Origin of the sequence: Sphingomonas sp. 7/4-4, assembly GCF_027941955.1 — a bacterium.
Classification (GTDB): Bacteria; Pseudomonadota; Alphaproteobacteria; order Sphingomonadales; family Sphingomonadaceae; genus Sphingomonas.
On the sequence record NZ_CP115960.1, the window covers coordinates 2,004,973 to 2,060,411 of the forward strand.

58 protein-coding genes, 8 pseudogenes and 1 riboswitch (1 of these 67 running past the window's edge) are annotated in these 55,439 nt (G+C 65.6%); of the genes and pseudogenes, 32 read left to right on the forward strand and 34 right to left on the reverse strand.

Annotated features, from left to right (window positions below; translation table 11 throughout):
- Nucleotides 1-75 precede the first annotated feature (75 nt).
- Nucleotides 76-171, reverse strand: a riboswitch (glycine riboswitch).
- 63 nt (nucleotides 172-234) lie between these two features.
- Nucleotides 235-843 (reverse strand): hypothetical protein, encoded by a 609-nt coding sequence (locus PIB19_RS09995; protein WP_271240954.1) that lies wholly within the window; start codon nucleotides 841-843, stop codon nucleotides 235-237.
- A 146-nt stretch (nucleotides 844-989) separates the two neighbouring features.
- Between PIB19_RS09995 and ispH the strand changes: the two genes are divergently transcribed.
- The 3 genes from ispH to rnhA are packed head-to-tail and all read left to right on the forward strand — an operon-like array spanning nucleotide 990 to nucleotide 3,339.
- Nucleotides 990-1,943 (forward strand): 4-hydroxy-3-methylbut-2-enyl diphosphate reductase, encoded by a 954-nt coding sequence (gene ispH / locus PIB19_RS10000; RefSeq protein WP_271240689.1) that lies wholly within the window; start codon nucleotides 990-992, stop codon nucleotides 1,941-1,943.
- Nucleotides 1,943-2,899, forward strand: a complete 957-nt coding sequence (gene thrB, locus PIB19_RS10005; RefSeq protein ID WP_271240690.1) for a homoserine kinase — start codon at nucleotides 1,943-1,945, stop codon at nucleotides 2,897-2,899. The genes ispH and thrB overlap by 1 nt, the downstream gene beginning before the upstream one ends.
- On the forward strand, nucleotides 2,896-3,339 hold the full coding sequence (gene rnhA / locus PIB19_RS10010; protein ID WP_271240691.1) for a ribonuclease HI: 444 nt from the start codon (nucleotides 2,896-2,898) through the stop codon (nucleotides 3,337-3,339). The genes thrB and rnhA overlap by 4 nt, the downstream gene beginning before the upstream one ends.
- Nucleotides 3,340-3,373: 34 nt before the next feature.
- Here rnhA and PIB19_RS10015 read toward each other — a convergent pair whose 3' ends face one another.
- From PIB19_RS10015 to PIB19_RS10095, 17 genes and pseudogenes are all read right to left on the reverse strand, one after another.
- Entirely contained in the window at nucleotides 3,374-3,565 is a 192-nt protein-coding gene (locus tag PIB19_RS10015; protein WP_271240692.1) for a hypothetical protein, read from the reverse strand.
- Nucleotides 3,566-3,721: 156 nt separating this feature from the next.
- Nucleotides 3,722-4,360 carry a MipA/OmpV family protein gene (locus PIB19_RS10020; protein ID WP_271240693.1) on the reverse strand — a complete coding sequence of 213 codons (639 nt, stop codon included), beginning with the start codon at nucleotides 4,358-4,360 and terminating at the stop codon, nucleotides 3,722-3,724.
- Nucleotides 4,361-4,579: 219 nt separating this feature from the next.
- Nucleotides 4,580-4,948, reverse strand: coding sequence for a hypothetical protein (locus tag PIB19_RS10025; RefSeq protein ID WP_271240694.1), 369 nt, complete (start codon nucleotides 4,946-4,948; stop codon nucleotides 4,580-4,582).
- A 141-nt stretch (nucleotides 4,949-5,089) separates the two neighbouring features.
- Entirely contained in the window at nucleotides 5,090-6,082 is a 993-nt protein-coding gene (locus PIB19_RS10030; protein WP_271240695.1) for a TonB-dependent receptor domain-containing protein, read from the reverse strand.
- Nucleotides 6,079-7,215 (reverse strand): TonB-dependent receptor plug domain-containing protein, encoded by a 1,137-nt coding sequence (locus PIB19_RS10035; protein ID WP_271240696.1) that lies wholly within the window; start codon nucleotides 7,213-7,215, stop codon nucleotides 6,079-6,081. The genes PIB19_RS10030 and PIB19_RS10035 overlap by 4 nt, the downstream gene beginning before the upstream one ends.
- A gap of 219 nt (nucleotides 7,216-7,434) precedes the next feature.
- Nucleotides 7,435-7,878, reverse strand: a pseudogene (locus PIB19_RS10040) (FecR family protein); the annotation flags it as partial.
- On the reverse strand, nucleotides 7,835-8,446 hold the full coding sequence (locus PIB19_RS10045; RefSeq protein WP_336297305.1) for a FecR family protein: 612 nt from the start codon (nucleotides 8,444-8,446) through the stop codon (nucleotides 7,835-7,837). The pseudogene PIB19_RS10040 and the gene PIB19_RS10045, both read right to left, overlap by 44 nt.
- Nucleotides 8,388-8,954, reverse strand: a complete 567-nt coding sequence (locus PIB19_RS10050) for an RNA polymerase sigma factor (protein WP_271240698.1) — start codon at nucleotides 8,952-8,954, stop codon at nucleotides 8,388-8,390. The genes PIB19_RS10045 and PIB19_RS10050 overlap by 59 nt, the downstream gene beginning before the upstream one ends.
- 204 nt (nucleotides 8,955-9,158) lie before the next feature.
- Nucleotides 9,159-10,121 (reverse strand): alpha/beta hydrolase, encoded by a 963-nt coding sequence (locus PIB19_RS10055; protein ID WP_443018744.1) that lies wholly within the window; start codon nucleotides 10,119-10,121, stop codon nucleotides 9,159-9,161.
- Nucleotides 10,122-10,176: 55 nt separating this feature from the next.
- Nucleotides 10,177-10,425 (reverse strand): helix-turn-helix domain-containing protein, encoded by a 249-nt coding sequence (locus tag PIB19_RS10060; RefSeq protein WP_271240699.1) that lies wholly within the window; start codon nucleotides 10,423-10,425, stop codon nucleotides 10,177-10,179.
- Between the two features lie 130 nt (nucleotides 10,426-10,555).
- Entirely contained in the window at nucleotides 10,556-13,435 is a 2,880-nt protein-coding gene (locus PIB19_RS10065) for a TonB-dependent receptor plug domain-containing protein (RefSeq protein ID WP_271240956.1), read from the reverse strand.
- A gap of 434 nt (nucleotides 13,436-13,869) precedes the next feature.
- A complete protein-coding gene (locus PIB19_RS10070; RefSeq protein ID WP_336297306.1) occupies nucleotides 13,870-14,562 on the reverse strand; it encodes a substrate-binding domain-containing protein in 693 nt (230 codons plus the stop codon).
- Nucleotides 14,563-14,582: 20 nt separating this feature from the next.
- A complete protein-coding gene (locus PIB19_RS10075; RefSeq protein WP_271240700.1) occupies nucleotides 14,583-14,861 on the reverse strand; it encodes a LacI family DNA-binding transcriptional regulator in 279 nt (92 codons plus the stop codon).
- A 244-nt stretch (nucleotides 14,862-15,105) separates the two neighbouring features.
- Entirely contained in the window at nucleotides 15,106-15,522 is a 417-nt protein-coding gene (locus PIB19_RS10080) for an acyl-CoA thioesterase (RefSeq protein WP_271240701.1), read from the reverse strand.
- A 99-nt stretch (nucleotides 15,523-15,621) separates the two neighbouring features.
- The gene (locus PIB19_RS10085) at nucleotides 15,622-15,795 is read right to left on the reverse strand and encodes a YegP family protein (protein WP_081855629.1); all 174 of its coding nucleotides are present in this window, start codon (nucleotides 15,793-15,795) and stop codon (nucleotides 15,622-15,624) included.
- Nucleotides 15,796-15,836: 41 nt separating this feature from the next.
- Nucleotides 15,837-16,918: pseudogene (locus tag PIB19_RS10090) on the reverse strand (NAD(P)/FAD-dependent oxidoreductase).
- Nucleotides 16,915-17,667, reverse strand: a complete 753-nt coding sequence (locus PIB19_RS10095; RefSeq protein ID WP_336297307.1) for an alpha/beta hydrolase — start codon at nucleotides 17,665-17,667, stop codon at nucleotides 16,915-16,917. The pseudogene PIB19_RS10090 and the gene PIB19_RS10095 overlap by 4 nt, the downstream one beginning before the upstream one ends.
- Nucleotides 17,668-17,930: 263 nt before the next feature.
- On the opposite strand from PIB19_RS10095, the gene PIB19_RS23630 reads away from it, so the two are divergent.
- The 11 genes from PIB19_RS23630 (at nucleotide 17,931) to PIB19_RS10150 (ending at nucleotide 26,927) form a co-directional block, all read left to right on the forward strand.
- Complete coding sequence (locus tag PIB19_RS23630; RefSeq protein WP_443018725.1) at nucleotides 17,931-18,584, forward strand: A24 family peptidase; 654 nt, start codon at nucleotides 17,931-17,933, stop codon at nucleotides 18,582-18,584.
- Nucleotides 18,585-18,639: 55 nt separating this feature from the next.
- Complete coding sequence (cpaB, locus tag PIB19_RS10105; RefSeq protein WP_271240702.1) at nucleotides 18,640-19,662, forward strand: Flp pilus assembly protein CpaB; 1,023 nt, start codon at nucleotides 18,640-18,642, stop codon at nucleotides 19,660-19,662.
- Nucleotides 19,663-21,351, forward strand: a complete 1,689-nt coding sequence (locus tag PIB19_RS10110; protein ID WP_271240703.1) for a type II and III secretion system protein family protein — start codon at nucleotides 19,663-19,665, stop codon at nucleotides 21,349-21,351.
- Between the two features lie 18 nt (nucleotides 21,352-21,369).
- Complete coding sequence (locus PIB19_RS10115; RefSeq protein WP_271240704.1) at nucleotides 21,370-21,993, forward strand: CpaD family pilus assembly protein; 624 nt, start codon at nucleotides 21,370-21,372, stop codon at nucleotides 21,991-21,993.
- A complete protein-coding gene (locus tag PIB19_RS10120) occupies nucleotides 21,990-23,267 on the forward strand; it encodes an AAA family ATPase (protein ID WP_271240705.1) in 1,278 nt (425 codons plus the stop codon). Before PIB19_RS10115 ends, PIB19_RS10120 begins: the two co-directional genes overlap by 4 nt.
- Before the next feature lie 50 nt (nucleotides 23,268-23,317).
- The gene (locus PIB19_RS10125) at nucleotides 23,318-24,295 is read left to right on the forward strand and encodes a type II secretion system F family protein (RefSeq protein ID WP_271240706.1); all 978 of its coding nucleotides are present in this window, start codon (nucleotides 23,318-23,320) and stop codon (nucleotides 24,293-24,295) included.
- A 2-nt stretch (nucleotides 24,296-24,297) separates the two neighbouring features.
- Entirely contained in the window at nucleotides 24,298-25,290 is a 993-nt protein-coding gene (locus PIB19_RS10130) for a type II secretion system F family protein (RefSeq protein WP_271240707.1), read from the forward strand.
- A gap of 77 nt (nucleotides 25,291-25,367) precedes the next feature.
- Entirely contained in the window at nucleotides 25,368-25,634 is a 267-nt protein-coding gene (locus PIB19_RS10135; RefSeq protein WP_271240708.1) for a hypothetical protein, read from the forward strand.
- Between the two features lie 192 nt (nucleotides 25,635-25,826).
- Nucleotides 25,827-26,090: a hypothetical protein gene (locus PIB19_RS10140; protein ID WP_271240709.1), complete on the forward strand. Its 264-nt coding sequence runs from the start codon at nucleotides 25,827-25,829 to the stop codon at nucleotides 26,088-26,090.
- Between the two features lie 31 nt (nucleotides 26,091-26,121).
- Nucleotides 26,122-26,589: a serine hydrolase gene (locus tag PIB19_RS10145; protein WP_271240710.1), complete on the forward strand. Its 468-nt coding sequence runs from the start codon at nucleotides 26,122-26,124 to the stop codon at nucleotides 26,587-26,589.
- Complete coding sequence (locus tag PIB19_RS10150; protein WP_271240711.1) at nucleotides 26,586-26,927, forward strand: hypothetical protein; 342 nt, start codon at nucleotides 26,586-26,588, stop codon at nucleotides 26,925-26,927. The genes PIB19_RS10145 and PIB19_RS10150 overlap by 4 nt, the downstream gene beginning before the upstream one ends.
- 185 nt (nucleotides 26,928-27,112) lie before the next feature.
- On the opposite strand, the pseudogene ppdK reads toward PIB19_RS10150, so the two are convergent.
- The 4 genes and pseudogenes from ppdK to PIB19_RS10170 all read right to left on the reverse strand — a co-directional run bounded on the left by ppdK (nucleotide 27,113) and on the right by PIB19_RS10170 (nucleotide 33,293).
- A pseudogene (gene ppdK / locus PIB19_RS10155) lies at nucleotides 27,113-29,773 on the reverse strand (pyruvate, phosphate dikinase).
- A gap of 173 nt (nucleotides 29,774-29,946) precedes the next feature.
- Nucleotides 29,947-32,188, reverse strand: a pseudogene (gene glyS / locus PIB19_RS10160) (glycine--tRNA ligase subunit beta).
- Complete coding sequence (locus PIB19_RS10165; RefSeq protein ID WP_271240712.1) at nucleotides 32,185-32,457, reverse strand: hypothetical protein; 273 nt, start codon at nucleotides 32,455-32,457, stop codon at nucleotides 32,185-32,187. The pseudogene glyS and the gene PIB19_RS10165 overlap by 4 nt, the downstream one beginning before the upstream one ends.
- Nucleotides 32,427-33,293 carry a glycine--tRNA ligase subunit alpha gene (locus tag PIB19_RS10170; protein ID WP_271240713.1) on the reverse strand — a complete coding sequence of 289 codons (867 nt, stop codon included), beginning with the start codon at nucleotides 33,291-33,293 and terminating at the stop codon, nucleotides 32,427-32,429. Before PIB19_RS10170 ends, PIB19_RS10165 begins: the two co-directional genes overlap by 31 nt.
- Before the next feature lie 216 nt (nucleotides 33,294-33,509).
- Between PIB19_RS10170 and PIB19_RS10175 the strand changes: the two are divergent.
- From PIB19_RS10175 to pth, 5 genes and pseudogenes are all read left to right on the forward strand, one after another.
- Nucleotides 33,510-34,246: pseudogene (locus tag PIB19_RS10175) on the forward strand (TraB/GumN family protein).
- Between the two features lie 117 nt (nucleotides 34,247-34,363).
- Nucleotides 34,364-34,708, forward strand: coding sequence for an ArsR/SmtB family transcription factor (locus PIB19_RS10180; RefSeq protein WP_271240714.1), 345 nt, complete (start codon nucleotides 34,364-34,366; stop codon nucleotides 34,706-34,708).
- A complete protein-coding gene (locus PIB19_RS10185) occupies nucleotides 34,705-35,187 on the forward strand; it encodes an SRPBCC domain-containing protein (protein ID WP_271240715.1) in 483 nt (160 codons plus the stop codon). Before PIB19_RS10180 ends, PIB19_RS10185 begins: the two co-directional genes overlap by 4 nt.
- A gap of 153 nt (nucleotides 35,188-35,340) precedes the next feature.
- Nucleotides 35,341-35,976, forward strand: coding sequence for a 50S ribosomal protein L25/general stress protein Ctc (locus tag PIB19_RS10190; protein ID WP_271240716.1), 636 nt, complete (start codon nucleotides 35,341-35,343; stop codon nucleotides 35,974-35,976).
- A gap of 78 nt (nucleotides 35,977-36,054) precedes the next feature.
- Entirely contained in the window at nucleotides 36,055-36,624 is a 570-nt protein-coding gene (pth, locus tag PIB19_RS10195; protein WP_271240717.1) for an aminoacyl-tRNA hydrolase, read from the forward strand.
- A 58-nt stretch (nucleotides 36,625-36,682) separates the two neighbouring features.
- Here pth and PIB19_RS10200 read toward each other — a convergent pair whose 3' ends face one another.
- On the reverse strand, nucleotides 36,683-37,669 hold the full coding sequence (locus tag PIB19_RS10200) for a hypothetical protein (protein WP_271240718.1): 987 nt from the start codon (nucleotides 37,667-37,669) through the stop codon (nucleotides 36,683-36,685).
- Between the two features lie 251 nt (nucleotides 37,670-37,920).
- On the opposite strand from PIB19_RS10200, the gene ychF reads away from it, so the two are divergent.
- Complete coding sequence (gene ychF, locus PIB19_RS10205) at nucleotides 37,921-39,021, forward strand: redox-regulated ATPase YchF (RefSeq protein WP_271240719.1); 1,101 nt, start codon at nucleotides 37,921-37,923, stop codon at nucleotides 39,019-39,021.
- Nucleotides 39,022-39,096: 75 nt separating this feature from the next.
- Here the strand turns inward: ychF and PIB19_RS10210 are convergent, their stop codons facing one another.
- Nucleotides 39,097-39,558 carry a hypothetical protein gene (locus tag PIB19_RS10210; protein ID WP_271240720.1) on the reverse strand — a complete coding sequence of 154 codons (462 nt, stop codon included), beginning with the start codon at nucleotides 39,556-39,558 and terminating at the stop codon, nucleotides 39,097-39,099.
- Nucleotides 39,559-39,804: pseudogene (locus PIB19_RS23635) on the reverse strand (hypothetical protein); the annotation flags it as partial. It abuts the gene before it with no gap.
- On the opposite strand from PIB19_RS23635, the gene PIB19_RS10215 reads away from it, so the two are divergent.
- From PIB19_RS10215 to rpsI, 9 genes and pseudogenes are all read left to right on the forward strand, one after another.
- Nucleotides 39,778-40,482, forward strand: a complete 705-nt coding sequence (locus PIB19_RS10215; protein ID WP_271240721.1) for an NAD(P)H-dependent oxidoreductase — start codon at nucleotides 39,778-39,780, stop codon at nucleotides 40,480-40,482. The pseudogene PIB19_RS23635 and the gene PIB19_RS10215 overlap by 27 nt on opposite strands.
- Nucleotides 40,483-40,509: 27 nt before the next feature.
- Nucleotides 40,510-42,435: pseudogene (gene dxs / locus PIB19_RS10220) on the forward strand (1-deoxy-D-xylulose-5-phosphate synthase).
- Between the two features lie 48 nt (nucleotides 42,436-42,483).
- Complete coding sequence (locus PIB19_RS10225) at nucleotides 42,484-42,855, forward strand: plasmid mobilization protein (RefSeq protein WP_271240722.1); 372 nt, start codon at nucleotides 42,484-42,486, stop codon at nucleotides 42,853-42,855.
- Nucleotides 42,852-43,052, forward strand: a complete 201-nt coding sequence (locus tag PIB19_RS10230; RefSeq protein ID WP_271240723.1) for a hypothetical protein — start codon at nucleotides 42,852-42,854, stop codon at nucleotides 43,050-43,052. The genes PIB19_RS10225 and PIB19_RS10230 overlap by 4 nt, the downstream gene beginning before the upstream one ends.
- Nucleotides 43,053-43,193: 141 nt before the next feature.
- Nucleotides 43,194-44,150, forward strand: a complete 957-nt coding sequence (locus PIB19_RS10235) for a COX15/CtaA family protein (RefSeq protein WP_443018726.1) — start codon at nucleotides 43,194-43,196, stop codon at nucleotides 44,148-44,150.
- Nucleotides 44,147-44,461, forward strand: a complete 315-nt coding sequence (cutA, locus tag PIB19_RS10240) for a divalent-cation tolerance protein CutA (protein WP_271240724.1) — start codon at nucleotides 44,147-44,149, stop codon at nucleotides 44,459-44,461. The genes PIB19_RS10235 and cutA overlap by 4 nt, the downstream gene beginning before the upstream one ends.
- Nucleotides 44,462-45,301 (forward strand): hypothetical protein, encoded by an 840-nt coding sequence (locus PIB19_RS10245; RefSeq protein ID WP_271240725.1) that lies wholly within the window; start codon nucleotides 44,462-44,464, stop codon nucleotides 45,299-45,301.
- 136 nt (nucleotides 45,302-45,437) lie between these two features.
- On the forward strand, nucleotides 45,438-45,917 hold the full coding sequence (gene rplM, locus PIB19_RS10250) for a 50S ribosomal protein L13 (protein WP_056611554.1): 480 nt from the start codon (nucleotides 45,438-45,440) through the stop codon (nucleotides 45,915-45,917).
- The gene (rpsI, locus tag PIB19_RS10255; RefSeq protein ID WP_271240726.1) at nucleotides 45,917-46,456 is read left to right on the forward strand and encodes a 30S ribosomal protein S9; all 540 of its coding nucleotides are present in this window, start codon (nucleotides 45,917-45,919) and stop codon (nucleotides 46,454-46,456) included. The genes rplM and rpsI overlap by 1 nt, the downstream gene beginning before the upstream one ends.
- A gap of 492 nt (nucleotides 46,457-46,948) precedes the next feature.
- Here the strand turns inward: rpsI and PIB19_RS10260 are convergent, their stop codons facing one another.
- The 6 genes from PIB19_RS10260 to PIB19_RS10285 form a co-directional block, all read right to left on the reverse strand.
- Nucleotides 46,949-47,248, reverse strand: a complete 300-nt coding sequence (locus tag PIB19_RS10260; protein ID WP_271240959.1) for a DUF4166 domain-containing protein — start codon at nucleotides 47,246-47,248, stop codon at nucleotides 46,949-46,951.
- 108 nt (nucleotides 47,249-47,356) lie between these two features.
- Complete coding sequence (locus PIB19_RS10265) at nucleotides 47,357-47,584, reverse strand: hypothetical protein (RefSeq protein ID WP_271240727.1); 228 nt, start codon at nucleotides 47,582-47,584, stop codon at nucleotides 47,357-47,359.
- Nucleotides 47,585-47,601: 17 nt separating this feature from the next.
- Nucleotides 47,602-48,558, reverse strand: a complete 957-nt coding sequence (locus PIB19_RS10270; protein ID WP_271240728.1) for a saccharopine dehydrogenase NADP-binding domain-containing protein — start codon at nucleotides 48,556-48,558, stop codon at nucleotides 47,602-47,604.
- Nucleotides 48,555-48,950: a thiol-disulfide oxidoreductase DCC family protein gene (locus PIB19_RS10275; protein ID WP_271240729.1), complete on the reverse strand. Its 396-nt coding sequence runs from the start codon at nucleotides 48,948-48,950 to the stop codon at nucleotides 48,555-48,557. Before PIB19_RS10275 ends, PIB19_RS10270 begins: the two co-directional genes overlap by 4 nt.
- Nucleotides 48,947-49,630, reverse strand: coding sequence for a DUF4166 domain-containing protein (locus PIB19_RS10280; protein ID WP_271240730.1), 684 nt, complete (start codon nucleotides 49,628-49,630; stop codon nucleotides 48,947-48,949). The genes PIB19_RS10275 and PIB19_RS10280 overlap by 4 nt, the downstream gene beginning before the upstream one ends.
- Before the next feature lie 27 nt (nucleotides 49,631-49,657).
- Complete coding sequence (locus PIB19_RS10285; protein WP_271240731.1) at nucleotides 49,658-50,230, reverse strand: GbsR/MarR family transcriptional regulator; 573 nt, start codon at nucleotides 50,228-50,230, stop codon at nucleotides 49,658-49,660.
- 218 nt (nucleotides 50,231-50,448) lie between these two features.
- Between PIB19_RS10285 and PIB19_RS10290 the strand changes: the two genes are divergently transcribed.
- The 3 genes from PIB19_RS10290 (at nucleotide 50,449) to PIB19_RS10300 (ending at nucleotide 54,027) form a co-directional block, all read left to right on the forward strand.
- On the forward strand, nucleotides 50,449-52,137 hold the full coding sequence (locus tag PIB19_RS10290) for a DUF1800 family protein (RefSeq protein ID WP_271240732.1): 1,689 nt from the start codon (nucleotides 50,449-50,451) through the stop codon (nucleotides 52,135-52,137).
- A 9-nt stretch (nucleotides 52,138-52,146) separates the two neighbouring features.
- Nucleotides 52,147-53,526: a DUF1501 domain-containing protein gene (locus PIB19_RS10295; protein ID WP_271240733.1), complete on the forward strand. Its 1,380-nt coding sequence runs from the start codon at nucleotides 52,147-52,149 to the stop codon at nucleotides 53,524-53,526.
- Between the two features lie 120 nt (nucleotides 53,527-53,646).
- The gene (locus tag PIB19_RS10300; protein WP_271240734.1) at nucleotides 53,647-54,027 is read left to right on the forward strand and encodes a bleomycin resistance protein; all 381 of its coding nucleotides are present in this window, start codon (nucleotides 53,647-53,649) and stop codon (nucleotides 54,025-54,027) included.
- Between the two features lie 163 nt (nucleotides 54,028-54,190).
- Here PIB19_RS10300 and PIB19_RS10305 read toward each other — a convergent pair.
- The 3 genes and pseudogenes from PIB19_RS10305 to PIB19_RS10315 form a co-directional block, all read right to left on the reverse strand.
- Nucleotides 54,191-54,907: pseudogene (locus PIB19_RS10305) on the reverse strand (metallophosphoesterase family protein); the annotation flags it as partial.
- Entirely contained in the window at nucleotides 54,904-55,191 is a 288-nt protein-coding gene (locus PIB19_RS10310; RefSeq protein ID WP_271240735.1) for a hypothetical protein, read from the reverse strand. The pseudogene PIB19_RS10305 and the gene PIB19_RS10310, both read right to left, overlap by 4 nt.
- Nucleotides 55,098-55,439: the 3' portion of a diacylglycerol/lipid kinase family protein gene (locus PIB19_RS10315; protein ID WP_271240736.1), read on the reverse strand. It continues 312 nt past the right edge of the window; 342 of the gene's 654 nt are visible here — the last part of the coding sequence; its start codon lies off the right edge, out of view; the stop codon is at nucleotides 55,098-55,100. The genes PIB19_RS10310 and PIB19_RS10315 overlap by 94 nt, the downstream gene beginning before the upstream one ends.

Consider the following 55,439-nt stretch of genomic DNA (forward strand, 5'->3'; position numbering starts at 1 on the left):
TCGCGCCACTCTCTTCAGAGAGCATCCGCTTACCCCTTCGGTGGCCGCCTCTTCGGCGGCGCTTTCCAGAGTGTCGTAGCGCGCGCGGTCCCTGGTGCCTGAGAGATTCCGGGGCGGTTGCTCCTTCGGCGGGCGGCCCTCGAAGGACCACCACTCTCCCGCGCGTGCCTATGCCGGTTGCCCGCCATCGACATACGCAGCCTTGGCCGCGCCGCCGAGGCGAGTCAATCCGAGTCAGCGCGTGACGTTGTACTTCAGCTGATCCTCGGTGAGCTGGAAGCCGACCAGCGCCTCGAAAGTGGACGAGAGCACCGCCGAGCGGATCGCCGGATCGGCCAGCGGGTCCATCGCCGCGGCCTGATCGCCCGCCTTGCGCTTCTCGGTCAGCCGCTTGCGCACCTCCTCGGGAAGCGTCGCCGCCGCGCGATCGATGCTGGCAGTGGCCTGCCCGGTGGTCTGCGCGCGAATCTGCCCGTCGGCAAAACGCACGGTCACCTGGCCTACCCGCTTGGCGGTGACCGAGGTCCCGCCGCGCACCACGGTGATGAAATAGGGCAAGGTCACATCGCGTGCCGGCCCGGGCTGGTTGCGGCGCGCGAGTATGTCGAAGGTCAGATTGGCCTGGATCTGCGGTCCGGTCTCGTCGCAGGTCGACTGGAGATTGGTGAGCACCGCAGTCACGTCGATCGCAGTCGCCTCGCGGCTGGTCGCCGGGTTGAACAAGGTGACGTCGCCGGTGCCGGCGGGAACCCCGACATGCGGGCAGGCCGAGCGGACTGCGGAGATGCCGCCCTCGGTAATCTCGCCGGTGCGGGAGCAGCCGCCGGCGGCCAGCAGGATCATGGAGGGAACGGCGAGCTTGGCGAGCGACACGGGCGATACACCTTTCAGACGGAACAACGGGCCGCGCACAAGCGAGGCCCGGAAACGGCGGCACCATAGGAACCGCCTTTCGCCCGCGCAAGCAATCGCGTAGAGCCCGCTTCGCCATGGACGCGACCGCCAAACCGCCGCTCGAACTGCTCATCGCCGCCCCGCGCGGCTTCTGCGCGGGCGTCGACCGCGCGATCCGCATCGTCGAGCTGGCGATCGAGAAATACGGCGCGCCGGTCTATGTGCGCCACGAGATCGTCCACAACAAATATGTCGTCGACAGCCTCAAGGCGAAGGGCGCGATCTTCGTCGAGGAGCTGGACCAGGTGCCTGACGACGTGCCGGTGGTATTCTCGGCGCACGGCGTGCCCAAGGCGGTTCCCGCCAAGGCGGCCGAGCGCGGCCTCTCCTATCTCGATGCCACCTGCCCGCTGGTTTCGAAGGTCCACCGCCAGGCCGAACGGCTGGTCGCGTCGGGGCGGCACATATTGTTCATCGGCCATGCCGGGCATCCGGAGGTGATCGGCACCTTCGGCCAGGTGCCCGCGGGCACGATGACCCTGGTCGAGACCGTATCGGATGCCGAAGCGGTCGCAGTCGGAGACCCCGAAAATCTCGCTTTCCTGACCCAGACGACTCTTTCCGTCGACGATACGGCAGCAGTGCTCGCAGTGCTCAAGCGGCGCTTCCCCGCGATCCTCGCGCCCGGCGCCGACGACATCTGCTATGCGACGTCGAACCGCCAGAGCGCGGTCAAGGCGCTCGCCGAGCAAGTCGACATGGTGCTGGTGATCGGATCGCCCAAATCGTCCAATTCGATGCGGCTCGTCGAAGTGGCGGTGCGCAACGGGACCCGTTCGACGCTGATCCAGCGCGCCGACGATATCGACTTCGCCTGGTTCGAGGGCGTGCGCAAAGTCGGCATCACCGCCGGCGCCTCGGCGCCCGAATTGCTGGTGCGCGAGGTCGTCGAACGGATCGGAACGCGTTTCGAGGTGTCGGAGCGCGAAGTCGAGACGGTCGCCGAGAACATCGCCTTCAAGCTGCCCCGCGGCCTCGAAGCCGCCTGATGGCCGTCTATACGCAAGTCTCCGCCGAGGCATTGGCGGACTTCCTCGCGCGCTTTGACATGGGCGAACTCGCCTCGGCCAAGGGCATTGCCGAGGGCGTGGAGAATTCGAACTATCTGGTCGACACGACCAGGAGCCGCTTCATCCTGACCCTGTACGAGAAGCGCGTCTCGGCCGACGACCTGCCCTTCTTCCTCGCCTTGCTCGATCACCTCGCCGATCGCGGACTGCCGGTCCCGCCGGCCGTGCCCGACCGCGAAGGCCGGACGATCCACGAGATCGAGGGCCGCCCGGCGTGCCTGATCCAGTTCCTGTCGGGCGTTTCGGTCTCGCACCCCACACCGAAACAGGCGCGCGCCGCCGGCGCCGCGATGGGCCGAATGCACGAGGCGCTGCGCGACTTCACGCTCGAACGCCCCAATTCGCTCGGCCCGGACGACTGGCGCCCGCTGTTCGAGCGGTGCGGCCGCGAAATGGACGCGATCCGGCCGGGCCTCTACGATCACGTGGACAAGGCTCTGGACAAATTGTTGGCAAGCTGGCCCCGCGATCTGCCGCGCGCCGCGATCCACGCCGACCTGTTTCCCGACAATGTGCTGATGCTCGGCGACCGTGTCACCGGGCTGATCGACTTCTATTTCGCCTGCACCGAAGTGCGCGCCTACGATCTGGCCGTGATGCACGGCGCCTGGGCGTTCGATGCGGCCGGCGCGCAATACGATGCCTCGGTCGGCGCGGGGCTGGTCGAAGGCTATGCGTCGAATTTCGAATTGCTGCCCGAGGAGCGCGCGGCGCTGCCGGTGCTGGCCGAAGGCGCGGCGATCCGCTTCTTCCTGACCCGCATGTGGGACTGGCTCAACACGCCCGCCGATGCGCTGGTGACGCGCAAGGATCCGCTCGCTTATCTGCGCCGGCTCGATTTCTATGCCGAGCAGGGAGCGGCGGTCTTCGCGTGACCGAGCTTCAGCATGTCGAGATCGCCACCGACGGCGCGTGCAAGGGCAATCCCGGGCGCGGCGGCTGGGGCGTCGTGCTGCGGATGGGCGGCGTCGAGAAGGAAATGTCGGGCGGCGAGCCGCACTCCACCAACAACCGCATGGAACTGATGGCAGCGATTCAGGGGTTGAAGGCGCTCAAGCGCCCATGCCGCGTCACGCTGTCGACCGACAGCCGCTACGTGATGGACGGCCTCACCAAATGGATTCACGGCTGGCTCAAGAACGGCTGGCGGACCTCTGACAAGAAGCCGGTCAAGAATGCCGATCTGTGGCAGGAACTGCTCGCGGCCTCGAAGCCGCACCGAGTCGAATGGGTGTGGGTGAAGGGCCATGCCGGCCACCCCGATAACGAGCGCGCCGACAAGCTCGCCAGCGAGGCCGCACTCGCGCAGCGCTGAAGGCTGATCGTCCGCGCGCTTCCTCCGGACACACTCATCGCCGTCGTCGCGACGTGAGCGAAGCCCAGAGCACGATGGCCAGGAGCAGGACCAAGGCCGAGGCCATCACGCCGAGTTGGGCGGAGTGCAGCTCCTGCGCGACCGAAATCGCGATCTGGATGAGGATGAGCAGGCCCACGAGCCCCAGCAACGCCCAACCGAAATATGCCCTGTGTTTCGCAGCCAAGTTCTGGGCCTTCTGCTGAGGCAAGGCTTCCGCGGCCCCCGGAGCAGTGTCCCCTCAGCCCTGAGACACCGGCGGCGGGAAATCCTCGCCGCGAACGGCGAGCGGCGGAGTTGGGGCGCCCCCGCAAGGGGAAACGGCGGCGCCCAGGGCGGCCGCTCAGAAGTTGTAGCTGAAGAACGCGATGCCATAGGGCTGCGTCTTCCGCTTGACGATCGGGCTGTCCTTGACATCGCCCAGCAGCGTCGTGACGCCGCCCACCACGCCCACGCCGATCCGGTCGGTCAGGCGATATTGGAGGCCGAGATCCGCCTTCGCATCGATGAAACCGCTTCCCGCGCGAAATTGCGGGAGCCCCGATGCCAGCGATTGCTGCGACGTTACGCCGAAATAGCGGTTATTGTGCTTCTGGTCGCCATAGGTCGTCCCGATCGACGGATTGAGCGTCAGTTTCTCGCTGATCATCACCGGATAAGACAGGCTCGCGTCGACGAGGAAGCCCTTGGTGCTGCCGGCGAGGATCTTGGTGCCGCCGAGGGTGGCCTCGAACCCGAATTGGCGGAACTTCACGAAGCCGCGCCCGCCGAGCCCCAGCGAAAGCTTGCCGATGCCCGGCGGCGCATCCTTCGCGCGATATCCGACCGCGGGCGTGAGGCCGACGCCCACCGTGACGCTCTCGCTGTCGAAGAGATTGGCGCCGATGCCGTCTTGGAAGTTGACGAAGAAACGGTCGAACTGGATGTCGATCGCCGGGAGCGGCTGGAAGCGGTATTTATCCGATCCCTGATATGCCGGCATATAGGCCCCGCCGATCCCGATCGAGATGTGATCGCCGCCTTCTCTTGGCCTTCGGCCTGGACCGGCACCGCAGCCTCCGCTTCCGCCGGAATCGTCGCTTGCGCCAACGCCGCGTCGGACCAGAAGAACAGCGGCACCGCCAGGATCGCCGCAACGCCACCGCACATCATCTTTATAAAATTCATGGATAATCCCACCAAATTGAGTGTTTCTGTGAGTTCAGTTCCAGCGAACCGCCGGGAAGCAGCTTCCATCGAAGATGAAGAGATTCCTCTCGGCCCTGGGCCGCGCGCGCCGGTGCTGCCGCGCCGGATCGACAAGGTCGTCGATCTCTTCGATTTTCCGGGGACCGAAGCCCGCTTCGCCGAGCCGCGCACGCTCGTCTTCGACTCGGGCAGCGCCGCGGACCCGGCAGAGGATTGCGTAACGCCGCAGCGCCTCGAGCCGCGGATTGGCGAGCGGCAAAGGGCCGGTCGACAATCCGAAGATCCAGCCGCGCTTGCGGCTTCCGGACCGCAGGCTCGAGACGGGATCCTTGCGCGACAAGGCGATCACCGCCCTTTCGAGCGGCGTCAGTTCTTCGGACATCAGGGCTTTCTCCTTCCTGCCCTGAGACACCGACAGGTCGAAGGACCCTCACCAAAAAATTGGCCGGGCGTTTTCGTGCCAATGCGGAAGGTAAGCGCGCCTGCCAACCAACAGGTTACGCAGCCAGCACCTTACCGGCGCTCAGAAGCGCGCGTCGAATCCCAGCCTTACGGTCCGCGGCCGCAGCGGCGTGATTTGGTTCTGACGACTTAGTCCGAAGGGATTGCCGAACGCGAAGGTGTTCGCGCGCGCATCGCCGATATTGGAGACGTCCAGTGAGATGCCGAAGCGCGGGAAATCAATCCGGGCGCCGATCGCGCTGGTGAGATACTGCCCTTGCGTCACGTTCAGGGGCGGAGTCGCTCCCAGATGCGATTGGCCGACATAATGCGCCGAAGCCTCGCTTGTCAGCGTCACGTCGCGTGCCAGCTCGAACCGCCACTGGCTGCCGATCCGCACTCCGTCCTGGGGAATGTTCGGCAGCGTGATCGAAGATGCATTCGCTACCGCCGTCTCCGTTCCAATCAGATTGGTATAATTGAAGAAGCCGGAAGCCGTCAGCGTCCACATTGGCGAGGCGCGCCAGGTGATCTCGCCGTCCAGCCCATAGATCCTGCCGCTGCCGATATTGGCAGTGGCGGGAAGACCCGAACTGTCGACGAGATCCGCCTGAACATGGTTCCAGTCGACGGCAAAGAGGGCGGCGCGGAGCGATAACCGGTCTCGCGCAGTGTCTCGCCAGCGAATGCCGAGCTCGGTCTGGCTCAGATCGTCCGCCTCGAACTGCTGGCTCTGCGTGGCCGACCCTGAGGCCACCGCGAAACCTCCGGGACGAAATCCCTGCTGATAATGGAGGAAGACCGACAGCGACGGCGACATATGCCAGTCGAGCGCGGCGCTTCCCGCGAAACGCACTCGCGCTTGCGACGATTCCTCGTCTCCGCCGCGGACGTCGTCGAGCAGCTTTCCCGCGCCGTCGGACACGGTCACTCGCCCGCCGCCGGTCAGGGTCAGTGACGAAGCGATCGGATAGGAGGCTTGCCCGAAGACGGAGAACTCCACTTGCCGATTGCGCACGCCCGCAATCTGCCCCGGATCGTCGGGAGAGCCCAGGAAACGCGAAAGGCGGCTCACGCTGTAGATCCCCGACATGCCGGCGACCCAGGAGTCCGCCGCCCACCGCCCGAAAGCCGCGTCTCGTTCGAGAGGAGCGCGATATTGTTCTTCTCTTCGAAGCGCCGGGGCGACGTCGTGCCGTCGGAGCCGGTCGCATCGAATACCGAAATCAGATCGTGCCAGACGAGCGATGTCGTCGTGACGAGTTCGCTGCTTCCGAGCACCGGGCGCCGCGCGGTGACATAAGCGAGGCGGTAATCGTTTCGGAACGGCTGCGCGAGGGCATTGCTGCGCTCGAGCGGCGGATCGCCGCGCAACGTATATTGCCCGTCGTCGGTTTTGATATTCTGGACCACCGAGCCAAGGTCGATTGTCCATCCCGCCAGGTCTTCCACACGGAACGTCAGGCGTTGGCCGAAGCTCAGGCTGTCGTTGATGTCGCGCAGATTTCGCGACGGATCGTCGATATAGCCGGGCTCGCGCATGCCATAGACGACGAGGCGCAGCGCCATCCGGCCCTTGGCGAGCGGCAGGTTGAACATCGCAGCGGCGTCGCCTCCTGTTCCGCCGAAGCGCGTCGCGCTGGCCCCGATGGACGCAGTCGCATAGGTCTCCGTGCTGTCGGGGAGATTGGGAACGAGCCGCACCACCCCTCCCAGCGAGCCGGCGCCGTACAGGGTGCCCTGCGGGCCGGCGAGTATCTCCACCCGCTTGAGGTCATAGAGATTCAGGTCGGGATCCGGCGCATTATAATTGAGCCGTGCATCACCCCAATATTGCCCCACGGTCGCCTGGGTGGGCCCATTGAAGCTGCTGTCGGAGATGCCGCGCACATAGAGTTTGTTGCGGCCGCGGCCGAGATTGGTCGAGCTGAGCGTCGGCAGCGTCTCGGTGAGAGCGGCCGTTCCTCTCGCTCCGTTGCGCGAAAGCCAGGCCGGCTCGAAATCGATTATCTTGGCCGAACCCGGATAGTTGTCGAGCAGCATGTTCTGCTTGCTGGCCGTGACGACGATCTCTTCCGGCTCGGCGCGCGGTTCGGGTATTTCGACGATGGCCGGCTTCTGCCTGACCGGGAGGGGCTTCACCCGCGCCCTGATGATCCTGACGGTGACCTTGTCGTAGAACACGGCCTCGGCGCCGGTTCCCCGCAACGCCCGCTCCAGCGCGGCGCGCACGGAAAAATTGCCGCGCACTCCGGGGAGAGGCGCCCTGCGAGCTCGGGATCGGTGACGGCGACGGTGATCCCCGCCTTCGCTCCGATCGCGGCCGCCACCTGGCCGAGCGGACCCGGCGCGATATTGAACGTCTCTGCCCGGGCGGCACCGGCCGCGCCGAGGCCGAACGCGATCGCGACGATGGCCGCCGCCCGCTTATTGCCCCGCACTGCCGACCGGTTTCATGATCCACCCGCCCGCTTCCTTCTCCAGGCGCACGTTCAGGGCAAGCTGGAGGCGCCGCAGCTGTTCGGGGCCGCTGCCATCCAGCATGATCGTTCCCGAAAAGGGCCGATCGGCGATGCCGGGCGCTGCCGTGATGGGCACCTCCATGCTACGGCTCAGATCGGCCGCGACTCGCGACAGCGGGGCGGCGGAATAGACCAGCGAGCCGGTCTTCCAAGAGCCAACGCGCTCGGCCGGAACGCGCGTTACTTCGACGCCGTCCGCGGTCTCCCGGTCGACCAGTGCCTGGCCGGCGTCGAGGGACACCGCGCCCTGTCCGGGATTGTAGAGAACCTTTCCCTCGGCCACCGCCACCCGGACTTCGCCGGTCTCATGGACGACGTTGAACACCGTTCCCGCGTCCTCGACCAAATTGTCGCCGACTTCGAGCCGGAAGGGCCTGGCGCTGTCGTGCCGGACCTGAAAAAGCGCCTCCTTTTGTCAGCGAAGCGAAACGGGGATCCTTGCGGTCGAAGGTCATGCGCGTCGCGCCGTTCAGCGTGATTTGCGTGGCCGGATCGAGCTGAACCACCTGCCGCTCGCCGGGACGCGTGGCTACTTCGTATCGGCTCGATTCCGCCTGCGGCAGCAACAGGAACGCGGCCGCGACCGAAGCTGCGAGCCCGCCGCCCGCAAGGCCCCAGCGCCACCCGCGGCGCGCCGGCTGCTCGGGTTGCTCCTCGGCATCGTTCGCGACCTCGCGGATGACGACATGCGGCAGCAGCGGCTCGATCGCGAGATCGGCCTGCTCGATCGCATCATAGGCGACCGCATGGCGCGGATCTTCCGCGAGCCATTCGGCGAATCCCTCCCAAATTGCGTCGTCGCCGTCGCGTAGCCTGATGTGCCACTCGATCGCGCGCGCCTCGATGCTGTCCGGCGACTCAGCTGGCATGGCGGCCTCTTTCCCCTGTGAGACTCCGCCGACCCGGATGATCCTCATTCAACCGAAGCTTCGCCGCCGAGATCGCTTCATAGGCGCGCGCGAGATGCTTTTCGACTGCGCTGACGCTGATGCCGAGCGCCCCGGCTATCGCCCGTTGCGGTTCTCCATCGATCCGAAAGCGACGGAAGATCATTCGCGTTCGTTCCGGCAGGCCATCCAGGATCCGCTGGAGGATTTCCAGCTGCTCCCTGGCGATGAGTTCGGTCTCGATCGACGGCTGGTCGTCCGCTTCACCGCCGCCGCCGTGCGCGCTCACCCAATCCTCCTCGCGGCGCTCACGCCGCCCGGCGGTGCGACGATGCAGCAGGAAATGGTTGTTGGTCATCTTGTAGAGATAGGCGCGCGGCTGCGCGATCGGTCCGGACCGCTCGGCCAGCAGCTTGATGTTCACATCCTGAAGCACGTCCTCCGCCTCGTCCGGCGACGCGCCGCGGGTCTGGAGGAAGCGTGCCAAGGCCGGCCGCAATTCCGCGAACAGGGGAATGAGACCGCCGCCATTCAACATTTCATGCGCACATTCGGCTTTCGGCAGCGACAGTCGATGGACGCCCGATCCTTGCCCACTCGATCGCATCGATACCCGCCGGGACATCGATGATGGCATCACGCAATGCTCTATTGCATCGCTACCGGAACAACGTCAACGCCGCCTCCCGGCCGCGGAGGCAGACGAATGAAACGTCATCGCGCGCTCCATGCGCGCCGGGTCCTAGTGCGCGGGCTTCAGCATGCCGTGCATCCCAAGCCAGCGAACGAACGCGTCGAACCACCCAGTGCTCGTGGTTTCCTTCTGATACATGCCGAACCCGTGCCCGCCCTGTTCGAACAGATGGAATTCGGCCGGCCGCTTTGCCGCACGCCAGCTGTCGATCAGCCCGATTCCGCCGTGCACGAAGAACGGATCGTCGGCGGCAAGCGCGGCGAACAACGGCGGCGCATCTTTCGGCACCGTGACCGGGGCAAGCGGCCCGTATATGTCGCCGATAAAGGCAGGCTTCGCGTCCTCGCCGGCAAGCGTGGTCGCAAGGGTCAGCATTGCGCCGGCGGAGAAGCCCACCATTCCAATCCGGTCCGGATCGACGTGCCATTCGCCCGCCCGGCGGCGGATCAGGGCGAAGGCGGCGCGCGCGTCGGCGATCTGTGGAGCCAGACCCGCCACCGCTTGCTCGGGGTCCATCCGCGGCCGGCGCGCAGTCGCCGAGAACATCTCGTGCATCGAGCGCTCGAACCCTGCCATGTCGGCAGGAGTCTGATTGAGCCGGTATTTCAGTACGAAGGCCGCCACACCCTTTGCGGCAAGCGCTTTCGCTACATCCCAGCCCTCATTCTCCATCGAGAGCGTCCGAAAACCGCCTCCGGGAGCGACGACCACCGCGGCGCCGGTTGCACGAGCGGGATCCGGCAGGAAGGGCGTCAGGGTCGCGACCGTCACGTTTCGGGCGAAGACGCTGCCATATTGGTTGTGCCACGACTCCGCCGCTTTGGCTTCCGGCAGCGGCCCTGTCCCCAGCTCGATCGCATTCGGCTGCGCCGGGATCGCGATCGGTGTCCTCTTGTCGTTCTGGGCGTGCGCCGGCAACGCGACGATGCAGGTCAAGGAAACCGCAGCCGTCAGAAGGGCGCGCGCCGACCTCGCGATGCGCCGGGGCCTCAGAATTCCAGTGGACTTCATGGCTGTTTCCTCCTCCAACATGGATCCGGTCAGTTTGTTACCCAACTCGGACTATTCATTCCTGTGATGACTCGCCGCCTCCGTGGAGCAGCCCACTTGCGAGGACCGCGACTTGCGTTCGATTGCGGACGCTCAACCTGCGCATGAGAGCGGTCATGTGTATCTTCACGGTCGCCTCGGCGATTCCCAGCTCGTGCGCGATCTCCCTCTTCGACAATCCGGACTGGACAGACTGAAATACCCGCGTCTGGGTCGGCGTAAGCTGGGGACCCCGATAGTCGTGCAGATCCCTCACGGCCTGCATCTCCTCTCCGGTCTTCTGCTTCGCAAGCCGAGATTCGCGGACCCGCGAAATAGACCGGCTACCCTATCGGGTAGCCGGCCAGTGCGCGCCTGAGGGGTGGAGATCATCGGAAATCTCCGTTTTGGCGCGATCAGAATTTGAATCGCACGCCGGCGCGGTAGATACGGCCGACGATGTCGTACAACGCCGGGTTCGCATTGACCGGCGATTTTGCCGGATCATGGTCGAAGACATTGTCGACCTTGAAATAAGCGGTCACCTGGTCGGAGAGGTTATAGGTTCCGCCCACGTCGAGGTAGAAGGCGCCGGGCATGAAGTTGCGGTCGATCGTCGGCGCGATCGCCGTCGACACCGGGCAGCTGCCGGGCGCGCAGACGACATATTGGTTGCCGTAATTGCCGTCGGTGAACCAGCGTTCCTGCACGGTGAGGCTGAGCCGATCGTTCGAATAGCTCTGCACCGCGAGCACTTTCCAGTGCGGCGTGGCGCCGGTGTTCACGCCCGCGGTGTCGTTCGGCGCGGTGCCCGGCAGGCCCGCCTCAGTGATGAACTCGCGTATATGGGTGGCCAATGCGCGCAGCGTGAAGCTGCCCGGCAAACCCAGCGGCCTGCGCCACTGATAGCTCGCTTCGATATCGAATCCGCTGGTCTTGATCGACGCCAGGTTGAACGACTGCACGTTGATGAAGTTCGGGCCGTTCGGATTGTTGAGATTATAGGCGCTGCACGTCTCGGGAAGGATGTTGCGGAAGCACAGGTCGACGATCTGGGCCGCACCGAGGCTGGAGATGACGTCCGTCACCTTGATCTTGTAATAGTCGACCGAGACGCTGAAGCCCGGCAGCCAGGACGGGTTCGCATAGACGGCGCCGATGGTGGTGTTGCGGCCGATTTCGGGAGTGAGGTTCGGATTGCCGACCACGCTCTGGATCGCGACCACGTTCACGTTCCGCACCGGATCGAGGAAGTTGGGCAGCGTGGTCGTGACCGGGGCCGCGAACAGTTCGGAGAGGTTCGGTGCACGCACGTCGCGCGAAGTGACGCCGCGTATGCGCAGCCCGTCGAGCGGCGTGTCCCAGGTGCCGCCGACCTTCCAGGCCCAGATGGTACCGGAGGTGCTGTATTCGGTGATGCGGGCGGCGGGATTGATGTTTGCCCGCCCGAAGGTGTCGCTGTTGAACAGCGGCACGTTCAGTTCGAGGAACGCTTCCTTGACGCTATATGCCCCGTTGCCGTTCTTGTAATTGCCCGCATACCAGTTGTTGCCTGTGGTCGAGAGCAAAGGATCGACCGGATAGTCGACACTGTTCGGGCTGATCGGGGCGACGCCGGCACCATAAGGGTCCGCGTGAACCTCGTAGAATTCCTTGCGATATTCGGCACCGAAGGCGACCGATACCGGCCCCACTCCCCAATCGAACAGCGAGCCCGAGAAGTTGAGGCTCGCGACATCCTGCGTCATGCGCAACCGCTGGAACGGTCCGTTCTCCGGCATGATATAGGCGCGCGCGGCAGCCGACGGCTCGGCGCCTCCCAGGATGTTGATCGGCTGACAGCCATTGGCGCGGGCGACGGGATCGGCACAGACGATGGCACCGTTCAGAAGGACCGCATTGATCGCCTGATTGTACCGCGGGTTGAGCATGATGTCCTCGACATCAACCGCGGTGTGGTTGATCCCTCGCTCGTAATAGGCGTCGTAGGTCCAGTCGGAGTTCAGGAGCCTGAACTTGCCCTTCAGGCCGCCCACGAACCGGTATTGGCGGCGATCGGTACGGACCCTGGTGTTCGGCAGCAGCGCGTTGGCCGTGCCGAAGGTGAAGCTGGTGATGCCTGCGGTAGCGCACTGCGCCTGGACTGAAGCGGGGACGAACGGATTCGCGCACTGGATCGTCAGACCCGTGCGGTTCTGACCGTTGACGGGCTGGTTGTGCGTCTTCACCTGGCCGACATTGTAGGTGAAGTAGATCTCGTTATCCTCGGCGAAGTCGTAGCCGATGCGGCCATAGCCGGTCAGGCGCTGGATGCCCGACTGCAAGGTGCGCCCGGTATCGGTGTTCCCCGACAGATCACCACCGACGCAGAAGCCGGGGAAGCAGCCATTGACCGTGCCGGCGGCGTTGCGCGCGGGCGTACCGTTCGAGCCGTAGTTGAACTGGAAGGGCCGGCCGTTCTGATCGAACGCGATGCCCTGCAGCGGGCCGGCGCTGATCAGTCCGTATTTGGTGAAATTATAGGGCTGCGCGAAGTCGCGCATGACATATTGCGGCGATCCGTCGTTGGTGACGTTGCGGTTGATCATCGTGGTTTGCTTGAACCAGTCGCGATCGCCTGCGAGATCGAGGCCGAAATCGCCAGGCCCGACGCCCGCTTCCTTGGCGAACTCGCCGCTTGCGACCACGTGCAGGCGCCCTTCGAGGAAGCTGTGGCCTGCGGCGAGCTGGATGAGCCCCTGCTCATCGTCGCCATAAGTGGTGATGCCGCCCTGGATATTGCCTTTGATACCGGTGAAACGGGTGTCGGTGATGAAGTTGACCACGCCTCCCACCGCGTCGGAGCCATAGGACGCGGAAGCGCCGCCATTCACCACGTCCACCCTGCGGATGAGCAGCTGTGGGAAGAGGCTGACGTCGGTGACGCCGGTATAATAAGCCCCCACGACGCGCTGGCCGTCGATCAACGTGAGCGTGCGGATCGTGCCCAGACCGCGCAGCGAGAACGAGCTGAGGCCTTGCTGGCCGCTCGACGTGCTGAACGTGTTTGTAGTCGACCCGCTCGATCCCTGGAGCGACGGCAATTGCGTGATGGTCGCAAAGATGTTCGGCTGCGCGTTGCTCTGGATCTGCTCCTCGCCGATCATCGTCGTCGGCGTGGGCGCGGCGAAGCCGGAAGCCTGGATTCGCGAACCGGTGACGATGATCTCGGATTCGGCCGCTTCGTTGGCCTGAGTCGCACCGTCGGACGGCTGTGGCGCCTCGGCAACCGGCGGGCGCGCAGTATCCTGCGCCATGGCGGGGCTGGCGCAAAGCGCGACCGAAGCGACAATGCTGGCGGAAAGGAGGGCCCTGGAACGCAGGCTTCCGAGCCGGGCGAACGGCACCCGCGCCCCTCCGCTTGCCGCAACGAATTCGAGCGGATTCACCCCTTCAGTCATCGTCATCCTCCTCTGGCTCGGCCTCTTCGGGCCACCGCACTCGTTCGGGCCTCGCGGCACTTACGGTAGCGTTACCATAGAAGTGGTATGTTCACCGTCGCGGAGAGTCAATGCTCAGACAAATTTCGGGCTGTATCCGGCGTTTCCGACTTGGATCACGTAGCTTATTTCCCAATAACGTCCCATATTTTGACATAGTTTGGCACGTATAGCGGAGATAACGTTATCTCGAGCGCGGCGTAAATCGGAGCAATCGGATAGAGTCACGACCGGGAGTGAGAGGCTGGAAGCTAGCCCGCGGCTTCTGGAGCGGCTGCGCCGCTAGGCGAGGGTATCGCGGTCGATTGCCGCTTCACGATCGTGTGTTCCAAAACGCGATCGGGACGCCTGTCAGGCGCTTGCTCGGCGGCATTGATCTCGGCGACGAGGAGGCGGAGCGCCTCCGACGCGAGTTCGCGAACAGGCTGATGCACGGTCGTCAGCGGCGGCCACAACATCACAGCCGCAGGCGTATCGTCGAATCCGACGACGGTTAACGCGTGCGGCACGTCGAGCTGACGCCGGTGCGCAACCGAGATAACCGCCGCCGCCATATCGTCATTGCTGGCGAAGATCGCCGAGGGCATCGGACTGGCATCGAGCAATTGCTCGGCCGCCCTCAATCCGGAGGTGAAACTGAAGTCTCCCTGCGCGACCGTGGTCTGAACATCATCCGCTTCCCGAACAGCCGCGTAGAAGCCGGCGAGCCGCTCCGCGCTTGCCGCCTGATCCGGATTGCCGACGATGAAGCCCAGGCGCCGATGCCCCAGGTCCAGCAAATGCCGAGTCATCTCATAGGCCGCGCGGCGATCGTCTATCCGAACGCAAATAGCGTCCTCCACGGCGTGCGCGCCCACCGCTGCGATCGGCAGTCCCGTTTCGCGGAGCAATTCCAGCACCGCCGGCGACTCTCCCAAGGGCGGCGTCACGATGAAGCCAGCCACGCCGGATGCGGCGAGTTGCTTCAGCCGGGCCTCTGCCGGGGTTTTCCGCTCTCACCTTTCAGGAGAACCAGGCGGACTCCCCGCGCGGAGGCCTCCTCGAACACGCCGATCAGGAAGTCACTCATGAACGCCGCACTGGGATTGGAATAGATCACGCCGATCTTGGGCTCTGCCGAGGTCACGAGGCTGCGAGCAGCCACGTTGGGTGTGTAACCCAGCGCGCGGATGGCCTCCTCGACGGCAGTGCGGGTATCGACCCCCACTCCCTTTTGCCCGTTTATCACGCGCGAGACGGTCATCGGGGACACGCCAACCTTTGCCGCGACGTCCTTGATCGTGGCGCTTCGTGGGCGCGGGTTTCGTGCCACCAGTATCCCTTCAGTGCATTGCGTTGCCCTACGAAGTAGCCAATTTCATCGGGCGCGCAACGGCGACGATTTTCCGGCCCGCCAAACGAGGCAATTGGGACGACTGCGATCCGGCAGAGGGTTCGGCAATTGTGGAGGAGGAAAGTCGGAGTGCGGCGGCGGGCTTAGGCCACCGCTATCCTTGATTATCGGACTTCACGAAAAAACGCTCGATCACGTTCTGCGCGACGCGTGCGGGGCGCAGCGTCTCGGCATCGACGCAGCACCAGCTCGACTTGACCTCGGCGAGCACTTCGGTGCCGCGTTTGATCACCGTCTCGTAGAATGCGCGTGCGCCCTGGACCTTTTCGAGCAGCACCGTCGCGACGACGTCGTCATCGAGAAAGGCGGGGCGGCGATAGGTGATCTCGTGCTTGAGCGCGACCCAGAGATGCTGGGCGACCGCCTCGGGCGGAGCGAGCCCGCGCCAGTGGCTGATCACCGCCTCCTGCACCCACTTCAGATAGCTGGCATTGTTGACATGCCCCATGAAGTCGATGTCCTCGTGAGCGACATCGATCGGAAACTGATAGGGGCGCGCAGTACCTTGCATGGCCGTGAAAGTACCACCGGACGCGATTCGCGGCGAGCGAATTCAACGGGAAACCCGCAGAAATCCTCAGCCTTGGATCAACTCGCCGTTTCCGTAACGTCAGCCCTCTTCGACGGGGGCGTCCGGACCGTTCTTGAGGATCGACTCGATCGCATTCTTCGCGGAGGCCTTGGACGTGTAACCCTCGGTCCAGAAGATCGTCTCGGCATTGTATTTGAACTTGGCGACATACTCGCCGGCCTTGTTCTGCTCGATCACGAATTTATGCGCCATGGAGCACTCCGATCCTATCGTTGCGGAGCCGCAACCATGGATCAGAACCGCTGTGGTGCGTATCGCCCTGCGTCGAGACGAGCCACTTCTGCGCCCAGCGGTTTGCCGAGCAGCAGCGCTGCCGCCAACTTTGCCGCCGCGGGCGCGGTCTGGATGCCGAAGCCGCCCTGCCCCGCGCACCAGAAAAGCCCTGGGCTGCCGGATCGAAGCCATAGACCGGCAGCCGATCGGGAGCGAAGCTGCGAAGGCCCGCCCATTTGTGCTCGAGCGCCGCGACGCGCCAGTCGACGACATGCTCGAACCGGTCGATCGCGATTGCCACGTCGAGCTCTTCGGGCGCGGCGTCGCACGGCTCGGTGGCAGTCTCGTCATGCGGGCTCAGCCATAACCGCCCGCCTGCCTCGGGCTTGAAATAGAAGCTGCCCCCGATATGCGCGACATGCGGGCAATGCTCCGGCGGTGACGGATCGGTGCGGAGCTGCAGCATCGTGCGACGATAGGGCTGGATGCCGAGTGGCCGGGCACCTGCGATCACCGCAACCGAGTCCGCCCAGGCGCCGACGGCGTTGACGAGGATATCAGCCTCGAATCTGCCGGCACGCGTATCGAGGAACCAACGGCCGTTCTCGCGCCTCGCACCCTCGAGCGCGGCCGACACGACGATCTCGCCTCCCGCACGACGAACCGCGGCGAGATATGCCCCATGCAGCCCGGCGACATCGATATATTCGCAAGTCGGTTCGTATATGCCGAGCGTCCATTCGGGACGCAGGCCCGGGAGCGTATCGTGCGGATCGACCGCATGCAGCTCGACGCCCGAGCCTTCGAACTCCGCGAGGAAAGCATCGATTGCCGGCCGCTCCTCGGTGCGGCCGATATGGAGCGAGCCCAGAGGTTCGAGGAATCCGCCCGCCGCGAGCAGCGGCCCCGAAGCCGTAGTCAGCGGCTGTATATCGGGGCCGCCATAGGTCTCGGACCAAAAGGCGGCCGAGCGTCCGGTAGCATGATAGCCGGGGCGCTCCTCTGCCTCGAGCAGCAGCACGCGGGCATGTGGTGCAACTTCCGCGGCAAGACTCGCGCCGGCGATCCCGGCACCAACGATGGCGATGTCGTACCGCCTCACCGCGGGGCGGCCCTCGCGTCGAGAAAGGCATCGATCTCGCCCAGGGCACGATCACGCACGGCATCTTTTTCGCGGAGGATCTCGTGTGCGCTCTCTTTGCCGAAGGTGATCAGGCGGACATCGGGCAGGCGCGGCACGAGTTTGAGCGCGGATTTGGCGTCGATCAGCCCGTCTTTCTCGGCAACCAGCACCAAAGTCGGCACGCGCATCGTCTCGATCCGCGGATCCGCGGCGAGCTCGCGCATCGAGCGGAAACCCTCGATCACCCAGCGCCAGCTCGGCGGGCCGGTGAGGATTTCCGGATGCTCGGTCTGCCACCAGATCTCGTCGGCATAGCGATCGGGATCGTGCGTGAGCAGCGAGGCGCGAGTCTCGGTGGTGTAGGGCTTCTCGTTCCCCTTCCAGGCGGGCCGCGCCGTGTCGCCGAGGTCGCCCAGGAAGCGTGCGGCGCGTTCGGCGAAGGGGCCAAAGATGCCCGGCTTGAACCCGAGCATCGGCGCCACGAGCACGGCGGCGTCCGCGCGGATCGCATCCTCCACCAGCGCGCGCAGCACCAGATGGCCGCCCATCGAATGCCCCATCGCCACCTGCGGACCGGGATTGGCCGGAGCCCATGCCGTCCAGAAATCCGTCAAGTCGCGGATATAATCGCCGTAATCCTCGATATGGCCGCAATTCTTCGCGGGCGTCAGCCGGCCCGACCCCCTGCCCGCGCCAGTCGAACGACGTAACGTTCCAGCCCGCGGCATGCCAGTGCGCGAAGGTTTCGAGATACTTCTCGAAGATGTCGCCGCGGCCGCCCTGGAACAGGATCGAGCCTCGGGCCGCCTGCCCCTCGGCGCGCCAGTCGAACACCCGATGTTTCCAGCCGTCCGGCGCGGTCCAGTGATCGAGGCGGGCGCCGGCGGGAATGGCGCGGCGGTCCATAAGGGAAGTTGCCATATGGGCTGGTTACGTTTTGATAAGCCATGTCGTCTAGGCCTTAGGCGGGATGGGGGATGTGTTTCTAACCTTGCTGCTGAGCGCGCTCGGCCTGCTTCTGGTCTCGGCCGGGATCGAGGACGCGCGTTCGCGCAACATCGCCAATTGGAAGAACGCCGCGATCGCACTGCTCGCGCCTGCCTGGTGGTGGGCCAACGGGCTGGCGCTGTGGCCGGACGTCGCGATGCAATTCGGGATCGCCAGCCTCGTCTTCGCCGTCTTCGTCGGCGCCTTCGCGATCGGTCAGATGGGCGGCGGCGACGTCAAGATGCTCGGCGCGCTGGCGCTGTGGCTGCCGGTGCAGCCGCTGATCTACATGCTGGTGCTGATGTCGCTGTTCGGCGGCGCGCTTACGATCGTCATGGTCGCGGACCGCTGGACGCGGCTGCGCGGCGGACTCGGCAAACTGCCCTGGCGGACGATCGCTCCCATCCTCGCTGCCGCCGCAGCCGCAGCCATCCTCGTCTATTCGAGCCGGCTCAGCATCGCGCGCGTGCTGATCGCGCAGCCCGTCACGACCGTGATCGTGGCGATGACGCTCGTCGCCGGACTGGGCGTGCTGCTGCTCGCCGGCGCCCGCGCGGCACGCAAAAGCGGCATCGTCCCGGAGACTCCGTACGGCGTGGCGATCGCCATTTCGGCCCTGCTCGTTCTTCGCGAACCGATTTTTAACCAGTTCACGTGATGCTTAACGCCGGAGCAATTCAACCGGCGATGTAATTGAAAAGGCTTGAAGCGAAATGGATGCACGCAAGCTCATTCTGCTCGTAGGCGCACTCGTGGTAGCCGCGATCACGGCGTTCATGGCACGCAACATCCTGACCGGTGCATCCGCGCCTGTCGCGAACGCCATTCCGGCCGCAGCTCCGCAGAACACCACCGAAGTGATGGTCGCCACGCGCAGCCTGCCGGTGGGCACGATTCTCGACGCCACGTCGGTGAAGTTCGTCGCCTGGCCGAAGGAGCTGATCGAAGGCGCCTATTACATCAAGGGCGAATCCGAGCTGGCCAAGCTGCAGGGCACCGTCGTCCGCTTCGCCATTCCCGCAGGTCAGCCGATCACGCAAGGCGCGCTGGTCAAGCCCGGCGATCGCGGCTTCCTCGCCGCCGCGCTCGGGCCCGGCATGCGCGCCGTCACGGTTCCCGTGTCGGCCCAGAGCGCCGTCGCCGGCTTCATCTTTCCGGGCGACCGCGTCGACCTGATGCTGACCCAGTCGGTTTCAGGCGGTGGCGACGGCCCGCCGCTCAAGGCTTCGGAAACGATCCTGCGCAACCTGCGCGTGCTCGCCACCGACCAGAAGACCGACAAGACGACCGACGACAAGGGCAACACCGTCGTCACCACCTATTCGAACGTCACTGTCGAGGCGACACCCAAGATCGCCGAGAAGATCGCCGTCGCGCAGACCGTGGGGCAGCTCTCGCTGTCGCTCCGCTCGATCGCCGACAATCAGAGCGATCTCGAGCAGGCGATCGCCAACGGCGACGTGGATGTGCCGGCTGACGGCGATCCGAAGAAGGAAAAGGAAATGATGGCGCGCGTCGCGGCGCGCCCGATGGAAGGCGCAGGCGGCTTCGCCACCGGTGCCGACGTGTCGCGCTTTCAGCGCAGCACGGTGCCGGGCAAGCCCGTCGATCACGGTACAGCTACATCGCCTGTGCCGGGCAATTATCCTGGTGGCGTGGCCGTCAGGAAGGGTTCGGTGGTCACCGTGGCCCGAGGCAACAGCGTGACCGAGACCGAGGTCGGGGGCAAGAACTAGATGCGCAACAACACACTCCTGAACCGGGCGCTCGGCGCCACGGTCATGGCGGCTCTGGCGATGAGCCTGCCCGCCGAAGTGATGGCCCAGTCGCGCCAGCAGGCGCGGGTCGGGAATCTTCCGGTCGGCGCACAGCGCCCGACCAGCGAGGTCCTTCTCTCGGTCGGCGAGGGCGAGCTCGTCACGCTTCCCGCCAACGTCGCAAACGTATGGACCTCCAATCCGGCCGTTGCCGACGTCTACGTCGCCAACCCGCGGCAGATTCACCTGTTCGGCAAGGATAATGGCGAGGCGACGATCTTCGCGACCACCGCTAACGGAACCGTGGTCTATTCGACCAACGTCCGGGTGAGCCAGAACCTCACTTCGATCGATCGCATGATGCGGGCGGCAATGCCTGATGCGGACATCAAGGTGACCACGGTCGGGCAGATCGCAGTGCTCACCGGCACCGTCGCGTCTCCGGACGACAGCGAGCAGGCCCAGCGCCTGGTGGCTTCGCTGCTCAACCCCGGCATCAACGTCTCCGATCCGGCGACGCCGCTCAAGATCGGCGTGATCAACCGCCTCAAGACGGCGACTCCGCTGCAGGTGAACCTTCAGGTGCGCTTCGCCGAAGTGAACCGCAGCTTCGCCAAGAATGTCGGCGTCAATATCACGACCCGCGACCAGACGGGCGGCTTCACCTTCGGCGTGGCCACCGGACGCAATCCCGGCTCCTTCACGCCCGGCCAGCTGGCCGGTTTCCCGATCGCGCGCATTCCGACCGCGAACGGCGGCGTCATCGAAGGCCCCTATGATCCGTCGACCGGACAGTTCATCAATCCGCGTGCCACGGACGTGACCAACATCGCCAAGGGCAACGATTTCTCCACCCTCGGGATGGCGGGCAAACTGTTCGGCATGGACGTGCTCTCCGCAATCGACATGGGCGAGACGATGGGCCAGGTGACCGTGCTGGCCACGCCGAACCTGACGGCGCTTTCGGGCGAAACCGCGACCTTCCTCGCCGGCGGCGAAATCCCCATCCCGATCTCCCAAGCGCTCGGCGCGGTGTCGATCGAATTCAAGCAATATGGCGTCAGCCTGGCCTTTACGCCGACCGTGCTGGCGGACGGCCGCATCTCGCTGCGCGTTCGTCCGGAGGTTTCGCAGCTTTCGTCGTCCGGCGCCGTTCAGTTCAACGGCACCGTCATCCCGGCGCTGAGCACGCGCCGCAGCGAGACCACGGTCGAGCTGGGTTCGGGCGAAAGCATGGTGATCGGCGGCCTGCTGCAGAACACCCACAACAACTCGATCAGCAAGATTCCCGGACTTGGCGACGTGCCGATCCTGGGAACATTGTTCCGCTCGAACGGCTTCCAGCGCAACGAGACCGAGCTGATGATCGTCATCACGCCGTATCTGGTGAAGCCGGTCAACGCGAACCAGATCGTGCTGCCGACCGACGGCTATCGCGCGCCGGACGATTTCCAGCGGATCTTCGGCGGGCAGCTGAGCGCCGGCACCACCGGCGGCGATCGGCCGAAGCCGACCATGGCACCGAGCAGCGCGACGCCCGCAGTCGGAGCCTTCGCGCCGGGGCCGGCAATGCCCGCGCCCGCCAATTCGGCTGTGCAGCCCAAGGCTGTGCCCGCCCCGTCCAAACCGAAGAAGGGTGGCTCCGCTGCCCCCGGCTTCGGCTTCTGATGTCCTGAGGAGATCGCAATGTTGTCGCGCTTCACGCCCCTCCTCCTGGCCCCGATCGCGCTGCTCAGCGCGTGCGGGACCTATAATGGCGGTGTCGACTCGGTATATCAGCCGGTAGTCGAACGGAACGATTACGTCTTCGACGTCCAGACTGCGGGCAACGGGCTCGCGTCGGGCGAAGGCCAGCGCCTCGCAGGCTGGCTCCAGTCGATGGGGCTTCGCTACGGCGATCGCGTGGCGATCGACGATGGCGGAAACGACAGCGGCGCGCGCGATGCGATCGCGGCGCAGGCGAGCCAGTACGGCCTGATATTGTCGGACCAGGCGCCGGTCACCGTCGGCCAGATCGCTCCGGGCACCGTACGTGTGGTGGTCACGCGGATGACCGCCAGCGTTCCCAATTGTCCCGATTATTCGCGCGTCTATTCGCCTGATTACTCGCAGAGCACCAGCTCCAATTATGGCTGCGCGACCAACAGCAATCTTGCCGCGATGGTTGCCGATCCGGGCGATCTGGTTCGCGGAGCCGCGGGCTCACCGGTCAGCGATCCGCTGACCGGTGCTAAGGCGATCAATGCGTTGCGGGGTGCCAAGCCTTCAGGCGGCGGCGGCACCGTGAAGACCGACGGAGGCACCAAGTGAACGCGCCCTTCAATCCCTCGCGCACCGGCCATCGCGAGCCGTTCGTCGCCTTTGTCTGCGACGAGGCGACGGCCGAGGCGCTGCGCCCGATCGCCGTCGAGCTCGGCTGGTCGCCGGAAAAGGTCAACAAGGGCGGCCTGCGCAACGCGGTCCAGACCCTGTCGGTCTCGGCGAGCCCCAACGTGCTGTTCGTCGATCTTTCGGAATCGGGCGATCCGCTCAACGACATCAATGCGCTCGCGGAAGTCTGCGAGCCGGGCACGATCGTGATCGCATCGGGCCAGGTCAACGACGTGCGCCTCTATCGCGACCTCGTCGCGAGCGGCATCCACGATTATCTGCTCAAGCCGCTCAACCCGGATGCGTTGCGCGATACCTTTGCCCAGGCGCAGGCCGCGCTGAATGCGCCCAAGCTGGCCGAACAGGGCAGCGACGTTCCGCACTGCGCGGTGGCGGTGATCGGCACGCGCGGCGGCTGCGGCGCGTCGACGATCGCCACCTCGCTCGCCTGGCTGCTGAGCGACAAGCATGCGCGCACGACCGCATTGCTGGATCTCGACGTGCATTTCGGCACCGGCGCTCTCGCGCTCGACCTCGAGCCGGGCCGCGGCCTGACCGACGCGATCGAAAATCCGAGCCGCATCGACGGGCTGTTCATCGAACGCGCGATGGTGAAGGCTTCGGAGCGTCTCGCCGTGCTCTCGGCCGAGGCGCCGATCAACGCCCCGGTTCTGACCGACGGCGCGGCATTCTATCAGCTGCAGGAAGAGATGCGCGGGGCGTATGAATGCACCGTGGTCGACTTGCCGCGCAACATGCTGGTCAACCATCCGCATCTGATCACCGACGTGCAGGTCGCGGTGCTGGTGACGGAGTTGACGCTCGCCGCCGCGCGCGACGCGATCCGCATCCTCAGCTGGTTCAAGTCGAACGCGCCGCAGACCCAGGTCATCATCGTCGCCAACAAGGTCCAGCCGCAGGCGGTGCTCGAGATCAGCCGCAAGGACTTCGAAGGTTCGATCGAGCGCAAGATCGACTTGCTCATCCCGTTCGAGCAGAAGTTCGCCGCCCAGGCCGCCAAGCTCGGCAAACCGCTCGCCGAGGCCGGCAAGTCCGCCAAGTCGCTGGCGCCGCTGACCGACCTAGCGACGCGGATCACCGTCATCACCGATTCGGGCGAGCGCGACGACAAGGCCGCACCTGCCAAGGGATCGAAGGGCAGCTCGCTGTTCGACAAGATCAAGGTCAAGATGCCGTCAAAGGCAAAGAAGTAACCAATTCGCGCCTAGGCTGCGCGGGTTAACGGGTTCGGAGGCATGTCGGCGTGGAATTGCTGCCGGTTTTGATGCTTGGTGGAGGCGCCTTCCTGGTGCTCGCGCTGATGGTGTTCGCTTTTTCCGGGCCGAACGCCGCGCGCGCCAGTGCACGGCGCCTGACCGATTTGCGCGAACGCCATTCCGGCAACGCCGGTGCCGTGGCGATGGAAGCGCAGATCCGGCGAGTCACTGCCAAGAGTGCGACGAGGATGGATCTCGCCGCCTCGCGCTTCCTGCCCAATCCCGCTTTGCTCCAGAAGCGGCTCAACATGACGGGCAAGAACTGGACGCTGAGCCAATATGGCATGATCACGCTCGGGCTGATCCTCGTGCCCGGCGGACTGCTCTATCTCAACGGCGCGCCGATCTGGCTGGCGCTGTTCCTCGGATTGTTCGTCGGCGTCGGCCTGCCGCACAAGGTGGTCAGCTTCTTCATCAAGCGCCGCATCACCAAGTTCACGTCCAAGTTTCCCGATGCGATCGAATTGCTCGTGCGCGGCCTGCGTTCGGGTCTGCCGATCACCGAGACGATGGGCGTCGTGGGTCAGGAAGTGGCCGGCCCGGTGGGCGAGGAATTCCGCTCGGTCACCGACAAGATGAAGATCGGCCGCACCCTCGATGCCGCGCTGCAGGAGACTGCCGACCGGCTCGGTACGCCCGAATTCCAGTTCTTCACCATCACCATCGCGATCCAGCGCGAGACCGGCGGCAACCTTGCCGAGACGCTTGGCAATCTGGCCGACGTGCTGCGCAAGCGCTCCCAGATGAAGCTCAAGATCAAGGCGATGTCGTCGGAATCAAAGGCCTCGGCGCTGATCGTCGGCTCGCTGCCGTTCGTCGTGTTCACCATGGTCTGGTTCATCAACAACGACTATATGTCCAACTTCTTCAAGGATGAGCGGCTGATGGTCGCCGGCGGCGGCGGGCTCATCTGGATGGCGCTGGGCGCCTTCATCATGGCCAAGATGGTCAATTTCGAGATCTGATGATGGCACCCTCCACCGGCCCCACTTTGCTCGGCGTCGACGTCCTCTGGGTCGCGACGTTCCTCAGCGCCATCGCCGCTTCCGCCGTGGTGTTCGCGATCTACACTGCGACTACGGTGCGCGATCCGATGGCGAAGCGCGTCAAGGCGCTCAACGAGCGGCGCGAGCAACTCAAGGCGGGAATCACCGCCTCGACTTCCAAGCGCCGCGCCAAATTGGTCCAGAAGAACGAGACGACCGACCGGATCCGTGCGCTGCTGTCTTCGATGAAGGTGCTGCAGGAGAGCCAGATCAAGGTCGCGCAGACCAAGCTGCTCCAGGCCGGCATCCGCCGCAAGGAATGGGCGGTCGCAGTGATCTTCGGCCGGCTGGTGCTGCCGATCGTGATCGGCGGGCCGATTCTGTACATGGTCTACGGCACCGACATGTTCGCCGACTGGAGCGCATTCAAGAAATACGGCCTCGTCGCGGCGGGATTCATCCTGAGCTACAAAGCGCCGGACATCTATCTCAAGAACAAGATCACCAAGCGCAGCCACGCGATCCGCAAGGGTCTTCCCGACGCGCTCGACCTGCTGGTGATCTGCGCCGAGGCCGGACTCACCGTCGACGCCGCCTTCGGCCGCGTTTCGCGCGAGCTGGGCAAGGCCTATCCCGAACTGGGCGAGGAATTCTCGCTCACCGCGATCGAATTGGGCTTCCTGACCGACCGGCGTCAGGCATTCGAGAACCTCGCCACCCGCATCGATCTCGATGCGATCCGCGGCGTCGTCACGACCATGATCCAGACCGAAAAATACGGCACCCCGCTGGCCTCCGCGCTGCGCGTGCTCTCGGCCGAATTCCGCAACGAGCGGATGATGCGCGCCGAGGAAAAGGCCGCGCGCCTGCCCGCGATCATGACCGTGCCGCTGATCCTGTTCATCCTGCCGGTGCTGTTCATCGTGATCCTCGGGCCCGCCGCCTGCTCGATCAAAGACTCGCTGATGCACTAATTCCCGCGTCGATCGTTACGGTGGCACGGGCGTTGCAGGCGAGCCAGCCTGCGCGCCGGCCAAGAGGAGATCGAGCGATGCCGGGATTGCCTTTCGACACTGCCACCCAGCTCGTCGCGCTGGCACTGACCCTGGTTGCAGGCTTCTTCTTCGGCCTCGCCGCCCGCTCCGGCCGCAGCAAGTGGCGCGAGCGCTATCAGGACGAAGAGCTCAGGCACCGCACCTACCGCGACGAAACCGGCACCGAACTGCGCGAGGCACAGCGGCGCCTGCGCGAACTGGAGGCGGAGAACGCCCAGCTGCGTGGATCAGTATCCCCAAGGCCGATACCCGATCCCTATTGAACGCGCAGGCGACGGGCGCGGCTGACGCCGCCGCACCGGCGATATATGCATAATGATGCATATTCCCGTTGCGGATCCCGACCTCCCCTTATTATCCAATCCGGGAACGCAAATCTCCGTCGCGACCGCTTCAGAAAGAAGGCGGCGGGACTTGGCGCGTACCTGCCCTGTGCACCTTTTCGGAGATGAGCCATGGGCAGGATCAAGCAACTTCTGATCACGATTCCGGTCATCGCCGCGACCAGCGGCGGCGGCGCACTCGCGCAAGATTTTCGGCGCATACCGACCCTGGACATTCGCCAGGCGTCGCCGCAGCAGCTACGGCAGCGTTTCCCGGCGCAGGAACAGGCGAGGCCGCGCCCCTACAAACTGCGCCCCGGCGGGGCCCGCCGGCTGGATCGACCAGCGCAGGATCCGGATCAGCGCGGAGGCAATCACGGTCTCGAAAATCGCTGACGAGATCAAGACCCGATTCACCGACAAGGCAGTGGGCTGGTCGGTGACCGTCATGGGCGCGGGCGGCGCCACTGCCAGCGTTGCGGGCGGTGCTGCCCGGCGCGCGCCCGACAGCGCGCCGCGAGCGATGAGCGACAAGGAGCGAATCAGCATCGCCAGCGTGAGCAAGACCATTACCGCCGCGACGATGATGCGGGTGATGCCGCAGAAGAACGTCAAGCTCGGCGACAAGGCCTATCTCCAGCTGCCGAGCGACTGGACGTTCGATCCCAAATTCAAGGAAGTGACGATCCAGCAGCTGATGGGGCACACCAGCGGGATTTGGGACGAGAATTGCGGCATCGACCTCGCCACGCTGAAGGCATGCGCAGCCAAGGCACCGCAGGCCGACAAGAGCTTTCACTACGCGAACACCAACTATGCGCTGCAACGCCTGATGCTGGTCCGCATGTACGGCCTGTCGGCGACCACGGCCGAGGATATGGCAACCAATATGTGACGATCGTCAATCGCCAGACATTCAACAGCGCCGGCCTGCCGTTCCTGACCTGCAAGTCACCACAGCCCGATCCCGCGCTCAGCTACAAATCCGCCAAGGATGACGGCGCGACGGACTTTCACGCCAACAATTTCGATTTCAGCACGGTGCTGCCGGGCCAGGACTGGGGCGACATGACCGCAGTCTGCGGGTCGCAGGGCTGGAACCTCAACTCACGCGAACTCGCCTGGTTCATGCACGACCTGATGCTCACCGCAAAGATCCTGCCCCAAACCGCCGTCGACGAGATGCGCGCGGCCAATCTCGGCATGTTCTACGCCGATTATGGCGGGGGCTGACCGCCTACTACCATGGCGGCTGGCATCCGGCCGGCTGGAACAAGGGCGAAATCAATACGCTGATCATCACCTACAGCAACGGGATCACCATCGGCGCAGTGATCAACTCGCGCTACAATGGCGATTACGGCGGCGACCTTGCCGCGGCGGTGAAGGCGGTGCTTCCGTAAGGCCAGGCGGCGGCGTCAGGCGGCCTTCAGCGCCGCCTGCGCCGCCGCCAGCCGCGCGATCGGCACGCGGTACGGCGAAGCCGATACGTAATCGAGCTTCGTCGCCTCGCAGAACGCGATCGACGCCGGATCGCCGCCATGTTCGCCGCAGATGCCGAGCTTGATATCGGGGCGCGTCGCCCTGCCCCGCTCCGCCGCGATGCTGATCAGCTCGCCGACGCCCTCCACATCGAGGCTGACGAACGGATCGCGGGCATAGATGCCCTTCTCGACATAGGTGGTCAGGAAACGCGCGGCGTCGTCGCGGCTCACGCCCAAAGTGGTCTGGGTCAGATCGTTGGTACCGAAGCTGAAGAAGGCGCCGACCTCGGCAATCTCGCCCGCACGCAGCGCCGCGCGCGGCAGCTCGATCATCGTGCCGACCAGATACTCGATCCTGCGGCCCTTTTCGGCGAACACCGCCTCAGCCGCCTTGTCGACGACGATCTTCATCAGCTCGAGCTCGCGCCGCGTGGCGACCAAAGGGATCATCACTTCGGGGATCGGCGCCGCGCCCGATTTCTCCGCGACCAGCACCGCCGCCTCGAAGATCGCGCGCGCCTGCATCTCGTAGATCTCGGGATAAGTCACCCCGAGGCGGCAGCCGCGATGGCCCAGCATCGGATTGAACTCGTGGAGCTCGGCAGCACGACGACGGAGCGTCTCGACGTCGATATCCGCGGCCTTGGCGACTTCCTCGAACTCCGCCTCCTCATGGGGCAGGAATTCGTGGAGCGGCGGATCGAGCAGGCGGATCGTGCAGGGCAAACCCGCCATCACTTCGAATATCTCGACGAAATCGCTGCGCTGCTCGGGAAGCAGTTTGTCGAGCGCCGCGCGGCGCCCTTCTCGTCCGAGGCGAGGATCATCTGGCGCACCGCCGTGATCCGCGAGCCTTCGAAGAACATATGCTCGGTGCGGCACAAACCGATGCCCTCGGCACCGAACTCGCGCGCGGTGCGGCAATCGAGCGGCGTCTCGGCATTGGCGCGAACCTTGAGCCGGCGCTTCGCATCGGCCCAGAGCATCAGCGTGCCGAAATCGCCCGACAGCTCCGGCTGGACGGTCGGCACTGCGCCGAACATCACTTCGCCGGTGGCGCCGTCGATCGTGATCGTGTCGCCTTCGCGGACCTCACGGCCGCCGACGCGGAACAGCTTCTCCTTCGCAACGATCGCCAACGTCCCCGCACCCGAGACGCAGGGCCGCCCCATGCCGCGCGCGACCACCGCGGCGTGACTGGTCATGCCGCCGCGCGCGGTGAGGATGCCCTTGGCCGCATGCATGCCGTGAATGTCCTCGGGCGACGTCTCGACGCGGACGAGGATCACCGCATCGCCAGCAGCGGCGCGCTTCTCGGCGGTATCGCTGTCGAACACCGCGAAGCCCGAGGCCGCGCCCGGCGAGGCCGGCAGGCCCTTGGTAAGCACGTCGCGCGTCGCCTTGGGATCGAGCGTCGGGTGGAGCAATTGATCGAGCGCCTGCGGATCGACGCGGAGGATCGCCTCTTCCTGCGTGATCAGACCCTCGTTCGCCATGTCGACTGCGATCTTGAGCGCCGCCTTGGCAGTGCGCTTGCCAGACCGCGTCTGGAGCATCCAGAGCTTGCCGCGCTCGACGGTGAATTCGATGTCCTGCATGTCGCGATAGTGGGTCTCGAGCGTCTCGAAGACGCCGGCGAGCTGGGCGTACACCTCGGGCATCGCTTCTTCCATCGAGGCGGGCTTGGCCCCGCCGCTTCGCGCGCGGCTTTGGTGAGATATTGCGGCGTGCGGATGCCGGCGACGACGTCCTCGCCCTGCGCGTTGATCAGGAACTCGCCGTAATAGGCATTGTCGCCCTTGGACGGATCGCGGGTGAAGGCGACGCCTGTTGCCGAGGTCTCGCCCATGTTGCCGAACACCATCGCCTGGACGTTGACGGCGGTGCCCCAGTCGCCCGGGATGTCGTTCAGGCGGCGATAGACCTTGGCGCGTTCGGACTGCCACGAGCCGAACACCGCGCCGATCGCGCCCCAGAGCTGGTCGTGGACGTCCTGCGGGAAGGGCTTGCCCCAGAGCTCCTGAACGATCGCCTTGTATTCGGCGACGAGCTTCTGCCAGTCCTTGGCGCTCAGCTCGGTATCGAGGCTGAAGCCGTTGTCCTCCTTGGCGATCTCCAGCGCTTCCTCGAAGCGGCCGTGATCGAGCCCCAGCACGACGTCCGAATACATCTGGATGAAGCGGCGATAACTGTCCCACGCGAAGCGATCGTCGCCCGAAGTCGCGGCGAGGCCCTGCACGGTCGCATCGTTGAGCCCGAGGTTTAGGACGGTGTCCATCATGCCGGGCATCGATACGCGCGCGCCGGAGCGGACGGAGACGAGCAAGGGATCGGCGGGGTCACCGAACTTCTTGGCCGTCACGCTCTCGATATGGGCGATGCCGGTGGCGACTTCGGCCTTGAGGCTGTCCGGGAAGGATTCGCCGGAATCGTAATAGAGTGCGCAGACCGGGGTGCTGATCGTGAAGCCGGGGGGACCGGCAGGCCGATTCCGGCCATGCCGTCGAGATTGGCGCCCTTGCCGCCGAGCAAGTTCTTGTCGCCGTTGCCGCCGTCCGAAACCCCACCGCCGAAGCGGTACACGTACTGCGTCATCCCTGATCCTTATGCTGGAGGCGCCGCCCCGGGACGAGAGGCGCCTACCGCGACTGCGAACAAGGCGGAAGCTCTGATTGCGTTGTCAGGTTCCAGACGCGCGGCGGATAGCCAAAGCCAAGTAAAGGCTGGGCGAAATCGTGCCGTTCCGCCTGCGCAATAAGTCGGATAAATCAGCCTTCGATCTTCGAGAAATCGGCGACTTTGTGCACTGCATCACGCATCCGCGCGAGCAGGTTGAGCCGGTTTTCCCGCTTTGCCGGGTCGGAATCGTTGACCGTGACCTTGTCGAAGAAGGCGTCGATCGGAGCACGGAGCGTGGCGAGTGCGGCCATTGCGGCCTCGAAATCCTCGTGCTCGATCGCGGCGGCGGCCTTGGGCTCGGCAGCGGCGAGGGCGGCGATGAGATCGGCTTCCTCGGGTTCGGGCACATAATCGTGCTCCGGCGAAGGCCGGAGCCCTGGGTTGCTCTGCCCTTCGACTTCCAAAGCTCCGGCCTTCGCCGGAGCACTGGTGGGCCAATTTTCTTTCTTGAGGAAGTTCGCGGCGCGCTTGTAGCCGGCGAGGAGATTGGTGCCGTCCCCGGTGGTGACGAACGCCTGCAGAGCTTGAACGCGGTCCAATAGGCGGACGAGATCGTCTTCGCCGCCCAGCGCAAACACCGCGTCTATCAGGTCGTGGCGGACACCCGCCTCGCGTTGCTGGACCTTGAGACGATCAATCAGGAAGCCAACAATTTCGTCAGATACGATTTCACGAACGCGCCCTTGAGCAACATCCATCTGACGCGTGAATATGCCGAAGATGCGCATACGAAGGTAGTTGCCGAAGATAAGCTGCAACAACGACAGTGCTGCGCGACGTAAAGCGAACGGGTCTTTCGAACCGGTGGGCTTCATGTCGTGAGCAAAGAACTGCGCCAGCGTATCGATGCGTTCGGCAAGAGCCAGCGCTACCGTCACCGGATCGATGGGCACATCATCGCTCTGCCCGACCGGCTTGTAGTGATCGCGGATCGCTTCGGCGACTTCGACGGGCTCGCCCTGCGCGGCGGCGTAATAGCCGCCCATCAGGCCCTGGAGTTCGGGGAACTCGCCGACCATGCCGGTGACGAGATCGGCCTTGGCGAGACGCGCGGCGCGTTCGGCGAGGGCTGCCAATAGCCCTCTCCCCTCCGGGGAGAGGGTTGGGAGAGGGGCCTGAGCCACGAGCGATGCGCTTGAGGAAGACTCCCCTCTCCCCGGCCCTCTCCCCGCGAGCGGGGAGAGGGAGAAGAAGGGACGATGCCTTCTTCGACCAGCCAGCGCGCGAGCTTGGCCACGCGATCGACCTTGTCGGCGACCGTGCCGAGCTTCTCGTGGAAGACGATCTTTTCGAGCTTCTTTGCCTGCTCCTCGAGCGGCACCTTCAGATCGGTATCGTAGAAGAAGCGCGCATCGCTCAGCCGGGCCGCCAGCACCTTCTGGTTGCCTTCGACGATCTTCGCGCCGCCGTCGCTCGCGTCGATGTTCGCGGTGCAGACGAAGGCGTTGGCGAGCTTGCCGTCGGCGTCGCGGCAGACGAAGTATTTCTGGTTCACGCGCGCCGTGAGCTGGATCACTTCGGGCGGGACCGAGAGGAATTCGGGATCGAAGCGGCCGAGCAATGGCACCGGCCATTCGGTGAGGCCGGCATTTTCGAACAGCAGCCCTTCGTCCTCGACCAGCGTCAGGCCCGCCTTGCGTGCAGCCATCGTGGCGCCGACCGCGATGATCGCGCGGCGTTCGGCGCCGTCGACGATGACGTGGCAGGCACGGAGCTTCTCGGCATAGTCGTTTGCCGACCCGATCGTGATCACGCCGGGATGGTGGAAGCGGTGGCCGACGGTCTGCGCGCCGCTCTTGATCCCCGCGATCTCGACCGGGACCAGCTTGTCGCCGAGCAAGGCGATGATGCCCTGCAAGGGGCGCACCCAGCGCAGGCTCTCGGTCGATTGCGAGGCGACGCCCCAGCGCATCGATTTGGGCCAGGGAAAGCATGGATCACATGGCTGATCGCGCTGGCGAACACCGGGCCCGCGACCATGCCCGGCCGCTCGATCACTGCGAACAGAATTTGCCCGCCCTTGCCGTCGTCGCGGGTGACGAGCTGCTCGCGGGTGAGCCCGGTGGAGCGGAGGAAGCCCTGGATCGCGGCGTCGGGCGCGTCGGCACGGGGGCCCTTGCGCTCTTCCGTCATCGCCGCGGTGGTCCCGGCGACGCCGCGGACGATCAAAGCGAGGCGGCGTGGGGTGGCGTAGCTCTCGATGGCCTCGAACGGGAGGTTCAGCGCCTTGAGCCGCGCTTCGAACAGCGACGCCAGATCGGCGCGCGCCTTTTCCTGCATCCGCGCGGGGATTTCCTCGCAGCGCAGTTCGAGAAGGAAGTCTTCGGTCATAATTGTTCACGCGAAGGCGCTGAGGCGCGAAGGGAGGAAGGTTGGTTCGCGCGACGAAGCGACGACGCGACGAAGAAGATGCGCTGCTCGGCGGCGTCAGCCGCCCCGCCCCACTCACGCCATATGGCAAACGTTGATGCTTGAGGGCCGCTCGCGCGGCATAGCGAGATCGTCGCGTCGTCGCGTTGTTGCGCGAACAACTTCTTCGCGCCTTCGCGCCTTCGCGTGAGCATCAAACTCACGCCGTCCACCCGTTCTTCGCCATCCACGCTTCGCACGAGCCCTTCGCCAGATCGCGGACGCGGCCGATATAGGCCTGGCGCTCGGCGACCGAGATCACGCCGCGGGCGTTGAGCAGGTTGAAGACGTGGCTCGCCTCGATCGCCTGCTCGTACGCCGGGATCGGCAGCTCGGCCTTGAGGCAGTTCTCGCATTCGGCAACCGCCTTGCGGAACAGGTCGAACAAGGCGTCGGTGTCGGCGATCTCGAAGTTCCACTTCGACATCTGCTTCTCGTTCTCGAGGAAGACGTCGCCATAGCTCACGCCCGCGTCGTTGAAGGCGAGATCGTACACGCTGTCCTTGTTCTGGATGTACATCGCGAGGCGCTCGAGCCCGTAGGTCAGCTCGCCCGCCACCGGCTTGCAGTCGAAGCCGCCCATCTGCTGGAAATAGGTGAACTGGGTGACTTCCATCCCGTCGCACCAGACTTCCCAGCCGAGGCCCCAGGCGCCGAGCGTCGGGCTCTCCCAATCGTCCTCGACGAAGCGGATGTCATGGCGGGTGAAGTCGATGCCGATCGCGGCGAGGCTGCCCAGATAGAGCTCCTGCAGGTCGGGCGGGCTCGGCTTCAGGATCACCTGATATTGGTAATAATGCTGCAGCCGGTTGGGGTTCTCGCCATAGCGGCCGTCGGTCGGGCGGCGGCAGGGCTGGACGAAGGCGGCGTTCCACGGATCGGGGCCGAGCGCCTTGAGCGTCGTCGCCGGATGGAAGGTGCCGGCGCCCATGCGCATATCGTAGGGCTGGAGGATCACGCAGCCCCGCTCGCTCCAGTAATCGTGGAGCTTCAGGATCATGCGCTGGAAGCTTAGGGGCTCGGACATATGCCCGGTGCTTTGGCGCGCGATGCCCACGTTGACAAGGATGCAGTGATCGCCTCCTGTCGCGCGATGTTTCGGAAATTGCTGATCGGAGCCGCGCTGCTAGCGCTGGGCGGATGCGAGGCGAAGACGCCGGAGAAGCCGGCGAACCATGCCGATCCTGCCTTGTGGGTGGTCAGGGACGCCGACACGACGATCTATCTGTTCGGCACCGTCCATATGCTCAAGCCCGGGCTGAGCTGGTTCGACGAGGGTGTGAAGTCCGCGTTCGACGCCAGCAACGAACTCGTGCTCGAATTGGTGATGCCGGGGCAGCCCGAGATGCAGGCGCTGGTAAGCGAGCTGGGCATGTCGCCCGCGGGGCCTTCCTTGCCCGATCAGCTTCCGCCCGCCGAGGCGGCGAAGTTCCGGGCTGCACTGCCCGAGATCGGGCTGGCGCCCAACGCGCTCGACCGCGCCGAGCCGTGGCTGGCCGCGACGATGCTCTCGGCGGCGCCGCTGCGCCAATTGGGCTATGACGAGAAGGACGGCGCGGAGGCGGTGCTGACCGCGGCGGCGAAATCGGCGGGCAAGCCCGTCTCCGGGCTGGAGACGGCGCGCGAGCAGCTCGGCTATTTCGATCGCCTGCCGCTGGCGGCGCAGCGCGCGCTGCTGATCGACACGATCGACGATCTGCCCAAAGCGGGCGAGACGATCGACCGGATGGTCGCGCTGTGGAGCGCGGGCGATGCCGACGGGCTGGCGCGGATGATGAACGAGGACCTCGGCCGCGCGCCCGAACTGGCCGACGCGCTGCTGGCAAGCGCAACGCCCGATGGGCGGCGTGGCTGAGCGCGCGGATGAAGCGGCCGGGCATCGTGTTCGTCGCGGTCGGCGCGGGACATCTCGCCGGACCGGCGGGCGTGCAAGCGGAGCTGGCGAAGCGCGGGCTCAAGGCGGAACGCGTCCGCTACTGAGGTCCTCGCAGCCGGTTCTCTCTTCGATCGATTTTTTGAAAATTTCGCGTGCGACGCCGCGTGGAGGCTTGACTCCTTCATTTATTTAACTGATAGGTTATCTAACTAGGAGGTTATATGAGCCCGACACCCGATGCATTGAGCGCGACATTCGCGGCTTTGGCCGATCCGACCCGGCGCGCGATCCTTGCGCGGCTGGCGCGCGGCGAGACTTCGGTCGGCGAACTCGCCCGCCCCTTCGCGATGAGCGGGCCGGCAGTGACCAAGCATCTCAAGGTGCTCGAGCGCGCCGGGCTGATCTCGCGCGGCCGCACGGCGCAGCAGCGTCCGGCAAAGCTCGAGCCGGAAGCGCTCAAGGCGGCAAGCGAATGGCTCGAGGCCTATCGCCGCTTCTGGGAGGAAAAGTTCGACGATCTCGAAGCGTATCTGAAACGACTGCAGGAAGAAGGAGAGAAGAAATGACTGTGACTGAACCCGGTGTGGGCACTGAAATGACGATCGTCCGCACCTTCGCCGCGCCGCGCGAACTGGTGTTCGACTGCCTGACCAAAGCCGAGCATCTCGCCCGCTGGTGGGGCCCGCGCGAATTCGATGCGCCGGTCTGCGAGACCGACGTCCGTCCGGGCGGCAAGATCCGCATCGATATGCGCGGTCCGGAGCCCTACGGCACCAACCCGGTCTATGGCGAGTTCCTCGAAGTCGAGCGCCCGAACCGGATGCGTTTCGTGCTGCGGGCCTTCCAGGAAGACGACGGCAGCTGGGGAATCGAGCATGAGGACACGTTCGTGTTCGAGGACGCTCCGGGCGGCGGGACGCTGATGCACATGACCACTCTCATCACGCAGGTGAGCGAGCGGATGATCCCGGCGCTCAAGGGCATGAAGGAAGGCTGGAGCCAGAGCCTCGACAAGCTCGACGAGCTGCTGCCAGAGCTGGTGTGACACCGATCCTCCCCGGGGTGCGTCCCGGGGAGGAACCGGCGACCTTGCCTTTGCCCCCCTTTCGGCTAGAGGCGCGCGCTTGCTGCGGCAGGGTCATCCCTGGAGGCCTGTCCGGCATATGAACTGAAACACTTTAGCGCATTGGAACGACACATGAGCGAATCGCTTACGCTGTCGGCCGAGACGCGCGACCGGGCTGGCAAGGGAGCCTCCCGGGCGCTTCGTCGTGAAGGCCGCGTCCCCGCCGTTATCTACGGCAACAAGGCAGACCCCGTTGGCATCCACGTCAGCGAACGCGAGCTGATGAAGCTGCTGATGACCGGCCACTTCATGAACTCGGTCGTGATGGTCAATGGCGAGCGCACCTTGCCCAAGGACGTCGCCTTCGACGTCGTGAGCGATCGTCCGATCCACGTCGACTTCCTGCGCATCTCCGAGCACGCCAGCGTGCACGTGAACGTGCCGATCGTCTTCACCGATGAGGAAGAGGCCCCCGGCATCAAGCGCGGCGGCGTGCTCAACGTCGTCCGCCACGAGCTCGAGCTGGTCTGCGACGCGGCCGAGATCCCCGACCAGATCACGATCTCGCTCAAGGGCGTCGAAGTCGGCGATTCGATCCACATCTCGGCGGTGACCCTGCCCAAGGGCGCGACCTCGGCGATCACCGACCGCGACTTCACCATCGCGACCGTGGTCGCACCGTCGGCGCTCAAGTCGAGCGAAGGCGATGGCGAGACCGCAGCCGAAACCGCGGAAGAGGCTCCGGCCGAAGGCGAAGCCGGCGAGTAATCGCTGCTTCGAACTTCGCGGTTCAAAAATCGCCTCCGCATCCTAGGTGCGGGGGCGATTTTCTTTGGGGTTTACGCGATGCAGCTCTGGGTGGGCCTCGGCAATCCGGGGCCGCAATATGCGATGCACCGGCACAATGTCGGCTTCATGGCCGTCGATGCCATCGGCGAGGTGCATGATTTCTCGACGCCGAAGAAGCAGTTCCAGGGCTGGACGCAGGAAGGGCGGATCGGCACCGACAAATTGATCCTGCTCAAGCCCGGCACCTTCATGAACGAGAGCGGCCGCGCCGTGCGCGCGGCGATGGACTTCTACAAACTGACCCCCGCCGACATCACGATCTTCCACGACGAGCTGGATCTCGTTCCCTTCAAGGTGAAGGTGAAAATGGGCGGCGGCACCGCGGGGCATAACGGGCTGCGCTCGACCGATGCGCATATCGGTCCGGACTTCCGCCGCGTGCGGATCGGCATCGGCCATCCCGGGCACAAGGACCGGGTGACCAGCTATGTGCTCGGCAACTATGCCAAGACGGAGATCGAGCCGCTCACCGACATGCTGGGCGCGATCGCCGCGGAAGCCGGCTGGCTCGCAGACGGCAACGACGCCCGGTTCATGAGCGAAATCGCGCTGCGGCTGCAGGACTGAGCCAAGAAAAGGGGCCCCGGTTTCCCGGAGCCCCTTCCGAATGCCAGGCTGTGAAGCCTTACTTCTTGCCGACAACCACACCGACGAGGCGCTGGTTGCCCCCGCCGACCGTGCCCGCGCCCGCGAAGGCGATGCCGATCTCCTTGCCCTGCGAACCGAAGAAGCTGCCGGTGAGCGTGCCCGACAGCGTCGCGCTGCCGGTGAAGCTGCCCTGGAACTGGTTCTGCCCGGTCGGAATCGCGCCCTGTGCAGTGAACGTTCCGTAAGCGGTCGTGGCGCCGCCGCCTTCCGGCGTCTGGTTGAGCGCCAGCGTGAGATCGACGAGGCCGGTGGAGAAGTTGACCGAGACCGTGACGGTGCCGCCGACGCGCGCAACCGTGGTGACACCGCCGTTGACGCCGACCAGCCGGCCGACCACGGTCGAAGTATAGGCCTGGGTGCCGGTCTTAGGCACGTCGGTCAACACGGTCTGATAGCCGAACACCGTCGTGGTGATCCGCTTGGCGCCGGTGGTCGAATCGCCACGCCACCAATTGGCGTAGCTGAGATTGGTCAGCTGCAGATTGGTGTTGCTGGTGGTGGCCGCCGTGGAAATCGTGTTGTTGAGGAATTCGAGCTGCGAGAACTTGCCCGCGGTCGCCGCGTCGGTGGTGCGGAACACGAACTCGGTCACGGCCGGCGCCGGCTGGACCGTGACGTTTGCGTTGACGAAACGCGATTCCTCGCCGTTCTCGTTGATCACATAGGTCGCCGTGGCGATCGCATTGCTGGTCGCCAGGCTGACTCGGCTCGACAGCCCCACCTCGGTGGCGGCAGCGCCGAGCACCACTGCACCCGCCGGATCGCCGGTATAGCTGGTCGAGGCGTTGATCGTGTTGAACGAGGCCGCGGCGGCGAGCGGAAACGCCGTATAGGTCGGCGATGCAGTCGGAGTCGGCGTGGGCGTCGGAGTGGGCGAAGGCGTGGGCGTCGGATCGTTGCCGCCGCAGCTTGCAAGCGCCAGCGTCGCCGCGGCGGCGCTCATGATCATGTGACGGCGAATCATTCCCTGCTCCTTGAATACTCTAAACATGCCGAAAAGGCTTGGCGCCCCTGTACCCCAGATGAACGGGGCCGCGTCAAGCAGCGATACAGTGCCATGACGTAGCCGGCCCGGCCTTTCCGCATCTCCTTGCCGTCGCAACCTGCATGGCGGCCTCAAGGGCTTGCTCCGCACTGGAAACCGCCGCGCTTTGCGCCTATCGAGCCGGCAACTCGCCGGCGACATCCGGCCCTTCAACACAGGATAAGACTTCCATGGGTTTTCGCTGCGGCATTGTCGGGCTTCCGAACGTCGGCAAGTCCACGCTCTTCAATGCGCTGACCGAGACCGCCGCGGCGCAGGCGGCGAATTATCCGTTCTGCACGATCGAGCCCAATGTCGGGAATGTCGCGGTGCCCGATCCGCGGCTCGACAAGCTCGCCGAGATCGCCGGCTCGGCCAAGATCATCGAGACCCAACTCGGCTTCGTCGACATCGCCGGGCTGGTGCGCGGCGCGAGCAAGGGCGAAGGTCTCGGCAACCAGTTCCTCGGCAACATCCGCGAGGTGGACGCGATCGTCCATGTGCTGCGCTGCTTCGAGAATGACGACATCCAGCATGTCGACAACAAGGTCGATCCGATCGCCGATGCCGAGACCGTCGAGACCGAGCTGATGCTCGCCGACCTCGAGAGCCTCGAGAAGCGGGTGCCCGCCTTTGCCAAGAAAGCAACGCAGGGCGACAAGGAAGCGAAGGTCGCCGCCTCGGTGCTCGGCCAGGCGCTCGACTTGCTCCGCGAAGGCAAGCCCGCGCGCCTCACTCAGCCCAGGGACGTCGAGGAAGCCCGCGTCTTCGCGCAGGCGCAACTGCTGACCGGCAAGCCTGTCCTCTATGTCTGCAACGTCAATGAGGAAGACGCCGCCAACGGCAACGACCTCTCCGCCAAGGTGTTCGAGAAAGCGAAGGCCGAAGGCGCTGAGGCAGTCGTCGTTTCCGCGGCGATCGAGGCGGAGATCGCGACGATGCCGCCCGAGGATCGCGGCGAGTTCCTCGCCGAGCTGGGGTTGGAGGAGACCGGCCTCGCCCGGGTGATCACCGCGGGCTATAAATTGCTCCACCTCCTCACCTTCTTCACCGTCGGCCCCAAGGAAGCGCGCGCCTGGACCGTCGAAGTCGGCGCCAGGGCACCGCAGGCAGCGGGCGAGATCCACACCGATTTCGAGCGCGGCTTCATCCGCGCCGAGACGATCGCCTATGACGATTATGTCCAGTTCAAGGGCGAGGCCGGCGCGCGCGATCACGGCAAATTGCGCTCCGAGGGCAAGGAATATGTCGTCCAGGACGGCGACGTGATGCTGTTCCGCTTCAATGTCTGAGGTCGGGGCGGCATACTGACCCGCGGCCGGTGATCGAAGTCCTGGGCAAATGCTCCGACTGCGATTGACCGCGGCTCAGAGCACTGTCCGACTTTCCGCCATGGCATGGATGGCGCGTACCAGTTCTGCGACCGCTTCTTCTCGCGTCACCGCACCCGCCACGGTCGCGTAGGACAAAGACTGGGCCGCGCCCAGCATGCTCCAAAGCGCAGAGAGAGCGATGTCGTCCGCCGGCGTGAAGGGGGCGAACAGCCGGCGGCATTTTTCCAGAAAGACGGCACGATATTCGCTTTTGATCCGCTCGAGCTCGGGTGAACCCTCGAGAGCGGCGACAATGCCGGGGATCTCGCGCCCCTGCGAGAGCACGCAATCGATATAGGTGGCCGCTATCACCTGCGCGCGGCCGGCCAGCGTCGCGGGGCTTCCGGCGAGCGCTGCGTCCATCAACGCGGTCTGGCGCGCATCGAACGCGCGATAGAGTTCTGCCAACAGGCCTGCGCGCGTGCCGAAATGATCATAGACCACCGGCTTGGTCACTCCTGCACGCGTGGCGAGATGACCGAGCGTGAGCGCATCGGTCCCGTCTTCGCGTACGATGGCCCATGCCGTTGCGATCAGCTGTGCCGAGCGGTCGCCACGCGTCATACGCTTGCGCCGCTCGGCGGTAGTGGGACTTGACATTCTATATACCATTAGTAACTTACTAAGAGTATATAGCGCCACATTGCGGGACGCCATACCTATCCGGAGACAGCGATGCACAGCCTTGTGGTGGTATCCCATCCCGATCCCAACTCACTGACGCACGCAATCGCCAACGCGGTGGCGTCGGGAATCCGCGCCATGGATCCGTCGGCATCCGTGGAGATCGCCGATCTTGCAGCCGAAGGGTTCGACCCGCGCGAGACTGCCCGCGACCTGGCCGTCCATCTCCGCACCGCGACGTCGGCGCAGGACGTGCTCGCCGAACAGGCGCGGATCGATCGGGCGGACCGGCTGGTTTTGGTCTATCCGGTCTATTGGTGGTCTTTTCCGGCGTTGCTCAAGGGCTGGATCGATCGCGTGTTCAGCAATGGCTGGGCCTATGAGTCGGGCAACACGAGTACGCGCAAGAAGCTCGGCCGGCTCGAGGTTGCGCTGGTCGCAGTCGCGGGCGCGGACGCCGGCACCTATGCGCGCCATGGCTATTTCGGCGCGATGCGTGCCCAGATCGACCACGGCATCTTCGACTATTGCGGCGCGCGCGTTACCCGGCACGAGCTGTTGCTCGAGTCGCATGCGACCAGCCAACAAGCAGAATCTCGGCGTGGCTTGCCAGCTCGGCCGCACGCTGGCGCTGCGCCGCGCGGCCTGAGAACGACAGTAATCGCCCTCCGCATCTGCGGCAGCTGCGGCCAGCCTACAGATCCGGACCTGCACGGAAACTGCACGACTTTTCAGCGATTCGAGCGTTCGACTTAAGCGAAGCACTCGCGTAAGGGACTGTCGATGGCTGACCTACCAAGCACGCCGCTGCTCGACACCGTCGACACGCCCGCCGATCTCCGCAAGCTCAAGCCCGCCGATCTCCGCCAGCTCGCCGACGAGCTGCGCGCCGAGACGATCTCGGCTGTCGGCACTACCGGCGGGCATCTCGGCTCGGGGCTCGGCGTCGTCGAGCTGACCACTGCGATCCATTATGTGTTCGATACGCCGCGCGATCGGCTGATCTGGGATGTCGGCCACCAATGCTATCCGCACAAGATCCTCACCGGACGCCGCGACCGCATCCGCACGTTGCGCATGGGTGGCGGCCTGTCGGGCTTCACCAGGCGCAACGAGAGCGAATACGACCCGTTCGGCGCGGCGCACAGCTCGACTTCGATTTCGGCCGCTTTGGGCTTCGCGATCGCCAACAAGCTGAAAGACCAGCCCGGCAAGGCGATCGCCGTGATCGGCGACGGCGCGATGAGCGCCGGCATGGCCTATGAGGCGATGAACAATGCCGAGCCGGCGGGCAACCGGCTGATCGTCATCCTCAACGACAACGATATGTCGATCGCGCCGCCGGTGGGCGGTCTTTCGGCCTATCTCGCGCGGACGGTTTCCTCTTCCAATTATCTGGGCCTGCGCAACTTCGCTAAGCGGGCCATCCGCCGCATATCGCGCCGCGCCCATAACGCCGCCGAGAAGGCCGAGGAGTTTGCGCGGGGCTGGCCACGGGCGGCACCCTCTTCGAGGAGCTCGGTTTCTATTATGTCGGCCCGATCGACGGCCATAATCTCGACCATCTGATCCCGGTGCTCGAGAATGTCCGCGACAGCGAGCACGGCCCGATCCTCGTCCATGTCGTCACCCGGAAGGGCAAGGGCTATGCCCCGGCCGAAGCGGCGGCGGACAAATATCACGGCGTCCAGAAGTTCGACGTGATCACCGGTGCGCAGGCCAAGGCACTGCCGGGGCCGCCGGCATACCAGAACGTCTTCGCCGATCAGCTGATCAAGGAAGCCGACGCGGATCCGCGAGATCGTCGCGATCACCGCCGCGATGCCCTCGGGCACCGGGCTCGACCGTTTCGGCAAGGCGCATCCGGACCGCACCTTCGATGTCGGCATCGCCGAGCAGCACGCCGTCACCTTCGCGGCAGGCCTCGCCGCGCAGGGCATGCGGCCGTTCTGCGCGATCTACTCGACCTTCCTCCAGCGCGCCTACGACCAGGTCGTCCACGACGTCGCGATCCAGAACCTGCCGGTCCGCTTCGCGATCGATCGCGCGGGCCTTGTCGGCGCCGACGGCGCGACGCACGCCGGCAGCTTCGACGTCACCTATCTGGCGACGCTTCCCAATTTTATCGTGATGGCCGCGGCCGACGAAGCCGAGCTGGTGCATATGACGCACACCGCGGCGCTTCATGACGACGGCCCGATCGCGGTGCGCTATCCGCGCGGCAACGGGGTGGGCGTCGAGCTTCCCGCGGTTCCCGAGCGACTCGAGATCGGCAAGGGCCGCATGGTGCGCGAGGGCAAGACGGTGGCGATCCTGTCGCTGGGGACAAGGCTGGCGGAAGCGCTCAAGGCGGCCGATGCACTGGAGGCCAAGGGCCTTTCAACCAGCGTCGCCGACCTGCGCTTCGCCAAGCCGCTCGACGAGGCGCTGATCCGCAAGCTGCTCACCAGCCACGAAGTGGCAGTGACGGTCGAGGAAGGTGCAGTCGGCGGCCTCGGCGCGCATGTGCTGACGATGGCGAGCGACCAGGGCCTGATCGATGCCGGTCTCAAGCTCCGCACGATGCGGCTGCCCGACATTTTCCAGGACCAGGACAAGCCCGACCTCCAATATGCCGAAGCGGGCCTGAACGCCGAGAACATCGTCGACACGGTGCTGAAGGCGCTGCGCTACAACGAAGCCGCCGTAGCGGATGGGGCGCGTGCCTAAGGCCGCGGCCGGTTGAAAATCCACCATGTGCATGTTATGTACATGCACATGGCAACACAGCTCTCCGATCCTCGCTCCAGCCGCGTCGTCGTGCTGGTATCTCCGGCGGAGAAACGCCGGATCGCAGCCAATGCCGAGGCGGCGGACATGAGCGTGAGCGACTTCATGCGCACGGCTGCCGAGCGCTATAGCGAGCCCACGCCCGCCGAACAGGCGCTGATGCGCGACTTGCTCGCGCAGCTCGAGACGGCGAATGCACGCACCGAGACAGCGATGAACGAACTCGAGGCGGCTCGCGCATCGGCGGCCGCGTTCGACGAAGAGGCTTATCGTGCGAAGGTGCGTGAGGAACTGCTGGCGCGCACCGACATCGATTGGAACGCCTTGTCCGCCATGCTCGCCGGCGGCGCGCGCCAATGAGCTTCTGGACCGACGCGCTCCGCGCGCTCCAGCAAGTCACATTGCTTCAGCACAAGGTCGAGCAGGCGCTGACTACGGCCGAGGAAGCCCGCCGCCATTCGATCGAGACGCGCGAGCGGCTGATCAGGCTCGAAACGCTGATCGACATCGCGATGAAGCGCAACGTTGCGCCGCCCCTCCAGCTTCCCGAAAACTGAGCGCCGGCGCAACGGCGATGCCTTCGGGCGCCTAGCTTTTGGGCGGGGCAGCGCCTAAACCGGCGCCGTGCTCCAGATGCCCTCGCCCCCTCCTCCGCCCGCCCCCGCGCTCTTGCCACCTGGCTCTATTTCGTCGCGGCGTTGATCGTGCTGATGGTCGTGATCGGCGGAATCACCAGGCTCACCGAATCCGGCCTCTCGATCACCCAGTGGAAGCCGATCTCGGGGATCGTGCCGCCGCTCAATGATGCGCAATGGCAGGCCGAGTTCGCCAATTACAAGCGCATCCCCGAATATCAGCAGCTCAACCAGGGCATGACGCTCGCCGGGTTCAAGGCGATCTTCTTCTGGGAATATTTCCATCGATTGCTCGGCCGGCTGATCGGCCTCGCATTCGCGGTGCCGCTCATCTGGTTCGCGGTCCGCCGACAAATCCCGCGCGGCTATGGCTGGCGGCTGGTGGCGCTGCTCGCATTGGGCGGGCTGCAGGGCGCGATCGGCTGGTGGATGGTCAAGTCGGGGCTGAGCGTCCGCACCGATGTCAGCCATGTCCGCCTCGCGGTGCACTTGCTCGTGGCGCTGTTCACACTGGCGGGCGTCGTCTGGACCGCGCTCGATCTGCGCACGCTTGCCCGAAATCCGCAGGCCCGCCCGGCGCGTTTGACCGAATTGGCCGCCATCACCGGCGCAATCCTGTTCGTCCAGTTGCTGTTCGGCGCGCTAGTTGCCGGGCTAAATGCCGGGTTGGTGACCGATCAATGGCCGCTGATGAACGGCCGCTTCTTCCCCGGTGCGACAGTCGCCGGCCGGCCATTCCTCGACGCGTTGTTCAACGATCCCGCGATCGTCCATTTCGTCCATCGCTGGTGGGCATGGGTGACGGTCGCCGCGCTGATCGTGCTGGCCCGCGCCACCCGCGCCATGGATCGCCGCGCCTCGATCGCGATCCACACCGCGTTCGGTCTCCAGATCCTGCTCGGCATCGCGACGGTGATGTCGGGCATGAACATCACGCTCGCCGCCCTCCATCAGCTCACCGGCGCATTGCTCGTCATCGCCACGACATGGGGCGCACACGCAGTCGGCCGGCGCGGATGAGCGATATCGCGCTCCTGTTCTCGACCTTTCCCAGCCGGGTCGAGGCAGCGCGCGTCGCCGAGACCGTGCTGACCGAGCGGCTTGCCGCCTGTGTGAACATCCTCGGCCCCTGTCATTCGATCTATCGCTGGCAGGGCGCCGTCGAGCGGAGCGACGAAGTCCCCGCATTGTTCAAGACGACCTCGCAGCTCGCCGGCCAATTGCGCGACCGTATCGCCGCGCTCCATCCCTATGACCTTCCGACCATCGAAGCCTGGCCGGTGAGCGCCGCCGCGGCGGTGAGCGACTGGATCGCCGCGGAGACCGGCTGAATGCTGCTCGCGGCCGTCCTGCTCCAGGCGAGCATCGCCGCGCCCGCCTTCGCGCCGCCATTGGGCACGCCGCTGCGCATCGTCACCGAACGGATCGAGACCTCACCGGCCGAGCGGCGCTATCGGCTCGAGCGGCTGGTCCGCTTCAGCAGGGAGGGTGCCGGCTATCGCGCCGAAGCGGTGTTGCTCACCAATGCCAGCGCCGCGCCGGAAGCCTTGGGCAATCTTGTCGAGCGCGGCCTTTCGGCACTCGCCGGCCGCACTATCGTACTGCACCTCGACGAACGCGGACAGGTAACGACGGTCGACGAGATGGCGGCTTTGTGGGAACGCGTCTGCCAGCGCATCGCCGAGGCCGCCGCCACCCGGCCCGGCCTTTCTGCCGACGCGGCATCCGCCAAGCTTGTCGCGCCGTTACGCGCGCTTCCGCCCGAACGGCAGCGCGCGCTCCTCGCCACGCTCGTCACCGCGGCGATCATGACCGACCCTCGGGAGCCCCCGGGCAGCTTTATCCCGGTCCGGCTGCCTGGCGCCTCCCCGTTCGGCACCCCCGTCACGCTCGAAGGCACGCGCCGTACTGCCACTGCCGATAACGGACTGATCCGGGCTTCCACCACTGCGTCGGCGACCATCGATCTGCCCGCACAGGCCGGCGCGCCGGCGCGCACCGGCTCGGTGTCGCTCGATCGGCAGCGTGCGTTCGATCCGCGGACCGGGATGCTCAGCACGGCCACCGATACCATTCGCAACGTCAACGGAACCGGGCCGGCGGCGCGCGAAACGCTGCTCGTCACGCGCATCCGCATCGAGAATGCGGACTCCGCCGCCTGGCCGGATTAATTGATGGTATTATAATACCCGTCAGCAAACGCCCCGATTTGCTTGACTTTCGGGAGCACCTCAGCCAAATGCCCGCCAGACCGCGCTGGCCGGAAGGCTGGCGCGCTTGCATTTAAACCTCGAAAGGTCACAGGCCATGAAGGCGCTGATGAAGACCACAAAGTCGGTGAAGCCGGCCGAAGTGGAGAAGAAGTGGCACATCGTCGATGCCGACGGCCTGGTGGTCGGTCGTGCAGCGACGATCATCGCCAACGTGCTGCGCGGCAAGCACAAGACGAGCTTCACCCCGCACGTCGATTGCGGCGACAATGTCGTCGTCATCAACGCCGACAAGATCCGTTTCACCGGCAAGAAGCTGGCGAACAAGGTCTATTACAAGCACACCGGCTATGCCGGCGGCATCAAGGAAATCACCGCGGGCAAGGTGCTCGAGGGTCGTTTCCCGGAGCGCGTGCTCGAAAAGGCCGTTGAGCGCATGATCCCGCGCGGCCCGCTCGGCCGCCAGCAGATGCGCAACCTGCGCATCTTCGCCGGCACCGAGCATCCGCACGCCGCGCAGAACCCCGAAGTCCTCGACATCGCGTCGATGAACCGCAAGAACAAGGTGGGCGCATAATGTCCGACAACCGCCAGTCCCTTTCCGATCTCGGCGCCATCGCCGCCGGTGAAGCGCCCGCGGGCGTTCCGGCCAGCGCCGACGACTATCTGAACGCACCGGCCGCTGCGCCCGTGTCGACCACGCCGCTGCGCGAGAAGATCATCGACAGCCTCGGCCGCGCTTATGCGACCGGCCGCCGCAAGGACGCCGTCGCCCGCGTGTGGATCAAGCCGGGCACCGGCAAGATCACGATCAACGGCCGCGATCAGGAAGTCTATTTCGCGCGTCCGACGCTGCGCCTCGTCATCAACCAGCCGTTCGGCGTCGCCGAGCGCGTGGGCCAGTATGACGTGGTTTGCACCGTCAAGGGCGGCGGGCTTTCGGGCCAGGCCGGCGCAGTCAAGCACGGCATCAGCCAGGCGCTGACCCGCTTCGAGCCGGTGCTCCGCGCGCCGGTCAAGGCCGCCGGCTTCCTGACCCGCGACAGCCGCACCGTCGAGCGCAAGAAGTACGGCCGCGCCAAGGCGCGTCGCAGCTTCCAGTTCTCGAAGCGCTAAGCTTCAAGCTCAGGCAAAACGATGGGGCGGTCCGGCAACGGGCCGCCCTTTCTCTTGCGCGCTCGCCCAGGACGAGGACCGTGTTGAAGACCAAGCCGCCCACGGCGCCGTAGCCACCGGCATAGCCGGCGAGCCGAGCGATCTCCCGAATATCATCGGCGTTCTGGGCAGTGGCGATCGTGAAGCCACCGAACAGCAGCGCGAACGGTGTCGCTCCTATCAAGAACCCCCAAATGATCGCGCTTACCCACCCAACGCGCCAGTGCGGTACCAGCGCCAGATACAAAGGCACGCCCATTAAAAGCATATGGGCGAATGCAATCGGAAGAGCGAACACAGCGACCAGCAGGAACATCGCGGGATTGAGTGGCAAAGGCGACGCGTCACCCGTGAGCGCCACCGCGACCACTACCGAACCGAGGAGCCCCGATATGAGGGACGACATCAGGAACGCCCCCAAAAGATAGCGCGGAGACTTGGTATCCGGATCCGTCATGCGAGGTGCTCCAGCCAGCCGGTGTAATTAATGACGGGGCCGATCAGCGGCAGCGCGACCTGAACCTCGAAGTGGAAGCGTCCAGCCTCGTCCCATTCGCGCGCTTCGATGCGTGGTCCGAGCACGCGCGGCATGGGGATGCTGAATGCAGTCCAGCCCCGCAACCCCATCCGCAGCCCGGTTTCATCCGCAGGGAGATCGAAGACGAAGCGCAGCGGGCCAAATCGCTCGGCGACACCTTCTCCGGCTTGCGAAAGTTCGCTGGCGAAGCGGTGCCCGCCAAAGTCCCGGTCCAGCGTTCCTTGCCGCCGCGTTCCGCAAAGCCGACATGGACCGGATAGTCCCCTCCGGTGGAAAGCGCATGATGCCGCCGATCAGCCGTGCGAGCGGATGGTTGCCGCGCTTCACCCTCCCTCGCCCGCCGCGCCGCCGTCGCCATTCACTTCATGCATCGCGCGAACCGCGGCCGGCAGCGCGTCGAAGCGTGGTCCCATCGCGCGGGCATAAAGCGGGGACACTTCGCGCTCGCGCGTCTCGTGGCGCATCGCGAGTGGTGCGAAGAGAGGTTCGAACTGGTCAAGCGTCAACAGCCCGGCTGCATCACGCGCACCGGGCGCGACGCGGCCTGCCAATATCTCCTCGGCCAGGATCAGGGCCGCAAAAATCGGGATCTCCGGCCCGTCGCCGCGGCTGGCGACCAGGGTCCACTGCCGCTCGACTCGCCCCCGCGCAGCGTGACCGACATCGCCGAGCAATCGCTGCCGATTCGCCGCGTCAGCCGCTGGAGCGGGATCAGCCAGCGTGCGGCGCGATCGAGCGAGGCGGCCCAGCCCCAGCGCGCCGGCCAGCTGGCCAGCCACAATGCCAGCATCTGAAAGCCCAGCTCGGTCCCCGCGCGAAAGGTCACCGCCGGGCGTCCGGGCAGCATCGCAGGCAGCAGGTCATGCGCCGGCACGTCGGCCAGTGCTACCCAGCGACGCAGCACCGGCTGACCCGCCACTGCGAAGCGCACCCGGCGCAGCTCCTGCCAGCCATATCCCACGCTCCAGCGCCGTCCGCGCCACAGCCGCAGCGGCTTGCCGACATAGCTCAGGATCGCACGCGCCACCGATGCGCCGCCCACCGCGCGGTTCGACGCGCTGATTACGATCTCGACCTGTGCGACCGATTCCATGCCGTCCGCCAGCCTGCGCGCCACCGCGCCGGACAGTGCCGGCTCGCTGGAAGCGCCGGCGATCACTGCGATCCCGGCCGCCTTCGCCGCCTTGTCCAGCCCGCCGATCCCCGTGACGAATCCGCGTGCGTCGGCGAGGTCGAGATAGGATATCCGCATCGCGACACAGGCTTCGGGAACGGTGTAGCCACTGTTCTGGAACGGGCCCGCAGCGTCGATCACCAGATCGGGCCGGATGCGCGCCATCGCCATCCCGATGCCGTTGGTGCGATCGGCCACCACGGCCTCGCAACCGACGAGCCCCGCGCAGAACGCGGCGCCCTTCTCCGCGCTGCGCCCGGCGACCACCACTTCGTGCCCGGCCGCGAGCAGCCGCCGCGTCAGCCGCGCGCCGAAGCCGCCATAGCCGCCGATGACGAGGATGCGGCTCACAGGATGCGGCTCCGCTGCGCCGCGTCGGGCAGCCAGCAAGTCTCGCGGCGCCCGAACAGCCGGTAGCGATGCCGCGCCACCCACCGATAGCCCGGATCGCGCCACGCCCTGGGGACGATGCCGAATACTCCTGCGGCGCGCCACGGCCAGCCCAGCGCCCGCCAGATCGCGAGGATCGCATCGCTGTCGCGCAGCGCCCGATCGCCCTCGACGAGGATCAGCGTGTCGGGGTCGGCCGGATCTATCCCGAACGAGCGATAGATCGCCACGCCAGCTTCGCTCTGCATCGAGGCGAGCAGGAAGTGTCCGGCACGATCATGGCGCAGCACGAACTGTGCATGGCCTGAGCACAATACGCACATCGCGTCGAAGACGATGACCCGCCGGGTCACGCGGCTTCCTGCGGATCGGCGAATATCGCGAGCTGGTGAACGAGTTCGCCCAGCCACGGATGGACGAGATCGAGCGTGAAGGCGAAATGGCCGCGCCCCAGATCGGTGTGGCCGACGACCAGATGCCCCAGCACCGCATTCGGGATGCGCAGCCGCACCGGGCCGAGCCGCACGAAATAATGGTCGCTGACGAACAGCAACGCACCGCCCGCTTCCTCGAGCCGCAGTGCGATGCCGAGCCCGAGCCCCAGATACTCCTCGAGCCCCGTTGGTCCTGCGAACCTTTTCGCACTGTGGATAACCTGTGGAAAACCGTGGCGCCGGCCATATTGGCGAGTCCAATACTGGTTCCAGCCGTCTTCGTCCGCAGTCACGCTGACGCTCGCCGCGACGCCGGTATCGGTGCCGAGCGGCAGCGGTGCCCCCACCAGCCGGGCGAGCTGGGCGAACAGCCAGCCCGCCCGGCTCATCCGGCACTCGGCGACTTCGCCGACATAGGTCACGCAAGCGCCCTCCCCGATCTTGCGGAGGAAACGCCGGCGCACCGCGGGCGGGAGGAACAGCCAGCGCGTGCCCAGCAACCGCGCGAACGGGCTGTCGCCCTCGGCCCGCACCGGCGCGACAGGCGGCTGCCACGCCGCATAACGCGCCATTCCTGCGACTTCGACTGCGATCCCCATTGTCAGCTCTTTCTGTAGAAACCGAAATTACCGGGCGCGACGATGCCACCCGCTTCTCGACTCAGCTCTCCTTCGAACGTCCCCCGGCAGGAACGACAGCACCCGCTTGCCCATCTTGATCAAGAGCATCAGCCGGTTCGGCGGGATCGCGATCATCTGCTGGTACCAGTCGTCGACCGTCACCACGAAATCGTGCATCGCCGAGATCCGCTCGCGTGCGACCCGGCTGATCCGCGGATCGGCCTTGGCCTCGTCGGTGCATATGCGGAGCGCGGCAACGGCAGGATCGATCTCGCGCTCCTTGCGGCCCTGCGCGATCCGGGTGAGCATCTGCATCAGGTCCACCTCGGCCTCATAATGATCGCGGCGCTCGCCCATCACCGGCACCCGCCGGATCAGCTTCCAGCCGAGCAGTTCCTTGAGGCTGTTCGAGGTGTTGCTCCGCGCGATCCGCAGCGTGTCGCTGATCTCCTCGGCATTGAGCGGACGATCGCTCAGATAGAGCAGCGCATGGATCTGCGCGACCGAGCGATTGACGCCCCATTGCCCACCCATCTCGCCCCAGTGCAGCACGAACTGCTGGACCGCCGTGGGGAGCATCGCACTTTCGTCTGTTATTTCTGTCATGACAGAAATTTACGACGAACGCGGAAGCGAGTCAATATGAGTCCGGCGCAGCCGCAACCTGCATGCCGACCACGTAGAAATGAAGCTTCGGCTAAGATTTCCTTAGGTATTTCTACATGTTGTCCGGCTAGCCGCTGCTTTCTATGCATAAGGATGCAGGCTGCGCGCGCGCAGCGGCGGGGATCCATCCGGTGTTCAGAACAAGCATATCCACTGCGCTCGGCGTAGCGCTCCTCACTGCCCTTGCCGGCTGCGACGGCGGTGGCGGCAGTAGCGCAGGCGCGCCTGCGGGCGGCGGCGTGGTCTCGGTCGCGCCTGCGCCCACGCCCGCGCCGACCTTTACCGAAGGCGATGCCGCGCGCCTCGCCAAACAGGCGAGCTTTGGCCCGACGCCGGCCTTGGTCTCGCGGATCAAGGAGCTCGGCGCCAACGGCTGGCTCGACGAGCAGTTCGCCGCCACCGGCAGCACCTATTCCGACCTCGCCGCCGAAGTCCGCCGCGATTTCTGCACCAGCGGCGACACCGTCTGCACACGCCAGCATTTCTCGCGCACGCCCATTGCCATGCGCTTCTACGCCGATGCCGTGATGGCGCCCGATCAGCTCCGCCAGCGCGTCGCCTTCGCGCTCGGCCAGATGATCGTCGCGTCGGAACAGGAAGTGAATTCGGCCGCCGGCATCGCCGTGTTCAACCAGATCTTCCTCGACAACACCTTCGGCAATTTCCGCGACATTCTCGCCCGCGTGACGATGCTGGGATATATGGGCGACTATCTCGACATGGCCGACAGCAACAAATCGGCGCCGTCGGAGAATTATGCCCGCGAGTTCCTCCAGCTCTTCTCGATGGGCCCTGACCAGCTCAACATGGACGGAACGCCGAAGCTCGACAGCACCGGCGCGCGCCAGGCCAATTACACGCCCGAGGACATTCGCGGCGTCGCCCGCGCGCTGACCGGCTGGACCTATGCCCGGGTCGGCGGCGCCGCGACCACCGACGGCAATGCCCGCGACTATTCGAGCCCGATGATTCCGGTCCCGACGCGCTACGACACCACCGCCAAGTCGTTCCTCGGCACTTCGGTCGCCGCCGGCGCGACGCAGGAGGCGAGTGTCGCCGCCGTGGTCGATGCGGCGTTCAACAACGCCTCCACCGCGCCCTTCGTCTCGAAATTCCTGATCACCCACCTCGTCACGCCCAACCCGACGCCAGCCTATGTCGGCCGCGTGGCTGCCGTGTTCGCCAACAGTGGCAACGGCGTGCGCGGCGACCTCAAGGCCGTGGTCCGCGCGATCCTGACCGACGCGGAGGCGCGTGCCGCACCCGGCGCCGCCTCGGGCAAGGTCAAGGAGCCGATCCTGCTGATGACCGGCCTCGCACGCGCGATCGGCTTCACCACCGACGGCTATGTCTTCGTCAATCGCGACACCGGCATGGGCCAGCCGGTGATGCGCGCGCCGTCGGTGTTCAATTTCTACCCGACCGATTATCCGCTGCCCGGCAGCACCACGCTGAAGAGCCCCGCGTCGAAGCTGCTCAACACTTCGAACGTGCTGCGCTGGCACAATTTCGTCTATGACTGGACGATCGGCGGCGATGCCACGCGTTCCGAGTTCACGCTCGACTCCGGCCTGCCCAATTCGTCCCTGACCCAGCCGCTGTGGAGCGGGTGGGAAGCGTTCGGCACCGATCTCGACGCGATGGTCGCGCGGATCGACCTGCTGATGTTCGCGAGCACACTGACCCAGCCGCAAAAGGACGCGCTCAAGGCCGCGGCCACTGCGATCACCCATGCCGATCCTCTGATACAGGCTCGCAAGCGCGCCCAGATGATGCTCTATGTCGCGGCGTCGAGCCCGCTCTTCCTCGTCGACCGGTAAGGAAACCAGATGACCCTTTCCCGCCGCAATTTCGTCCGCCTCGTCGCCGGCACCGGCGCGATGGCCGCCATAAGCCAGCTCGGCCGCACCAGCGCGATGGCCGCGCCCAATGGCAATTACCGCGCGATGGTCGGCGTGTTCCTGTTCGGGGGCAATGACGGCTGGAACATGGTGATCCCCACCGATGCCCGGCACGCCACCTATCTCGCTTCGCGCGGCTCGGTCGGCATCAAGGCGCCCGCGCTGACTCCGCTCACCAACGCAGCCTATGCGCTGCACCCGTCGATGGCGGCGCTGCGCCCGCTCTGGGACGAAGGCAGCCTCGCGCTGGTGCTCAACGCCGGCACCCTGTTCGCGCCGCTCACCAAGTCGACTTTTCAGTCGCGTCCCGATCTGCGCCCGACCAATCTGATGAGCCACGCCGACGAGCAGGCGCACTGGCAGGGCCTGCGCGCCCGCGACGTCAGCATCGACGGCTTCATGGGCCGCATGACCGATCGCATGGCCGCGACCGGCACGCCCTCGATGATCTCGCTCGCCGGCTCGAACCTCGCGACGATCGGCCGGACCAGCGCGGCGCTCGTTCTCCCGTCCACCGGCACGCTGGCCCGCAGCGGCTATTCCGCCGGCGGCAACGTGGCCAACCAGGCCAAGAACGCCGCAATCGACGCCCTCGCCAATGGCGCCGGTTATGGCGCGATGACCGATGCCACTGCCCGCGACATCGTGAGCTCGTACGGCCAGGCAGGGACCGCCAACGCGATCATCGGCGCGACCAGTGCGATGGACGGCTATTTCGTCAACCCGGATACCAATGCGGCGCTGACCAGCGACGTCGCCCGCCAGCTGATGCGCGTCGCCCGGATGATCGCCGCGCGCTCGACGCTCGGCCATGATCGCCAGACCTTCATGGTCAGCCAGGGCGGCTTCGACAATCATTCGGGCCAGGTCGGCGGCGGCAACAATGATACCGGCACGCACGCCAATCTGCTGCGCGACCTCGCCATGGCGCTCGCCGGCTTCCACCGCGCGATGCAGTCGATCGGCATGGCCGAGAATGTCACGGCGTTCACGATGAGCGACTTCGGCCGCACCTTCAAAGGCAATGCCCAGAACGGCACCGATCATGCCTGGGGCAGCAATCACCTCGTCGTCGGCGGCAATGTCACGCCGGGCGGCATCTTCGGCGCCTATCCGGACCCCGTGATCGGCGGCGCGCACGACGTCAGCAACGAGGGCCGCTTCGTCCCCGCGGTCGCGCAGGAGGAATATATCGGCGCGATCGCCCGCTGGCACGGCGTCGGCGATGCCGACATGCCCTATGTCTTCCCCAATTGGTCGACCTGGAGCACCGGTGGCCGCAGCCCCTTAGGGTTGTTCCGCACTTAACGGCGTTCCTCCACCTTTCCTTCCCCATCGCATCCTATCGTGCGTCGGAGGGAGCAAGGCATGGAACTTCAGTACCGCCGCATGACGGGCTCGGATATTGTCGACGCGGGAGGAACTCCGGTGTCGAATCTCTTTCGCATCACCCCGTTCATGCATGTGCCCGATATCGATGCGGCAGTGCTGTTCTTCACCGATATTCTCGGCTTTGAATGCCGCTTCCGCCAGGGCAGCTATGCCTATGTCCAGCGCGAGACCGCGGCGTTCCGCTTGAAGGAGAATGCCGGTGACGACGGCGCTCCGCCGGGCAATCGCCGCTTCTGTTATTATGTCGACGTCCGCGACGTCGACGCGATCGCCGAGGAGCTGCGGCCGAAGATCCCGCTGCTCAACGACGGCGACATCCATGGCCCAATCAACCAGATCTACGGCCAGCGCGAGCTGATGGTGGTCGCGCCCGACGGGAATTTGCTGGTATTCGGGCAGGATCTGACGCGCGGTTAGTCGTAGCCCGCGCGAGCCCGCAAAACCCGTTCGTGCTGAGCTTGTCGAAGCACGGCTTCCGGCAGCGCATCGCTCGCGGCGACGCGCCCTTCGACAGGCTCAGGGCGAACGGAGCAGAACAGGCGCACGGTAAATTAAAGCGCCACGCTCCCTCGCCCTTGAACCGCGCCACCGTCTCGAAGCTGGCCCCGTCGATCCGGATCTCGTTGAACGACGGCGGTTTCGCCCGCACGCGCTCGGACAGCGTGCCCGCCCCGATCAGCCGCATTGTACGCCCGTTCACTTCATGGGCCACGTCGAACGGATCGTGGACATGTCCCGTGAGCACGGCATGCGCGCCCGCGGTCGCCAGCGCTTCCAGCGCTTGCCGCCCGTGCCGCGTCATCGACGTCGCCATCGTCCCCGCCTCGACCAATGGATGGTGCGCGGCGACGAATATCAAATCGTCCCTGGGCGCCGCTTCGACCAGAGCGAGCGATTCCTGCAGCGCGCGCGTGCTGACATAGCCTTTCGCCCAATTGAGCCGCCACTGGAAGCGCGCGGTAGTCTTGAGCGGCACCACGCTCACGCCCTTCACGTCGAGCGGCCTCTCGATCATGTGCTCGAGCGCCCGGTAACGCTTGTACGGCGTGAAGAAGCGCGCCCACAGATTGAAATAGGGCAGATCGTGATTGCCGACCTCGACCGTTACCGGCCGCCCGAGGCTCTCCAGCCACTTCGCGGCGGCGGTGAATTCATGCGCCCGCGCGCGCATCGTCAGGTCGCCGGTCATGATCACCGCGTCGGGCTGTTCTTCCTTCACCTTGCGGCCGAACCAGTCGATCGCCTCGCGATCCTCACGCCCGAAATGGACGTCGCTGACGTGGAACAGACGCGTCATGCCGCCGGCACCTCCTCGTCCTTGCGGGTGGCGATGAACGTCTCGAGGCTCTTGCCGGCCTTGATCGGTTCGCGCGGTTCGAGCGTCACCGGTTCGCCGTCGAACAATGCCAATACCGGCCGGTGCCCTCGCACCCGCAATTCCTTCGTTGCCGCCTCGCTCACCGCATGGGCCGCGACCCAGTCGCCGTTCAGCCATTCCCAGCCGAGCTGGACGATCGACTTCCAGTCGCGGGCATCGACTGCGGCGACCTCGAGCCCGTGCAGATCGGGCGTGACGAACACCGCCTGATAATGATCGCCGAGCCCCTTGCCCCCACTACGCGGATGCCGCGCTCGCCGAAGGTCTTGCGAAGGGCACCGCGCGCCGCGGCCATGAGCCGCCGAAACCTGCCGTTGCGCACTGCCTCCCTTGCGCGGAACCACGACGCCGCCGGTCCCAGGATCAGCCCGACAAAGGCGCGATGCTCGCCCGCGATCACATAAGGCAGCGACACGCGGCGGTCGCTCGCGCGCGCCGCATGGACGATCTT

Excerpts from the sequence above, each read along its gene's own strand:
- PIB19_RS09995 (WP_271240954.1), bottom strand. The coding sequence starts at position 843 with ATGATCCTGCTGGCCGCCGGCGGCTGCTCCCGCACCGGCGAGATTACC.
- ispH (WP_271240689.1), top strand. The coding sequence starts at position 990 with ATGGACGCGACCGCCAAACCGCCGCTCGAACTGCTCATCGCCGCCCCG.
- thrB (WP_271240690.1), top strand. The coding sequence starts at position 1,943 with ATGGCCGTCTATACGCAAGTCTCCGCCGAGGCATTGGCGGACTTCCTC.
- PIB19_RS10020 (WP_271240693.1), bottom strand. The coding sequence starts at position 4,360 with ATGCCGGCATATCAGGGATCGGATAAATACCGCTTCCAGCCGCTCCCG.
- PIB19_RS10025 (WP_271240694.1), bottom strand. The coding sequence starts at position 4,948 with ATGTCCGAAGAACTGACGCCGCTCGAAAGGGCGGTGATCGCCTTGTCG.
- PIB19_RS10045 (WP_336297305.1), bottom strand. The coding sequence starts at position 8,446 with ATGAGGATCATCCGGGTCGGCGGAGTCTCACAGGGGAAAGAGGCCGCC.
- PIB19_RS10050 (WP_271240698.1), bottom strand. The coding sequence starts at position 8,954 with ATGTTGAATGGCGGCGGTCTCATTCCCCTGTTCGCGGAATTGCGGCCG.
- PIB19_RS10055 (WP_443018744.1), bottom strand. The coding sequence starts at position 10,121 with ATGAAGTCCACTGGAATTCTGAGGCCCCGGCGCATCGCGAGGTCGGCG.
- PIB19_RS10060 (WP_271240699.1), bottom strand. The coding sequence starts at position 10,425 with ATGCAGGCCGTGAGGGATCTGCACGACTATCGGGGTCCCCAGCTTACG.
- PIB19_RS10065 (WP_271240956.1), bottom strand. The coding sequence starts at position 13,435 with ATGGCGCAGGATACTGCGCGCCCGCCGGTTGCCGAGGCGCCACAGCCG.
- PIB19_RS10075 (WP_271240700.1), bottom strand. The coding sequence starts at position 14,861 with ATGACCGTCTCGCGCGTGATAAACGGGCAAAAGGGAGTGGGGGTCGAT.
- PIB19_RS10080 (WP_271240701.1), bottom strand. The coding sequence starts at position 15,522 with ATGCAAGGTACTGCGCGCCCCTATCAGTTTCCGATCGATGTCGCTCAC.
- PIB19_RS10085 (WP_081855629.1), bottom strand. The coding sequence starts at position 15,795 with ATGGCGCATAAATTCGTGATCGAGCAGAACAAGGCCGGCGAGTATGTC.
- PIB19_RS10095 (WP_336297307.1), bottom strand. The coding sequence starts at position 17,667 with ATGCCGCGGGCTGGAACGTTACGTCGTTCGACTGGCGCGGGCAGGGGG.
- cpaB (WP_271240702.1), top strand. The coding sequence starts at position 18,640 with ATGGATGCACGCAAGCTCATTCTGCTCGTAGGCGCACTCGTGGTAGCC.
- PIB19_RS10110 (WP_271240703.1), top strand. The coding sequence starts at position 19,663 with ATGCGCAACAACACACTCCTGAACCGGGCGCTCGGCGCCACGGTCATG.
- PIB19_RS10115 (WP_271240704.1), top strand. The coding sequence starts at position 21,370 with ATGTTGTCGCGCTTCACGCCCCTCCTCCTGGCCCCGATCGCGCTGCTC.
- PIB19_RS10130 (WP_271240707.1), top strand. The coding sequence starts at position 24,298 with ATGGCACCCTCCACCGGCCCCACTTTGCTCGGCGTCGACGTCCTCTGG.
- PIB19_RS10135 (WP_271240708.1), top strand. The coding sequence starts at position 25,368 with ATGCCGGGATTGCCTTTCGACACTGCCACCCAGCTCGTCGCGCTGGCA.
- PIB19_RS10140 (WP_271240709.1), top strand. The coding sequence starts at position 25,827 with ATGGGCAGGATCAAGCAACTTCTGATCACGATTCCGGTCATCGCCGCG.
- PIB19_RS10170 (WP_271240713.1), bottom strand. The coding sequence starts at position 33,293 with ATGTCCGAGCCCCTAAGCTTCCAGCGCATGATCCTGAAGCTCCACGAT.
- PIB19_RS10180 (WP_271240714.1), top strand. The coding sequence starts at position 34,364 with ATGAGCCCGACACCCGATGCATTGAGCGCGACATTCGCGGCTTTGGCC.
- PIB19_RS10185 (WP_271240715.1), top strand. The coding sequence starts at position 34,705 with ATGACTGTGACTGAACCCGGTGTGGGCACTGAAATGACGATCGTCCGC.
- PIB19_RS10190 (WP_271240716.1), top strand. The coding sequence starts at position 35,341 with ATGAGCGAATCGCTTACGCTGTCGGCCGAGACGCGCGACCGGGCTGGC.
- pth (WP_271240717.1), top strand. The coding sequence starts at position 36,055 with ATGCAGCTCTGGGTGGGCCTCGGCAATCCGGGGCCGCAATATGCGATG.
- PIB19_RS10200 (WP_271240718.1), bottom strand. The coding sequence starts at position 37,669 with ATGATTCGCCGTCACATGATCATGAGCGCCGCCGCGGCGACGCTGGCG.
- ychF (WP_271240719.1), top strand. The coding sequence starts at position 37,921 with ATGGGTTTTCGCTGCGGCATTGTCGGGCTTCCGAACGTCGGCAAGTCC.
- PIB19_RS10215 (WP_271240721.1), top strand. The coding sequence starts at position 39,778 with ATGCACAGCCTTGTGGTGGTATCCCATCCCGATCCCAACTCACTGACG.
- PIB19_RS10225 (WP_271240722.1), top strand. The coding sequence starts at position 42,484 with ATGGCAACACAGCTCTCCGATCCTCGCTCCAGCCGCGTCGTCGTGCTG.
- PIB19_RS10230 (WP_271240723.1), top strand. The coding sequence starts at position 42,852 with ATGAGCTTCTGGACCGACGCGCTCCGCGCGCTCCAGCAAGTCACATTG.
- cutA (WP_271240724.1), top strand. The coding sequence starts at position 44,147 with ATGAGCGATATCGCGCTCCTGTTCTCGACCTTTCCCAGCCGGGTCGAG.
- PIB19_RS10245 (WP_271240725.1), top strand. The coding sequence starts at position 44,462 with ATGCTGCTCGCGGCCGTCCTGCTCCAGGCGAGCATCGCCGCGCCCGCC.
- rplM (WP_056611554.1), top strand. The coding sequence starts at position 45,438 with ATGAAGGCGCTGATGAAGACCACAAAGTCGGTGAAGCCGGCCGAAGTG.
- rpsI (WP_271240726.1), top strand. The coding sequence starts at position 45,917 with ATGTCCGACAACCGCCAGTCCCTTTCCGATCTCGGCGCCATCGCCGCC.
- PIB19_RS10280 (WP_271240730.1), bottom strand. The coding sequence starts at position 49,630 with ATGGGGATCGCAGTCGAAGTCGCAGGAATGGCGCGTTATGCGGCGTGG.
- PIB19_RS10285 (WP_271240731.1), bottom strand. The coding sequence starts at position 50,230 with ATGCTCCCCACGGCGGTCCAGCAGTTCGTGCTGCACTGGGGCGAGATG.
- PIB19_RS10295 (WP_271240733.1), top strand. The coding sequence starts at position 52,147 with ATGACCCTTTCCCGCCGCAATTTCGTCCGCCTCGTCGCCGGCACCGGC.